Origin of the sequence: Siminovitchia terrae, assembly GCF_003605405.2 — a bacterium.
In the GTDB taxonomy this organism is placed as follows: domain Bacteria; phylum Bacillota; class Bacilli; order Bacillales; family Bacillaceae_C; genus Siminovitchia; species Siminovitchia terrae.
Genome location: NZ_QYTW02000001.1, coordinates 115344 through 173014 on the forward strand (window position 1 = coordinate 115344; position 57671 = coordinate 173014).

The following is a 57671-nucleotide window of genomic DNA, read 5'->3' on the forward strand; positions in this document are numbered from 1 at the left end:
GACGCTTGCATCCGTTTTGGAAAGCTTTTCCGAAAAAGTTTTATATAAGCGTGCGGCTGGTTCTGGCATCTGTGAAGATATTTTTTTTGCAGCTTCTCCAAGCGGGGTATGGCTATACATGATTTCCGCATCTAATGCTTGCAGGGAGTCTTTGATGATCCGCAGCTGTTTCGGTCTGCGGGTCAAATGACTAGAAGCCTCAAACCCTGCCCAAGTTGTTGTTCCGATTATTAAGAGAGCGCCAATCAGTTTAAACATGGGGATTCACAACTTGTCCGTTTTGATCCTTAATGGAAATAACGGTGCCTGGGCCATTATCCCGCGATAATTCGATGAATCGCTGAAAAACCTGCTGTTCAATGATTTCCCTCAGCAATGGCCGTTTGATGATTTCCTCCAAATCATTTCCATGTGTTGTCATCATTAATGTAATTCCGGCATTAACGGCCTCCATAATGGCTTCTTTGTCTTCCCTGCGACCAATCTCGTCCACAATCAGTACGTCTGGACTAAGTGCCCTGATCATCATCATCATCCCTTCTGCCTTCGGACAAGCATCAAGTACATCAACCCGCGTTCCGAACTGCAATTGAGGGATTCCATGTATACAGCCGGCTATTTCAGATCTTTCATCGACAATCCCTACTTTCATAGGGGAAATTTCGTTTTTTGAATAGCCAGTGGATACGATTCTCGCAAGATCGCGCAACAATGTTGTTTTTCCTGTTTGGGGAGGTCCAATAATCATGGTATGTTTCCATCCCCCATCATATAAAAATGGGATGAAACGTTCAGACGCCCCGATTTTTTCCCTGGCAACCCTTATATTAAAGGAAGCCAAATGCCTCAAGGCTTTTACTCTTCCACCTTCCAATATAGCTTTTCCAGCAAGCCCAATCCGATGACCGCCCTCTATCGTGATATATCCCCTTCTTAACTCTTCATCCAATGTATAAAAAGAGTGGCCGGCCAAATTGCTGATCAACTGGTCCGCGTCAGCTTGTGTAAACAAATAAGGCAAGTAGCTTGTTACTTCTCTTGCGGTAACTTCCACCTGCCGATTGACCCGGAGACGTATCTCTTCTATCCCAGCTTTCATTTCGTCAGGCATTACATCAATTAATTTTGAGATCTCAATTGGCAGGATGCGAATGATATTTTCCAATGCAACCCTCTCCCAGACTTCTTTTCTACCTAATATGTATTCGGCCAAGCCCCAATTATGACCAGGCGCCTTTATTGAAGAACAAAAATCGTTGCAAAAACCCCTTTGAAAAATTGATCGAGCGGACTCTCTCTTTAACGTGATATATTAGTATTAAGACTGAATGAAAAGCAGGTGCACATGTCATGACTAAAGAGAAAAGTATTGCGCTGGTAGGATTTATGGGGGCAGGAAAAACAACTGCAGGGGAACTGGCCGCAACAAAATTAAACTGGAATTTCATCGATACTGATCAGGAAATAGAAAAAGAAGTCGGACTACCTACGACAGAAATTTTTAAAAAATATGGTGAAAAAGCTTTTCGTACCTATGAAAGAAATGTGATTGAAACAATAACAAACGAGAAGAAGCAAGTGATATCACTTGGTGGCGGGGCATTCATGAATGAAGAAACTAGAAAGACATGCCTAGCAAAAACTGTTGTCATTTTCCTGGATATTTCTTGGGAAGCCTGGAAAAAGCGCTATGAATTGATTGTTGAAACCCGTCCCGTTTTGCAGGGGCGTGATTTAAACGAGATAAAGGAATTATATTTAGAACGAAAACGTTTGTATGGACATCATCACTTCCGTATATTGACGGACAACCTATCTCCAGATGATGTAGCAAATAAAATTGTCGAATTATATTCAACACCAATCTCTAGCTAAACTTGAACACTCTTACTTTTTACTGTAATAAGTGTTTAAAAACAGCCTCAGGCGAAAACTCTCCTGAGGCTGTTTGGATACCCTTCTATTCTTTAGCTACTTCTTCCTTCATCATGGCAATCAATTGTTTAAGCTTTCTGACCGGAACCTGGCCAGGAGCTGAAGCCTCCACTCCCAAGCCAAATGTAAGAATGGAGCCATAGGTCCAGCCAATCATTCTGCTGATGGCACCAAGACTTCCCATCGACATCGTAATCAGGGGGATTTTCAAAGCTTTGCTGGCATCATTCGTAAGCTGAAGTAATTTCAAAACATCGTCTTTTGTTTCAGGCATGACAGCTGCCTTGGCAACGTCCGCACCGTAAAATTCGGCAAGGAACAGCTTTTTCATCATCTCTTCTTCAGATGGTGTGCAGTTGAAATTATGATAGGAGAGAATCAAACGCTTGTCATGTTTTTCTGAAACGTCCCTTAATTCCCTTATATATTCAGGGTGACTCGAAACCTCATAATCAATCAAGCTGACGGCATTACTTTTACAAACTTCACCTATTAGCTTCACTTTCTGTTCTTCCGACAATGAAATCTGCTCGCCTCCCTCATGAATCGAACGGATCGTAAAAAGAAGCGGCAAATCGCTTTTTTCGGAAATTCCTTCTAGAACAGATAAGACGTAGGGAAGATTGTCCAGTTTATGTAAAAAATCCGCTCGCCATTCGAGTAAATCTGGTTTTTCGGGCAAAACCAGATCAAGCTCCTCCATGATTTCTTCTTTGTTTTTCCCGGTTAAAGGCGTACATATATAAGGCATCTTTTCTTCTTTAAAAATTCTATCCATGCTTATTCCCACCTTTCAAGAAAAGCGCAAGCGCCTGTTCATCGACGTACAGACTGACCCGAAATGCAGAAGACGACAGGTTAGGGGCGACATGCACAGGCCACCTCAATTCGCCACGTCCTGTACCTCGAAGCCGAAGTTGACTTATCGTAGGGAAGCAGCTTACTTGGATTACCTCGTGAGAAGCTTCTCGGGTAGGCTGTGCAGTTTTGCGACGAGGTAAGGTTAACATCCTCGAATATGCTGCGAGCACATTGGTCGCGAAGTCTAATGGTCGATTAGGCGCTGGAGCTGGACATATCAAATCATCATTCAAAAAAATTTCGTCTAATTTTTATAGCTTACTGAATCAAATGCGCCTTGGCGTATTCGCGCCCAGATTTTATCGAGCTTAAGCTCGATAAATTTCCTCTGAAAATCTGTGGCATCCGCCGGGGGCTTTGACTTTATTCAGCCGGGGTTTGAACCCCCACTGAATGGAATACCAATATGCATTCATCTCACCACTTACAGAAGCAGGCGGCTTCTGCTGAATGAAGTTAAAACCATTAAAAACCGCGGGAAGTCCCGCGGCTGATCCCTTTATGCGATTATGCCCTTGAAACATAGGAACCATCGGAAGTATTGATAACCAGTGTCTCACCTTCATTAACAAAGAAGGGAACTTGAACAACAAGACCTGTTTCCATCGTTGCAGGCTTGGATCCTCCTGAAGCAGTATCCCCTTTGATCCCTGGTTCAGTTGCAGCTACTTTGAGATTAACTGTATTTGGAAGCTCCACTCCCAGTGTCTCTCCATTAAACATGATGATATGCACTTCCATGTTCTCGAGCAGGAAGTTCAATTCATGTTCAATCTGCGAAGCTGGAAGCTCGATTTGTTCATATGTCTGCTGATCCATAAAGACATACTGATCACCGCTTGAATATAAATATTGCATCGTCTTATTATCGATTTGCGCTTTACTTACTTTCTCTCCAGCGCGGAACGTCTTTTCTGCAATGGCTCCCGTACGGAGATTTCGTAGTTTGGAGCGGACAAATGCTGCTCCTTTTCCAGGCTTGACATGCTGGAATTCAAGAACTCTCCAAATCCCTCCGTCAGTCTCTATTGTCAATCCTGTTTTAAAATCGTTTACTGAAATCATCCTGTTTCCTCCCAATAGAAGTTATAAAATAAGCAACTCTTTCGTTGAGTGTGTCAGCCTTTCGTTGCCAGAATCTGTGATCAGTATGTCATCCTCAATTCTGACCCCACCGATTTGCGGCAGATAGATGCCTGGCTCGACCGTGACAGTCATTCCTGGAACAAGCTTCCCCTTCGACCTCGGGGAGAGTCCCGGACCTTCATGAACCTCAAGGCCAATTCCATGCCCCAAGGAATGTCCAAAATATTCACCATAACCATTTTCGGAAATCAAATCTCTTGCAATCGCATCCGCTTCAATTCCCGTCATGCCTGGTTTTATTTTTTCCACCGCTTCCATTTGTGCTTCAAGAACAATTTGATAAATTTCTTTCAATTGCTCAGAAGGCTCACCTACTGCTACCGTACGAGTAATATCTGATATATATCCTTTATGAAGTGCTCCGTAATCCAAAGTAACAAAATCACCTGATTCAATCACCTTTTCGGTCGCTACACCATGAGGCAACGCAGACCTCCAACCAGAAGCAACGATAATATCAAAAGATGAAGAACTTGCTCCACATTTTCTCATGAAAAACTCAAGTTCATTGGAAATCTCAATTTCACGAACTCCCGGCTTAAGATAGTCAAGTATATGCTTAAAAGCCGCATCTGCAATATCCGCCGCTTCTTTGAGGATAGAAATTTCGCTTTCCGTTTTGATCATACGCTGCTTTTCTACCAGCTCAGAAACCGGGATCAGCTCCAACTGCAGCCCTTCCTCGTATTTCTTCCATTCTGAATAGGTAACAAAATCCTGTTCAAAACCAAGTTTCTCAATTCCGTGCTTTTTCGTTTTTTCAGCTATTTTCTCAATGATTGATCCGCTGTGCTGAATCACTTCATACCCTTTAGCCTGATCTTCCGCTTGGCCGGTATACCTGAAATCGGTAATGAAATAAGCAGCCTCATTTGTAATCAAAGCAATTCCAGCTGTACCTGTAAAATTTGTTGCATATCTGCGATTATGCGGACTTGTTATTAATAGTCCGTCAATGTCGAATTCGGTAAAGCACTTTCGTATTTGTTCGATTTTATCCATTATTATTCTCTCCCGGAATATAAGCTTTTCCCCTTAAAAACAGGGCTTTTTGTAGGCAAGAAGAAATAGGAATGTTCTGGCATAAACAGTTTAACATAAAAGAATGGAAAAAACATGAATAAATATAGCCAGTCATTGTTTTAATTTCAACTGCTTTAAATAGATAAACTCCTCATATTCATAGGAAATGGAATATCCAATAAATACTCCATATAATATAAAGGTGCTTAGTCCAGTCAAAATTGAATTTAAATCATATTCTAATATTGACTTCGTTCCAGGAAATAGCGGATATAGTACGAGGAAGACAAATAGGAACAAAATCACCCCGTAGGATCCCCCCCACCAGAATGACTTTCTTTTTCGCAGTACTCCATAATAAAGCAACGCTGTCAATATGGAAAGGGCTCCATATAATAAAACTGCGAGCAGCATGCCCGTCCAGCCGTCCTTCCACTCCCCATCCCAAAGAGCCAGGATAATACCAGGAGTAATTTCAGTAAAATTCAAGTAGTGACCAAGGTAGCCCATTAGACTTCCAAGGACCCCTGCAGTAAACCCTGTGATGATTGCCATTGTTATGAGTGACATTGCATAATAATTTTTTTCTTGCATAAATACCACCTCATTCTTAGCATGTCCTTTATGTCTAATTTGTTTCATATCGCTTATTTGGCTGGTGAAATTTACAATCTTTTAGTAAAATAGAGTTAAGATATTGAGTAAAAACATGCGTAAATTTAATTTTTAAATGTAGATACATTCTTTTTTGCCCTGGGTGTTCATGTCCAGGGTACAATTCTCTTCTATAACCAAAGTAAACTTACCTTATAACCCGCTTTAATTGTTTAAAAGATGATTTTTGGTGGAAAAGGAAATACAGTTGATTCTTTTAAAACTCAACTCTGATGATGTATAAAGGATGTTCTTTTTGGGAAAGATATCCACTATTCCCGAGGAGGTGGCGCTCTTGAAAGTACGGAATTGGATCATAAGCGGAATATTTATTTTTGCGGTAATCGGATTGGGCTCTTATTTAATTAACAACCCTGTTGGTTTGTTTAAACAACTATTGTTTATGGGAGCGGCTGTTGCTGCCGTATTTATCATCTATCGCATTTGGACAAATAGGTCCCAAGGCGGCAAAGAAAAAAATGCGTTTGCCAAAGCTGCTAAACAATCTAAATTGCGGGCGAAAAAACGAAAGTCCGCTTCGCAATCAACCAACCATTTCCGAAATCGTCCGCTTCGCAAAAGGTCGACTGCCCACTTGACCGTAATAGAGGGAAAGAAAAGCAAGAAAAAAGACAGAGCCATATTTTAATCTGTCTGTCTACCAAGTGGGGTATTAATATGTCCATGTTTTTAGGAACTGCTCGGCCCTTACCCGCCCTTTTCTCAAAAGGGCTTCTTTTTTTTCTTCACTTATTGTAAATTCCGCTGCAAATGTTTCTTCCGTCGGAATAAAGATGATATTACGTTCATGTTTTCTTGAAATATATCTTGCGTCATGTGCATCTTTCATTGTATGAAACAATGATTCGAATAGCTGAAGACCATTCCTAATCTTTCGTTTTGGCTGCTGTTCCATGCGACGGCTCAATTTTATTCCAATAACTGGTCTCAATTGCTTCTGATTCTCCTTTTGAAAAAGCCAGATTGGGAAATTACTCAATATTCCTCCATCTACGATAACATTTGTACCACTCAGCGAGCGCAGCTTGACCGGTTCAAAGAAATAAGGGATACTGCAGCTCATTCGGATGGCACGTGCAACTGGATAAGTTTCCTTAGGAATACCGTATTGTTCCAAATCATCCGGAAGAACAAGCATCCTTCCAGTAGATAAATCGCTCGCAATGACTCTCAATGTTTCAGGCGGCAAGTCTTTAAATGTATAGATTCCTTTCCTAGCCAGCATCTTGCCAAGCCATTCCTCCAGTAAATCCCCACGATATAAGCCCATCCTAAAATAAAGAAAGAGCCACTTTGTCAAATGAAAAGGCAGTAACGTCTTGCGTTGGTCCAGTAAATCACTCATATCCATTTCCTTCATCATATCAGCCATCTCTTTGCTGGAATATCCGGCTGCTATCAAAGACGCAATGATGGCACCTGCACTCGTGCCAGACACTCTTTTAAAGGTAAAGCCCCTCTGCTCCAAAACCTCATATGCCCCGATCAAAGCGACCCCTTTGATTCCCCCTCCGGAGAACACGCCGTCAATCTCCATTTTTGTGCCGCCCTTCTTCAATGTTGTCTCTATATGATATTAGGGAAGGGCATGAACTAAGAACGGCTAAAGATAAGAAAAGCGAAAGGTGCGCAGCTTTAGGGGAAAAGGACAAGACGAATTTTGATGGGAGAGTTCCTCAAAGCTCATTTCAATTACATCGTGAAAAAGCTTCCTTTGAATAAAAACTTTCTACAACAAGTTATCAAAGAAAAGAGCCGGCCAATTGAACGGCCAGCTCTTCCATCATTTAAATTCCGCATTTTAATTGCGCATTACAATTATCACATGTATTACAACCGCCGATTTCTTTAACTTGTCCTTTTCGGCAGACAGGACATGTATTCCCCAGCTCCGAACCGATTGTAACGCTGGTAGATCTCAGATCCTGAATTGTATCGACTAGAACAACAGGGCGATCATCCTGCTTCTCGTCTTTTTCTTCATCAAAAGTATTTTCTTCCGCTTTTAATGTGAGTACTTGGGAATCACGGCTGCCGTCTACATAGACTGTGCCGCCTTTTGCTCCTCCCTTGTACAGACGCTCATATACCGCTTCAACCTGCTCCACTGAATATCCTTTTGGCGCATTAACTGTTTTGGAAATGGAGCTGTCGATCCATCTTTGGATAACACATTGTACATCAGCATGCGCTTCAGGAGAAAGCCCCATGGCTGTAACAAACCAGTTTGGCAAGCGATCCTCATCTGCCTCTGGATGTTCTTTCAAATAATCTTGTACAATATCTGCCTTGACTTCAATAAACTTTCCAAGCCTTCCGCTTCGGTAATAGGTGAAGGAGAAATATGGCTCAAGACCTGTTGAGCATCCGATCATTGTTCCTGTTGAACCTGTAGGCGCAACTGTCAGCAAGTGAGAATTCCGGATTCCATGTTCCTTGATGGCTTCATGGATGTCTTTCGGCATTCTCTTCATATAACCTGTTTGGGTAAAGGCTTCACGAAGCTTTGCTGTTTCTTCCACGTTTTCGCCATTCAAAAACGGGAAGCTGCCCTTTTCTTTAGCCAATTCTACTGACTCCCGATAAGCAGTCGTAGCGATCACCTCAAACACTTTGTCAACAAGCTCATTACCCTCCGAAGATCCATATTCCTTTTCACAATAGATGAGCAAATCTGCAAGGCCCATAACGCCAAGTCCGACACGGCGTTCTCCAAGTGCCTGCTTCTTATTTTCTTCAAGGAAATACGGCGTCGCATCAATGACATTATCCTGCATACGAACGCCGACTTTGACAGTCTGCTTCAATCTTTCATAGTCGACTTTCTTGTTTTTACGATCCACCATCTCCGCAAGATTAACAGCTGCAAGGTTACACACAGAGAATGGAGCCAAAGGCTGTTCACCGCATGGGTTCGTTGCCACTACTTTTTGGCCGTAGGCCTTTGCGTTTGTCATTTCATTGGCATTGTCAATAAAGAATATACCCGGTTCAGCAGAATAGGTTGCACAAATATTGATAAGATTCCAAAGCTCCTTCGCTTTGATCTTCCTGTATGTTCTCACTTTATAACCAAGCTTTTTCCATTCGCGCACATCGCCGACTTCCTGCCATTTCTCATTGTATGCCTTCATTTCGTCCTCGTTATAATTTTCAACATCCGGGAAACAAAGCTCGTACTCTTCGTCATTTTCAACAGCATCCATGAATTCATTCGTAATGCAGACAGAAATATTGGCTCCAGTTAAAAACTCAGGATTATGGACAGAATATGTGCCGCCTTCTTTCAGCTTCTCATCTGCGTTGCGGAAAATTTCTTCACTGAAACCGCCATATCCAGGGATCTTTCTATAATTCAGTACTCCTTGATACATTGCTTCCTCTGCTGGCGTCAACGGAGTAAATTTCAATTTGTCTTTAGCATGCTTTTTAATGACCGGATCGTTTGTATTCTCAATTAAAAAGCGCAATATTCTTGGATTCTGCATCTTGGAAATGATAAATTCAACAATATCAGGGTGCCAGGATGCAAGCATGATCATCTGAGCTCCACGGCGGGATCCACCCTGTTCTACAAGATGAGTAAGCTTGGCAATATCATCAAGCCAGGAAACTGATCCTGATGATTTGCCGTTTACGCCCCGTGCAAGTGTATTCCGCGGCCTTAAAGTTGAACCGTTCGTGCCAACGCCTCCGCCGCGGCTCATGATTTCCATCACTTGTTTTCTGTGTTCAGAAATGCCTTCGCGGGAATCCGCCACAAAAGGCATGACATAACAGTTAAAATAAGTAACATCTGTTCCTGCACCTGCTCCATAGAGCACCCTGCCAGCCGGAACAAAATTTAAATTAACAAGCTCTTCATAGAACTTTTCAAACCATTCCTGTCTCTTCTCTTCCGTTTTTTCCACTGAAGCAAGGCCTGTTGCATTTCTTTTGGCAATTTGCTCATAAAAGACTTCAAGTGGTTTTTCGATGATATCAAGCGGACGGACGATGACTCCTGTTTCTTTTTCCTTTTCATCTTCCAACGCATTGAGGAATTCTTCTTCAACGATCACTGCAGCATTTTTTTCTTCCCAATCAATTGATTGGATGAATCCAAGCCCTCTCGCGGGAAATTTAGGGTCTTCTTTTATCGTCAAAACGACGAAATCACCAACTGATAAGGTGATTTTCTCCGTATCCTTATATGCATATCGGTCAATCATGACAAGCCGTGAAACACCTTTTTGAGTCAGTTTCATTTCAGGTGAAATTGGATGTACATGTTTGAATAATTGAATGTCTTCGTTGAGCCTTTCTATGTTTAAGCTTGTTTTTTTGGTAAATGCAACAGACATTTTGCCAACTCCTTTATAAAAACGATTTGAAGAATGTTTATTGTGATTATGTATCTGTCATTGATAAAGTTACCATATATATATCCTGAAAATCAATCCTTAAACACAATATATTGATTTTTATTCAAAATATCTACACTACATATTGTGTTTTCAGAAATAATTGATAACTTTTTGTCAAATCTTGAATATTGAGGATTTAAAAGAAAAAACAAGCGATTGATGGAAATTTACTCTTAAACCGATTTTATTCAACAATTTTAGACTTTTTCTTTTATTGACAGATAGCCCCGTCTATATATCCCTTATCTTCTACCAGCACATTCATTTTTCATAGACGAATATTCGGAGAAAACCTTTGATTCATTGTACAGTGACGAATATAATATATCATAGGGTTATTTACTAGAAAGGGGCTTTTACATTGTCATTGCTTTATTCATTACTTATTATTTTGGGAGCTATTATCGCGTTTTCTCTGTTCAATTATTTTAAACAGAAAAAAATATTAAAAACGCTCACCCAAGATGAATTCCGTATCGGATATAGAAAAGCGCAGCTGATTGATGTCCGGGAACAGAAAGAATTTGATGGCGGACATATACTGGGGGCACGCAATATCCCAATGTCTCAATTAAAAATGAGAATGAAAGAGATCAGGAAAGATAAACCTGTTTATTTATATTGCCAAAGCGGTTTACGAAGTGGAAGGGCTGCTCAACAGCTTTACAGAAAAGGTTACCGCCAGCTCTATCATTTACAGGGCGGATTTAAACAATGGACAGGAAAAATAAAAAGTAAATAAAAGATAAGGCGCAAGCACCTGCTCATCTACGTACAGACTGAGCCGATGCGATAGATGGCCGTCTACAGCTAGGTAAGAGTGCCTTTGTTAAGATAAAGCTTATAGGTACAAGCTAGGCGAGCGCTGAAAAAATTTGCTTTCAGTAGTGATTGGCTTATGACTTCGCCAATGTTAACTTATCGTAAGAAAGAGCTACTGTTCAGGATAACTTCTGTGTGATACTTTATGCTTCTTTACCGATAATATAAACAACCAGCCTCTTCCGTTAACGGAGGAGGCTGGTTGTTTATTTAAAAGATGTGCTTGTAGAAGTGAAGAGGCCGTCGAAAAAATTAGTGGAAACCGAATAAGCTGGGTATCTCTCTCCACTATCGGTAACCGTTTTTAATGAAAGCAGCAAAGAACGGGCACTAAGCCCGTCCTAACGTCCACTTATCTTCGATTTGATTAATAATGAGCTTTCTGGACAGCCCCTAACAGAATCCCCGCAAGACCATTAAGTTTTATTCTTTAGTATAGCGAAGGATCGGCTTTCTTGCTGCCTGTGTTTCATCCAATCTTTTTACAGTTGTATTATGAGGTGCTTCCTGGACAATTTCAGGATTCTCTTCGGCTTCCTTAGCAATCTGAATCATCGCGTCAATGAAACCATCCAGCGTCTCTTTTGATTCTGTTTCGGTTGGTTCAAACATCATACACTCTTCTACATTAATCGGGAAGTAAATAGTTGGCGGATGATAACCAAAATCAAGGAGTCGCTTAGCGATATCTAACGTTCTAACACCCAGTTTCTTTTGACGGGCTCCACTTAACACAAATTCATGCTTACAGTGTGTGTCATACGGTAAATCGTAATAAGGAGCAAGCTTTCTCATCATATAGTTTGCATTTAAGACGGCGTATTCCGTAACGGCCTTGAGTCCATCCGGCCCCATTGAACGAATGTAAGTATAAGCTCTCACATTGATGCCGAAGTTTCCGTAATACGGTTTTACCCTTCCAATAGAGTTTGGCCTGTCATAGTCAATGACAAATTGATCATCTTTTTTCGTGATGACCGGTTTCGGAAGAAATGGGATCAAATCTTTTTTCACGCCGACAGGGCCTGAACCGGGTCCACCTCCACCATGCGGGCCAGTAAAAGTTTTATGGAGGTTTAAATGGACAACATCAAATCCCATGTCGCCAGGGCGTGCTTTAGACATGACCGCATTCAAGTTTGCTCCGTCATAGTAAAGCTTTCCTCCTGCTCCATGAACAATTTCTGCCATCTCAAGAATTTGTTCCTCAAACAATCCAAGTGTATTTGGATTTGTCAGCATCAACGCGGCTGTATCCGATCCAACAAGTGACTTGAGATGCTCCAAGTCGACGAGACCGTCTTCTCCGGAACGGACCATTATTGTTTCAAGGCCCGCAACAGTAGCTGAGGCTGGATTGGTTCCATGAGCGGAATCAGGAACAATGACCTTTGTGCGGTCCATCTCACCGTTTGCTTCATGGAAAGCACGGATCATCATCAGACCTGTCCACTCTCCATGTGCCCCTGCAGCAGTTTGCAGAGTGACTTCATCCATCCCTGTAATTTCTTTTAAATGTTCTTGCAAATCATACATCAGTTCCAAAGCACCCTGGATAGATGACTCTGGCTGCAGAGGGTGTATGTGGGCAAAACCTGGAATACGAGCGACAGCTTCATTGATTTTTGGATTGTATTTCATTGTACATGAACCTAGCGGATAAAATCCTGAGTCGATTCCATGGTTGTGGGTTGAGAGCTCGGTATAGTGCCTCATGATATCCAATTCGGAAACCTCAGGCAAATCAGGTTCCTCTTCCCTTAGATACCCCGTTGGAATGCATTGCTCAATATCAATTTCCGGAACGTCGATATCAGGCAAACTGTATCCTATGCGTCCGGGTGTGGATTTTTCAAATATTAACGGCATAACCACTTCACTCATTGATTATCCCCCAATTCTGTAATAAATTGATCGATCTCTTCTTTTGTCCGTAGTTCTGTTACTGCAATAAGCATATGGTTTTCAAACTCCGAATAGTTGCGTCCAAGATCATAGCCACCGATTATACCTTTTTCAAGAAGACTTTCATTCACCTCATGGACAGGTTTGTTTAGCTTAACAACAAATTCATTAAAGTGATATCCGTCCAAAGGAAGTTCAAATCCTTTTTTCTTAAAAGCTTCTTTCGCATAGTGTGTTTTTTGAATATTTTGGGTGGACATTTCTTTGACACCTTTTTTTCCTAAAGCTGTCATCGCCACAGATGCAGCCAATGCGTTCAACGCCTGGTTCGAGCAAATATTGGAAGTGGCCTTGTCTCTGCGAATATGCTGTTCCCGAGCTTGCAATGTCAATACAAACCCTCTTTTGCCATCCTCATCGACCGTTTGACCCACTAGTCTTCCTGGAACTTTCCTCATTAGCTTTTTCGATACAGCAAAGAAACCGCAATGCGGTCCGCCAAAGGAAGTCGGAATACCAAACGGCTGAGCGTCTCCTACAACAATATCAGCTCCAAGGCTTCCTGGTGAAGCAAGAACACCAAGCGCTAGAGGATTGCTGGACACAACAAACTGCGCTTTTACATCATGTACAAGAGGCTCAATGTCCTTCAAAGGCTCAACGAGTCCAAAGAAGTTCGGATATTGGACAATAACCGCAGCAACGTCTTGGTCAAGCTCAGACTTCAAGGCTTCAATGTCAGTCAAGCCACCCTTGGATGGTACTTCAACCACGTCGATATTCTGACCCTTAGCGTATGTCTTCAATACATCACGTGATTCAGGGTGAACGGTCTGAGATACAAGTACTTTTTTGCGTTTTGTATGACCGGCACTCAGCATCGCGGCCTCGGCAAGAGCAGTACCGCCATCATACATCGACGAGTTGGCAACATCCATTCCTGTAAGCTCACAAATCATTGTTTGGAATTCAAAAATAGCTTGCAGCTCGCCCTGTGAAATTTCCGGCTGGTACGGAGTATAAGCTGTGTAAAACTCCGACCTTGATATCACATGGTCTACAATTACCGGAATGTAGTGATCATACACCCCTGCGCCAAGAAAACTTGTATTGCTTTTCAAGTCGGCATTTTGGGCTGCAAGGCTGGCAAGCTCTTTCATTAATGCCGTTTCAGATTTCGCTTGCTTTATATTGTACTCGCCTTTGAACCGGACTTTTTCCGGGATATCGAAAAATAGCTCCTCAATCGAATCAGCTCCGATTGTCTCCAGCATCTCTTTTTTATCTTGCTCTGTCATAGGGAGATAACGATGTTTGATCATATTTCCTTCATCCTCCATCCTACTTTTTTGGGCGCTTATAAAACGGCGTTTGAATGACTTTTGCTTTTAGGCGTTTTTTACGCACTTCTATTTCAACTTCATTTCCCTCTTCAGTATAGTTAGAGCTGATTAAGACAAGCCCGATATTTTTCTTCAATGTAGGGGATTGCGTACCTGAAGTGACATAGCCGATTTCGTTGTCGCCTGAAAAAACCCTGTATCCGGTTCTTGGTATCCCTCTGTCAATCATTTCAACACCGACAAGTTTTCTTTCCACACCTTGTTCCTTTTGCTTTTTCAAGGCTTCTTTTCCAATAAAATCAGCCTCTTTGTTCAACTTGACGGCAAATCCCAATCCCGCCTCTAATGGTGTGATTTCAGGTGAAAGCTCTTGTCCATACAATGGGAGTCCCGCCTCAAACCGCAGTGTATCCCTTGCTCCCAAACCGCACGGTACAATTCCCTCATCCTTGCCTATTTCCAGCAGAGTGCTCCATAATTTTTCCGCGTCATCCGCATGACAATATATCTCAAATCCATCTTCACCTGTATACCCTGTACGAGAAACAAGTGCTCCGACTCCATCCAGATCTACATCCTGCTTAAACTTGAAAAAACTGATGTCATTCAAATCTGTATCTTTTGAAAGCTTCTGCAGGATCGACTGAGCTTTTGGTCCTTGAATGGCAATCAACGCATATTGGTCCGAAACATTTTCAACACTGACATCACCAACTATATGTTTCTTTAGCCAGTCAAAATCTTTTTCCGTATTTGCAGCATTTACGACAAGGAAATATTCTTCTTCTCCCAGCTTATAGACAAGCAGATCATCAACCACACCGCCATTTTCATAGCATAAAGCTGTATAAAGTGCGCCGCCGACTTTCAGTTTGGAGAAATCATTAGTCATCATTTTTTGCAGGAAGTCAAGACTGTCTTTCCCTTTGACGATAACCTCACCCATGTGGGATACATCAAAAATACCGGCATTCTCTCGTACTGCCTCATGCTCATCTTTGATGCCGGAAAATTGGACCGGCATATCCCAACCGCCAAAATCGATTGTCTTGGCCCCAAATGCTTTGTATAAAGGATACAATGGGGTCTTCTTTAAATCGGTCATCGTTTCTTCATTCCTCCTCGGATTTTGGTTTGTTACTGTTATGAGGGCATAAAAAAAGACAGAAAAGCCCCATTAAAAGGTCTCTCTGTCTTGGTACCTGAAAGTTTGACCGGGTAGTTCCGGCTTTCCCCTTTGGTGGCTCCACATCGCGGAACACTCTCCAGAGCTGCGTCGGACAAGAGTCTTTTTGCCTGAGAGATTCACAGAATTTCTGCTTGCTCCTTCGGCGCTGTATATACAGTCTCTCCTCTTGTCTTCATTCGCCTATATTCTTTTAAAAACTGGTTATACTTATATGTATATGGGTTTCTGTCCATTGTATCGTATCATTCTTTAACTTACTTTTCAAACTTTTTTCTTACAAATCCTTCAGGAGGTCTATCATGTCTATTACAGTCAACTTCAACCGGAATTGGATGCCCGGATTTTTGGACCGGTTTGAAAAAGACGGGCCATGGGCAGACCAAAAGCTGTTCAATCTATCATTAATAGCAGAAAAACACCTTCTTGTTCCCGATTTCGAAGGTCTCGTTGCTCCAAAACGTCTGCCAGAATTAACACCGCTACCTCATCAGGTAGACACTGCATCTAGAGTAATAGAGGACATGAACGGCAAAGCGATTTTGGCGGATGAAGTAGGACTAGGAAAAACCATTGAAGCCGGACTGGTTTTAAAAGAATACATGATACGAGGCTTGGTAAAAAGAGCTCTAATTCTAGTACCTGCATCCCTCGTATCTCAATGGACCTTTGAACTCAATTCAAAATTTTATATACAAGCCGTGGCTGCCACCAAAAGCTATGTCTGGGAACAGTATGACTGCGTAGTGTCGTCCATCGATACAGCAAAACGGAGCCCTCATAAGGAAATCATCGCCGAGCAGGAATTTGATCTGATCATCATTGATGAAGCGCATAAACTTAAAAACCATAAAACCAAGAATTATGAGTTTGTACAGTCTCTTAAAAAGAAGTTTTGTCTTTTACTAACAGCAACACCTATTCAGAATAAAATCGAAGAAATCTTTTACCTTGTCTCTTTGTTGAAGCCAGGGCATTTGGGGAACCAATCAAGCTTTTTGGAAAAATATAAAAATAAAAGGCTGTCAGTCAAAGAAAACGAACACTTAAAAAGCCTAGTAAACAAAGTAATGATTAGGAACAGAAGGACTGATACCGGAATTGAATGGACCAAGCGCCATGTAGAGACGATTCCAATCGATTTTAATGAGCAAGAAAAAGAGCTTTATCAGGCCTTTGATTTCCTGCGTCCATCTAATGTCCCCATGCCTGCATTTTCGATCATGACGCTTCAGCGGGAAGCATGTAGCAGCAGGGAGGCCGTATTTTTCACTCTAAAAAACATGCTGCAAAAAGAAAACCCATCAGCACAATACATTCAATACATCCAATTAATTCAACAAAAAATCAATGCAGTCACTCGAAATTCTAAAGCAGAAAAAGCCTTGGAATTGATCAAAAAAATTGATGACAAGGTGATTATTTTTACCGAATATAGAGCAACACAATTATATTTGCAGTGGTTCTTGCAGCAGCAAGGGATAAAGTCTGTCCCATTCAGGGGCGGTTTCAAACGAAGTAAAAAAGATTGGATGAGGGACCTATTCATGAACCAAGTTCAAGTTCTTATAGCGACAGAGGCTGGCGGCGAAGGGATCAACCTTCAATTTTGCAGCCATGTCATTAACTATGATCTGCCTTGGAATCCCATGAGGTTGGAACAGCGGATAGGCCGCGTCCATCGTCTTGGGCAAAAAGAGGATGTCCATATTTATAACTTCGCAGTAAAAAATACAATCGAAGAACATATTGTCAATTTACTTACGAATAAGATTAAGCTATTTGAACGGGTTGTAGGAGAACTTGATGATATTTTAGCCAAACTGGATGGTGGAAGCATCGAAGAACATATGATGGATATTTTCAAAACGTCCAGAACAGAGGGAGAAATGAAGGTAAAAATGTCCAACCTTGCAGCAATGATCGAATTCTCCGATATGATAAGAAAGGAAGATGCTGCTGATGCTTCAACAGGAAATCCATCAATATCTTGAACAGTTTTTTATAGCGACAGGCTGTACAATTGAGGAAAGTGGTGCAGGGGCATTGACAGTCCAACTGACAATTGAAATGGATAAAGAACTGATGAACCGCCCATTTTATTGGACGTATCTCGAAAAAACAGGCGGTATCCCGAACCCGATGAAGGTTACTTTCATTACAGACCAGGAAAAAGCACCGCCTGATATAAAGGGAGAGTTCATCCATTTCGGGGCGCCGCGGCTCCATCAAATCTTTGAAACCGCCAGAAAACTTTCGGCATATATACGACTTTACGAAAAGCCTGTAATGAATGCAGGACAGAACGTCCCCCTTCACCCTTGGCTTAACGTAAATATGAAAATCTCCTACCGCTCGGACAGAAAAAAGGATGTTTTCAGATCTTTTGGCCTGAACTTAATCAATGGAAGCCTAATAGAGTCATTCCATGAAAAAATCACAAACATCGATCTATCGCCTAAAATACCGGACTACTGCTTTACTATTTCACCTATCATCATGCCGGCAAGCGGCTTAAAAAGGATTGAATCCTTTTTAACAAGTGAAGTCCAAAGCCAAGAACACCCATGGGCAGAGGCTGCAATGAAAAGATGGGAGGAAGACACAAAGCTGTTGAATCATTTTTATGAATATGCGGAAGAAAAGCCGGAAACTTTTTTTGTTGAAAAAAATGCTTTGGAAGATCAGTATAGTCCTTCCATTTACGTAGATATTCTGAACGGAGGTATCATCTATCTGAATACCTTGCCTGCTTAATCATCCTCCAAATTTTCCGCCGGTCTTTTTTAAGCCACATGGTAAGCGAGAAGGGCACCATTCCAAGCCAATTGACCAGGAATGGTGTTTTCATTTGTTTGCGTTCATCCCTTTGCTTCTTTCTTTCCGACCTCGGTGTTTCCATACGCTGAATCAATGTTTTTGCCATATATTTCACATAATCATTTGTTGACATGGTCGCACATCCCTTCATTAACTGAAGTATGTCCAAAACAGCGGAAATTGAACCTCTGTGAACTTAGGGATCGGAAAGCTGCCGTTCCTTCTTCCTTTCACTTTCAATAAGCAGCTTACTCCCACCATGTTGATGATTCAGTCCACTAATCTCATCCTCAGACTCTGGAGCCAAATGGCTATTCTCAAACATCCCACTTTCCAAAGGTTCGTTTGCCGGCCTTTTTTCTGCAATAAGCTGTTGATGAATTTCTTTTTTGTAAAACTGCCTGATCTCGCTTATATAATGATATTGCGATACATAGGAAAATGCTGCCTGACCCACAGCAAATATTGCAATCAGTATAATAATCAAAGTAATGGGTAAAACAGATCCCCGTTCATTGATCATGTAGCCCCTCCTCTCTTGGTGGCATAAGAAACCTGGCTTCTTCTTTTGTTCCATTTAAAAATTCAACATAAATCGTAAGCATTGGGTCCTCTTCCCTCACTTCAAACCGTCTGACATTTTGCAGCACAACCTCATGCCCTTTGTCCTCTACCTGCCTTCTGATGTTCAAGCTGTATCGTTCATATTTGATAGAAACCCTGTTTTTCAGCAGATAGATCCTTTCATGTGAACCACTTCTGAAACTGTCGGCTACGGAAAGTTCATCACGCAGTTGAATGAGAAAGATATTCCATTCAAAATTTTCTTCCGGAGATAACGAACGGTCAACTGCGGAAAACCAATGATACATGAGAGGCAAAAGGGACATAATTACCGTTATGATGAGTATCGAAAAAATGGATTCCAAAAGGGTGAACCCTGATTGATTACTCAACGCAAAGCCTTTTTTCTTCATAATTGACACACACTTTCCAATCCCCTTTTTCAGTCTCTTCCATGTTCAAATCGAACACTGTATCGTGTAAGATAATCCGGGCATCTCCAATTACACCAACAGCCGTATGCTTCTCCACGTGTTCGTACATGAGCCTGTAGGCTGTCATTTCAATTTTTCCATCCTTCAATCGGGCAAGCATATTTGACATGAGTGGAAAAAATGAGGAGGTGACCAACAGTATAAGGCTGAGCGAAACAATGCCCTCTAAAAAAGTGAAACCACCCTCATTCTTTAACAACAAACCTCCCCCTTCCAATATGAAAAATGAGTTCAATCGGCTGATCATTCAGAGCGAAATTTACAATACCAAAATTGTTGATCGTTCCATCCGGGGTAATGTGGAATCGAAGCTGTTTCAGGGAGCCTCCAGTAATTTTGACAGGAGGCGGAAGATCCCTGATGAACAATACTCCGGTGGAATCACCAGTGGCAGAATATTGGCTGCTCCCCCGCGAAAAGCTGACGGAAACCCGTTCTTTTCTATTGATTGCATGGGAATGAGCATGGTAAAGGTCAGATCTTAGTTGGGAAACGAACATCTTTTTTTGCATCCATTCCATCATCGGATTCACCGTAATCATGCCAAAAAGGAGAACAACCGATACGACCAAAAGGACAACTAAAGATTCCAATAAAGTAAACCCTTTGTTTGAACGAAGTTTTTCATACGCCATTCTAGTTCGACCCTACCACTACTTCACCGTTTTCGGAATTTATGGTAAGAGCTTTGCCATTCGGGCACTTCAAATCTTCATTTTTTAAATAGCCCTCTGCTTTTAATTGCTGAACAGTTGGAATTTCTTTGTTGTCCATCCGATAAGCCTCTACCTGTCCCTGTACCATCTGTCTAAGTCCGTCGCACCCTTTTTCATTGATATTGGAGCTGTGTTTCGTAATATTTGGCAGCGCAATCAGAAGCAATACCGTTATGACAAGCAAAACGACCATCATTTCCACTAATGTAAAAGCTTTCTCATTTTTAATGATTAAATGCTTCATTTAAACCTTCTCCTTTTTCAGATTGAGTCAATGACTTCAAACATCGGCAAGAATATCGATAAGTAAATGGCAATGACCATCAAACCAATCAAAGCGAAAACCAAGGGCTGAATAAATAAAAATACCTTTAGAAATTTTTCTTCCAATCTTTGTAGACAAAACTGGCTGTAGAACATCAATTCTCCTTCAAGCTTCCCGCTTTTCTCTCCATGTGCAACAATGACCATCAGCTCTTCCTCCACAAACCCAAGATTGGATACAGCCTCAGAGAAGGAATATCCGAACGTGAGCATGTCCCTAATTTCAATCGCAGACTCTTTTAATAACGGATGAAATTCTTGTTTCTGCATGATTTGGATAATCTCGTTGATGGAAAAACCGCTTTTTAATAAAAAGCTCCATTCTCTTGCCAAAAATACGGTTTGGTAGAGCTTATAGTATGTTTGGATGCCCGGAATTCGAGAAAAGAACACCGCTCTTTCCAAAGCAGATTTTTTGGACAAAAATTTAAAGAAATAAGTGCCCCCGGTTAGGGCTACAATCATAGTGAATAAAAAGTAAATGGGAAAAGTCTGCATGATGTGGAGGAATATGCTTAGTGTAAAATTGGGCTTATATCCCATGGAGTCATAAAACATTTGAAATCGTGGTAAGAGAAGTGTTTGAAGTAGTAAACTTACGATGATTAAAGCCGCTGCAAGTATAACCGGGTATTGCAATAGGCGGACGAGTTTTTTTCGTTGATCATCCTTGCGCCGAAGATACTCTCCGGATTCCTTCAATGCTGCGACAAGATATCCATGTCTTTCCGCAAAATAAAGCTGCGTGCATGCCTGGTGGTCGAACCCCTCCATATAAAACACTTCAAAAATAGGCTGCCCTGACTGTAAGGCATGAGTCATTGACTGAAACATGCCCATTCTCCCTTCATTTGTGCGCCCTAGAAAATCGAGAGATTCTCTCAATGTGAAACCTTTCTCAAGCATTTCACTGATTTTGGTTAGAAAAAAGCTTTGATCTTTCAGATGCAGCTTCTTCATGTTTTTGAATAATCCACCGACTATATTCTTCATGAGAGATATATCCAAGCGCAATCCCCTTTCTAATCAATCTCTTTAATGACTGTGCATGCTCAACAACACTTTTGCCTGCGCCCTGAATAATCGTTTCAAGCCTCTCCCCTTCTAACATCTCAAAAACGGCTGCTCGTTTGATTCGATCGCTGCTCGCACAATATTTAGAACATTTAGCTCCGCAAAAAGGGCATAGCAGTGAAACAAGTCGCTGTGCAATTACGCTGATCAAGGTTTGCTCAATTTCCAAAGGTTTTATCCCGAACTCCAGCAAACGGTACACGGCCCCCTCCGCATTCCGCGTATGCATGCTTGTCAAGACGAGATGCCCTGTCATCGCTGCCCGTACAGCAATTTCAGCCGTTTCAGCATCTCTAATCTCCCCGACAAATATCATATCAGGGTCATGCCGCAGTACCGCCTTCAATCCTGTTTGGTAGGAGATGCCAGCTTTTTCATTCACCTGCATCTGCAGAAACTGATCACTCTGCCTTTCAACAGGATCCTCCAATGTTATAATATTGCGATTTAATTCGGATGCACAATGCTCTGCAAGCGAATAGATTGTAGAGGTTTTTCCGGATCCAGTCGGGCCAGTGAAAATAAGCATGCCGTGTGAATGGGACATCAATGAAATAAGCTTGATGATACTATTGGGAAACAGAGACATTTTTTCAAGGAAAAGAGAGTGTTTTTGCGGGAAGATTCTAATGACCAGGCTTTCTTTATAAAGCGTGGATGGTAATGTGGAGATTCTAAGGGCTACCGAAGTATTGCTGATATGTGTTTGCCAAGAACCGCTCTGGGGCTTTCTTTTTTCACCTATATCCATGGAGGCCATGAATTTCAGATGGGATATAAGCCTTTCTCCTGCGATGGGGGGAAGATTTCCATGGTTAGCCAATTCGCCATGGATTCGGAGCTTGATAAGGTAATCCTGACGCCGCGGAATGATGTGGATATCAGATGCGTTTAGCCGTACAGCCTGGGAGATGAGCAAGTCGGCTGTTCTTTCAATTGTCATGTATCATGAAACACCACCTTTTTAATTTCTCACATATACCTATTCGACACAGTCGGTCATATTCCTGCTAAAAAAACAAACTTTTTTAGTTTTTAGAATGAGGGAAAAGGGGTATCATATGAAATGATCCTTTCGTTTTATCACGCATTGGACACAAACATAGCCACGAATATATTTACATTTTTGCTGTTTTTCCTTTATAATAAGAACTTGATGGAATACATGCTGCAAAGGAGGGATTCTTTATGGATCGCATGTACAGAGTAATGGGTTTTTGGACTGCAATATTTACTGTTATGTTTTTCCTTGGAGGAATGGATAAGACTGCTTTACTCTTTCTCGGTCAAACAGGATTCTTTGTGTTGCTTGGCTATTTGAATCTGACAGAACGTATGTATATGTATGTGTTTGGTGCATACCTGACTGTATTCTTTGCTGGTTTTACATACTATACCCTGTTCATCATGCCGCCTGGCGGCGGGCTATCGTAACAACAAAAGAAAGCTTCCGGACATTTCCGGGAGCTTTCTTTGTTTTTGTTTAGTAAATTATTGAATGCCTAAGGAGTGAATAACTTATTAATCGCTTAATAATGCCACGTCCAGCTCCAGCGCCTATCGACTAGCAGACTTCGCTCCTCCTCCTACGATAAGTCAACATCGGCTCCGACGTACAGGATGTACTAGTGCATGCGAAGCGACAGGACGTCGCGCTTTGAGCCTGCCGACGGAAAGGATGTCCTAGTGCTTGCGAAGCGACAGGATGTCGCGTTTTGAGCCTGCCGAGTGCCATCGGCGTAAGAATTAAGTCAATCGCTGCTGAAGGCAAACTACACCTTCTTCAGCGCTTGTCTAGCTTTTCGCCGATAAGTAGGTATTCTCGCACTTCATTTTTCCTTTATCTCGTTGTAAGAGCTATTATCTAGTTGCAGACGGCAGGGTCTCGAGGTCGCTTCGGTCAATCCAATGAAGAGACTTCGCTGGATTGACCTCCGTCGGACAGGATGTCCTAGTGCCGCCGGCACCACAGGACGTGGCGACATTCGGTGGCCAGCGCTTGTCGCCCCTAAACGCCGTCTTCCACATTTCAGCTCAGTCTATACGTCGATAAACAGGCGCTTGCGCTTTTTGTTCTTACAAATAAGGATTGCTTGTTTTTTCGTTCTCCACAGTAGTTGAAAATCCATGGCCCGGAAGAACAACAGTTTGATCCGGCAAACTCAGTAGTTTATGATAGATACTGTCAATCAGGGTAGCGTGGTCCCCACCAAGCAAATCTGTTCTTCCAATGCCTCCATTAAAAAGCGCATCGCCAGAAAAGACAGTTTCTATTTCTTTTAAATAGTAGGAAACGCTTCCTGGCGAATGCCCAGGGGTTTCTAATATTTGCATTGTAAATGGTCCGATAGTTAAAGTACCTTCCTCCTGAAAGAAATGATCTGCAGGTTTTCCTGCAATGGGCTCCATCGGATGACGGGCAGAACCATTCAGTGAGGGATTCAACAACCATTCTTGCTCATTTTCATGTATGTATACAGGAATATTCCAGTGGTTCCGTACATCTTCTACTGCCCCTATATGGTCAAAATGTGCATGGGTCAGGCAAATAGCCAAAGGTTTAAGTCTTTCCTGCTCAATGTATTCGATTAAAGCTTCACCATTTGCCCCCGGGTCAATGACGATACATTGTTTTGCTTCATCATAAAGCAAATAACAATTTGTCTGTAGCGGTCCTAGGGGAATTTGTTTCCATTCCATTTGCATGCTCCTTTCACTCTTTACGTACATTCAGTTTACCATTAACATAGGAAAACGCGCTAAGGAAACACATGTGGTTAAATAAGCCGATTAAGGATAACCTATAACATAAGTCAAAGAAGTGTCACTTTTGAAACTCGACAAACGGACGAAAAAACTATAAAATATGGAAGAGCCGTATATTTTCATACATAGTCTTTTTATTCCTTATAATATCGTATCGGAAGGGAGATTTTATACATGGGAACAGCTATCATTTTTGGCTTAGTTGCTATTCTTGCTATTTTCGCTTTGATCGGCACATTGAAAAACAGAAGTGTTTTAGGTTTCATTTTTTCGTTCGGAACTGTAGCAGTTTTTGGCTTCTTCGCCGTCATGACACTTATCAAATCAGGGTTTCCAGAATAACTTACTCAAAAAAGCAGAGATCATACGATTTCTGCTTTTTTCTTGATTTATATACAATTAACTTCTTGCTTCCTAAGGCTCTAGGCATCTTGTGGTGTTCTAATTACACAAATAAAGCTCCCACAAAATGGGAGCTTTCCTTATTCCATATTATCGTTTCTGTAATCGGATGATTCATAAAATCTCAGCAAATCACCGTAAATGATTTTATCTGAATATCCCAGCTCTAACCTCGCCTTTTCTTTATCCTTGTCACAGTAAGAGGATTCAACCGGTTCTTCCGTCTCTTTTGAATAACAAGTATTGTCGGCATATACATAATCTTTTGTCACAAAACGCCCGTCACGGAAAACCGTAAAATCGTGATGTTGATCAGAGAACAGGTCTTCACCGAATTGAATAGCTTTTTTTGTATCCACTCCAAGTAAATGTGATATCGTCGGCTTGAGGTCGATTTGACCGCCTACCTTTGAAATTACTTTCCCTTTGCCTTGATCAGTCACACCCGGAATATGGATGATTAATGGAACCTGCTGAAGCTGAGCACTGACGAAAGGAGTCACCTCTTTACCCAAATACTGCGCCATTGCTTCATTATGATTCTCCGAAATACCATAATGATCTCCATACATGACAATGATGGAATTATCATACAGGCCTTCGTCTTTCAGCTTTTGGATGAATTCTTTGACTGCTTCATCCATATATCTGACAGTCTGAAAGTACCGATTCAATGTGCCACTTTTTGAATCAAATTCGTCAATGAACTTGTCTTCCTCATCCAATCTGAATGGATGATGATTTGTTAAAGTGATCATTTTCGTGTAAAAGGGTTTTGGCATTTCCTTCATCAGATCCACTGACTGCTGAAAGAATGGGATATCCTTCATTCCCCACCCGACTGAAATATCAGGGGTAATATCATAATCCGAGGCGGAATAAAAATAATCGTACCCAATGGATTTGTACATGATATCCCTATTCCAGAAGCTTTTATTATTAGCATGCATGGCAGATGTATAATACCCTTTATCACCCAAATTCTGTGCCAGAGAGTCCAGTTCGTTGCCAGAGTGTGTAAAGAAAACTGCCCCGCGACTTAACGGATATAGAGAGTTTTCAATCAAAAACTCTGAATCTGACGTTTTCCCCTGGCCGGTCTGATGATAAAAATTATCGAAGTAATAACTGTCGTTTATGAAATCATTCAAAAACGGAGTTATTTCCTCGCCGTACACATCATTATTGATGACAAAATTCTGAAGCGATTCAAGCGTGACAACAATCAAGTTTCTGTCTTCCGCAATCCCAAACATATCTTTGTTCGGCTTAACATAATTTGCTCTGACATAGTTATCGATGTCGACCAATTCGCTGCCATCAGCCATCGCCCGCTGTGCGGATGATTTCGATTGAAGAAAAATATCATATAAATGATAATTGTATGTCCCAAGGTTTTTCACTAGCATTTCTCTGTCAAATGTCCTTGTTAAAAGCTGGGGACGTTCAGTTTCTGCCAATCCGATATTCAGAAAAAGCAAGGCCGCTGCCACAAGGAAATAGGCTCGACGTTTCACTTTCCTTACAGGTACAAATTCCTTGTACTTCCGTTTATATTTCATAAATAAAAACAGAAGGATGATATCTATGAAATAAACGATATCATACCAATGTATTTCCGTTAATGCGCTGTCCCCAAGGTCGGCAAAGTTGCTTGTTTGGAATAGCACCGGCAATGTGATGAAGTCGGTAAAAAACCGGTAAAACGCCACATTTGCGTATAGGATAAACCCTAAAATGAAGCTTGTTATGATCACATACCGATTTCTATTTTTCTCCGAATTAAAGAAGTATGCAATCCCGAAAGCAAACAGCAAAAAACTCAAGGGATTAATGAACAGAATTAATTCCTGCATAACATTTTCGATTTTAATATTGAAGCTTGTTTTATACACTACATATGTTTTGATCCAGAGCATGACAGCTGCTAAAACCGGTAGAGAAATTCTTTCGATCTTAAACCTGTTCAATAGCCCTACCTCCCGCTTGCTATATGGTGCTTGATTTTGCCAAATTATTGAAATACCATGATAGCGCTATGCATTATCATAATATGTTTCTTTTAAAAAATCAACTTACTCTCGATTGGACGAAGCCCTTGTACATAGAGACAGCGTATGTTGTATCCCCTTACTTTAGACGTTCCAAACGGCAAAAAAGTTTCCCTCTTTTTCAAATTTGAGTGACATTTTTGTGAAAAGCAATAAAAAATGAAGGAAGTCTTAGGTCCCCTTCATTTTTTATTTTGTTCTTCCTGTATTTGGTTCCTTTCCCTTCTAAGCAGCAAAATGGAGTGTTGGAAATCTTCCTTTGAAATCAAGTGTTCAGCGTATAATTCTCTGATTTCGACTTCCATCATCTCCAAATCAGCCTGCCTATCCCCGATATAAATAAAAATACCGAATTTTTTTAGCAACTGCAGTACATCATAGACGGAGTTCATCTCATCACCTTGATACTATTATTCTATTTTCTTAAAAAAGTCCCGATATTTTTCTTGATCCGATATTTCTTCTGCCCTAGAAGCATGTTTTTTCGCTTCTTCAATATCGCCCTGTTCATAATAAATTAACGCCAAATTGAAATGCGCTTCATGAAAATCAGGCTCCAATTCAATTGCCCTGTTAAAATGCTTCTTAGCATCTTCATATTTTTGAAGCTGCGCTTCAGTGTATGCCAGTTTAAAATAACTGTCGGCATCCCCCTTTCCTTCCGAAACCAATCCCAAAAGGGTTTCATATGCCGCTCCATACTCACCATTCTCAATCTGTCCCTGCGCCCTTGCATTCTCTGTATCAGGGCGGTCATTATGATAGCCCCAATTCAGCATGAAATAAACTGCGGACGCCGCCGCAAGTAAAGAGACGAATTGCAGCCCCCATTTTCTTTTTCCAGGGAAATGGACAATACCAGTAGCAAGAAAGCCTCCGATCAATCCACCGATATGGCCCGCATTGTCGATTCCGGGAACAGTAAAACCAAAGATGAGGTTAATGATAATAACTGCAATGACGTTCACTCCAATTGTCCGGAAGAAAAGTCTTGGATTGACCACTCCCATATATAAAAGGGCTCCAAAGCAGCCGAAAATAGCGCCGCTTGCCCCCGCAGACAAATTATTCGTAAAGACAAAGCTCGCCACTGAACCTGTAAAACCAGAAAATAAGTATATCCATAAAAATCGAAAGCGCCCAAAAATCTTCTCAACAGCCATTCCCAGGTAATATAACGCCAGTGTATTCATCAGTAGATGCAGCAGTCCGATATGTAGAAAAATAGGTGTAAAAAACCTCCACCACTCTCCCGCCAATATCAATGGATTATATTTTGCTCCATATTTAATGAGAGTCTCTATATTAGTGCTGCCTCCGCTGCTTTCCACAATAAGAAACATCAAAACCTGTGCAGCTATGAATAGATAGGTAAAAAAAGGCTTTCCATATTCAAAAAGCTCCCTTTCTTCCCTTTGTCTTCTTTTTGTTTTCTGAATGGCCGATTGCCTCAACTCATATGTAATAGCCGGATCATAAATATCAACCGTTTGGATTTGAAAATGACTGTTAAGCATTTCGTTCATTCGGCAAATGGTATCATCTAATGTTTCTTTCGCTATCAGCACTGTCTGGATATGGGCTCTTCCGTTTTCAGCGTCATAGGGGTGCTGAATAACAAACTCATAATCATCCACCGGAGTATGTTCAGTCACATAAATATTCAGCACATTTAATTCCCTTTTCATCAGGTGTTTTCGAATCCCCTCTGCCCTCACACCCGTTTGTATGATATCCCTCTTCAACCAATTCGCCCAGTCAATGTCCTCTACAAGAATGCGGATGACATCAACCTTTTTATGTCCGACGGTCTCAAGCCATACTTCTTTTTCCTCTCTATCGATGTGTACAAGTCTGTAATCCAGTTCTATTACAAAATAGTTGGTCAGCTTCCAGAATAAATAATGCTCACGTTCCGCCAAAATTTATCTCCTTCCTAGCTTTATGTTCGTTTCACAATGTTGCTGTTATTTTACTATAGCGAAACGGTAAAAGAAATGTAAAGGATTGGAGAATTATAAGAACAGCGAAAGGCGCCCGCCTTATCGGCGACAAGCACAAGGCGATTTGATGAGGGAGTTCTTCATCCACCACAGCAAAGCCCTCATTTCAATTACATCGTGAAAAGCTTCCTTGAATAAGCTGTGCTACAGGAGCACATTCTTCCTGAATAACCATCCACTCGAGCCGATGGCGCCTGGCCGCCTCAAGGCGCCACATCCTGTGGCTTCGGTGGCACTAGTACTTCCTGTACGTCGGCAGGCTCAAAGCGCGACGTCCTGTCGCTTCGCTTGCACTAGTACTTCCTGTACGTCGTAACTAGACATATAAAATCAAAATTTGAACGAAAAAGACCATTGAGGTCTTTTCAGCTCCTGAATGCCCGGCTAAGCAGACGGGAGCGTACACCCGGGATACCCATAGCCGCTCTTACGCTCACCCTTCTAATTGAATCATTGTCCAAAATAATGTTCAAAAGCCTATACCGCCATTTATAAATCATAGTCATCGCCGCAATCGGCAACACAACAGTTGTGATGAATTTTTTCATAAGCAACTCCTCCTTCTTTTTAGTGTTCGAAAGTTAGGAGTCTTTATTCATCAATTGGTTGCTTTTGCATTCAATCACTTCTTTTTCAGTAATGATTTTGTCTACAGGTAAATCGTGTTCCTCGAAAGGAAATTCTTCGGTCAATTGCTTGGAGAACGCAAGTGAAACCTTCTGGCCTGAAAAACCTTCTAGGAAACGGTCATAATATCCCCCGCCAAAACCGATCCGATAACCTTTTCTGTTATAAATCAGTCCTGGAACGACCAATAAATCAATATCACTTTTTAGAACTTCATCTGTCTGAGACTCAATCGGTTCAAATAAGCCAAAAAACGAATCTTCTAATTCTGTAAAAGCAGATATGCTGCGAAAGGACATCTCTTTTGTTGAAGGAATACATTTTGGCACTACAATCTTTTTCCCTTGCTTCCAGCCTTGGCGGATCAACTGCCACGTATCTACCTCCGGAAAGCGGGAAACTGTTAAACCAATTGTTGAGCTGCTTTTCCATACATCTGTTTCAATTAATGAAGACCCTATCATATAAGAGAGCTGCTCATATGTCATCCTGTCCATCGACTTCAGTTGAGTGCTCATATTGTTTCTTAAGGATTTCTTGTCCAAGACACACCACTCCTCATCAAATAGTGTAAATCGTGTAAAAACGTCTTGATCATTGCAGCTTTTCCAGGGAGGCAATGCTTTAATCCACCGGAAACTGGCGATAGCATTTCAATTTCTTTGAACAAAACTTCCAGAATTAAAACTCCCCCAAACGAGCTGATATCAAATACGCCTTGGCGTATTTGCGCCCAGATTTTATCGAGCTCCGCTCGATAAATTCCCTCTGAGAACCCCCACTGAATGGAATACTAATATGCATTCATCTCACCACTTATAGAAGTGGGAGATTTCTGCTGAATGAAGTTAAACGCGAAGTCTGTTAGTGGATAGTCGCTGAAACTGGCTTTTCGATTACAGTTTAAGCAATTCTTATATTTATCTTAAATACAGAAAAAGCCAGTTCCACTGTATGTTCAGTGTCCTGGCTTCTTTGTCATTATTTTGTTTCACGATGCAATGTAACCCTTTTTTCTCTTGGGCAATATTTTTTAAGCTCAAGGCGGTCAGCATTATTACGTTTGTTTTTTGTTGAAATATAATTGCGATCATTGCACTCAGTGCAAGCCAATGTAATGTTTACACGCATGTCTATCCCTCCAAACTTCATGGCATTCTTCACTATACTTAGGACTTTTATATAATATCATTATTTTAAATGAAATGCCAGTCTGTATTTGTCAAAAAAGAATTGATAAACTTGAAATTTGTTACAGTAAATACACGAAAATACGACCAAAGGCATGGCTGAAAAATCCTATTTATGTTATAAAGGAAATGTATTACTTTATCCGAGGTGAACCATGAATATAGCCATTATTATTTTATTGTCGGCATCTTTGCTACTTTTCATCATTTCTTTTTTTCAAAAAGATAAAACTCGCGAGCTTGAAGCGGAGTTTGAGGAATTATCGATGAGCCTTTTACAGGACTACCATAATCTGAAAAAAAGGATTGGGATTCTTGAAGAAGAACTGCTCCTCGAAAAACAGGTTGTCCACCCGTTACATAACAAATTGGCAGAGGAAAGGCCAGTCGTTCACGAAGTCTTAAAAAATCAAGTACTGGCGCTGCATCAGCAAGGAATCGATTTGCAGCAGATTTCCAAGCAGTCTTCCCTGTCTCCGCAGATGGTTAAAAAAATCATTGAATCTGAGACAGTTGCTGCCAGGAGGATGAGTTGATGGACAGACGGACAACCAGGCTTCTCGCTTCCTTATTGCTTGTAATTGCCGTCATTATTATCGGCATCAAAAACTTCCAGACAAAAAGTGAGGCGGCTGCGACTCCTCCAAAGAAAGGATATATCGAGGTAAAGGAGACAGCATATGCTGATCTTGAGCAAGAAGTCGAGCATTGGAAACAAAAATACGAAGATCTTAAAAAGAAAAAAACAGCACCCCCAGACAAACCAGCTGTAAAGATGATGCATTTGAATATTAATGACGGCATGACTTCAAAAGAAGTGAGCAAACAAATGGAAAAGGCTGAAATCATCAAAGATGCAAATGAATTCAATGATTATTTATCAGCAAAGAAATGGCAGCAATCCATCCAAATTGGCGATTATGAACTGACAAGCGAAATGGGCATGCAGGAAATTGCCGAAACAATCACTGGAAATATTCCTGAGAAAGAGTAAAGCAGGCTCACAAGGAGCCTGCTTTATTGCTGTTAAAATTCGATGTTTGAGGACACTTGCGCCCTTATTCTTGTTCTTCTACATCCTCATTTGTTTCTTCAGAAGCTGTATCATCTTTCTTGTTTTTCAAATCAAAGTAAGCTTTGAGTACCCGTTTGCCAATATCAGAGTTGATATTGTTTGGAGACCCGCCTTTGACATATGCAGACGGTACAACGATCGACATTGCGACTTCAGGATTTTCATATGGCGCATAGGCTACAAGAGACAAGTTCCAAACGCCCGTCCCTCTATCCACCGTTTCCGCTGTTCCTGTTTTTCCAGCAGGACTATATGGTTCACTTGCAAAGGCTTTTCCTGTTCCGTTCGCTTCATGGAAAACACCCCAGAAGCCTCCCTGCACCCTTTTGATCCAAGCATCTTCTGCATTAATTCGATTCAACACCTTTGGCTGGACTTCCTGAGCGAGCGAACCCATTTCTTCTTTGTCCTCTCCTGGATCCCTAATCTCCTTCACAATATGCGGCTGCATCCGATAGCCGCCATTAGCGATAGTCGAGACATATTGGGCAAGCTGAAGCGGCGTATATGAATCATACTGACCGATTGCAAAGTCAAGAACATTACCTCCATGAGCCTCTTCAACAGATCCTCTAAATCCAATCTGTTCTCCAGGCAGGTCGATTCCGGTACGGATTCCAAGGCCAAACTGGCTGAAGTGTTCACGCATTTCCCGGAATGCTTTTTCTTTATCGATGATCAAAGATTGGTTTCTCCTGTATTGACCGTCGCCAATAGCAATAGCCAGTTTAAACATGTATACATTCGAAGAGCGTACTAGTGCTGTGTGATCATTGAGATAAACATATCCGCCTCTGTTAAAATGAGAACTCTTAGATGGAGATCCTTTAATTAGAAGAGGTTCATCCAATAATGTATTGTTTCCAAGTGTAATTACTCCAGTCATATATCCGGTAAGTACGGACGCCCCTTTTACTGACGACCCTACAACGTATGATGTTGTGAAGTTTCCGGCAGCAAAATCGCTGAATTTATACCTTCCTTCATCTTCATCATAAGCATATTGCTTTCCGGACATCGCAAGTATTTCCCCAGTATGCGGGTCCATCAACGTGACAAATGCCCGATCAAGGAGACCCGTACCGCCTCTCATTTTCGTTTTACGCAATTCTTCCTCAACAATTTTGTCTACCTCATGCTGAAGCTCCATATCAACGGTCAAAACAAGGTCTTTCCCACGCTGCCCCTCATGGAGCACTTTTGATTCTATGACAGTACCGGATCGGGTAATGTTTTTGACTTTTTCCTTTTGCCCGCGAAGCACATCTTCATATTGAAGCTCGATGTAGCTTTTTCCTACCCGGTCATTCCTGCTGTAGCCCCGTGACATGTAATAATCCGTTTTTTCACTCGGCAACCCATTGCTTACATTTCCTAAAATCGACCTCAATGTATCCTCATAAGCATATTTTCGTTCCCAGTCAGTCGTTGTATCAACCCCCGGAAGTTCTGCGAGCCTTTCGCTTACCTTCGCATATTCTTCAGTTGATACATCTTCATTTTTGACAATTTGCTGGGTAAGGGCGTATCCACCCGTAAACTCGCGGTATATTGCCAATACTTCCAAGTCTTCCTGTGTAAGGCTAGCAATTTCTTCCTTCGTTACACGCTCCAGCTGAAGCTTATATAATTCATTCGTTTTGTCTTTATATTTCTCAAGCTCAGCTTTGCTGACTTTTTTAGCAGCTTCATCTGGGTGAGTCATTAGCCAGTAATCAATTTTATCCCTTTCCGTAATTTTATCTGTATCTTTATTAATTAGTTTGGCCAATGCCTTGGCTGTTTTCAGCGTCTCTTTTTGGTCAAATTGGTTTGGGATCGTATACGTTATGGCCTTTCGTGGCTCATTATCCACAATCAGCCTGTGTTTTCGATCATAAATTTTTCCCCTGGGAACTGATTTATTGACGGTGATGTCCTCCGTCCGCTCAACTTCCCGCTTCGCATCTTCACCGTATACAATCTGAATTACTCCAAGACGGAGAATCAACAGCGAAAATAACAAAAAGACAATAAAAAACAGCATGTTCATTCTGAAAGGAACATGGGTTTTCTTCTTTTTTTCCTTATTGTTATTCAATATCTTTACAGCCCTTTCTCCTCATCCGTATCTCTTATTGTAAAAGAAAAATCACTATTTTTCTACACAGTTAGAAAAAAAGATGACAAAAGTTTATGGAGAAAGGGTCACTTTTACTTTTTGAAGTAGCAAAGCTGCCAGTCCGTGCCCAGTACCAATAATTAATAATAAGATGGGAATACTTTTTTGTTCATCAAAAAACAAGATGGCCGCTATGAAAGATGATACTGAAACGACTCTTCCCGAATTTAAAAACAGTTCTTTAACAACGATATACTCAATCCTCATTTCAGCTGCTTTCCAACTTTTCCCAATAACATCATACGTCATAGAAAAATATGGAACAAGCATAATCGGATATGCGATAGCTATAGCAGCGGCATAAATAAGCAAACGCGGATAAGTCATTTTAAAAACGATCAAAAAAACCGACAAATACAGAAGAAGCCCCCCTAAGAGCATGGCTTTTTTTCTTTTGTCATTTTTAATCAACCGTCCCGCAAGCCAATAAGCGATAAACGAAATTCCCGAATTGATTAAACCAAAAGTTCCCAAAGCAAGCTCGCTTCCCGTGGAAATAAAAACAAAAACGGATATGACAAAAATGAAAGTTCCATCCCTGAATCCTTGCAGAAAGTGTGCATTTGTTATAAGCTTCCAGTTTTCATTATTTTTTCTTTCCTTCAACACCCGTACAAAGCAGTAAACCCCCTTCGCGGGCCTTCTTTTAATAAAGAAGCTGATAACAACAGCCAATGCAAACAAAGCCAAAGAGATAGCAAAGATGATTGTATAGCCAATGTTAGACGCAAACCTGGTAATAAGAAAGCCTGCAGAAATTGGCCCGATCACCCCGCCGGCTGAAGTAAGTGTTCCAAGGAAACCATTGAAAAAATCACGTGTTTCAGGCTCCGTAATTTCAAATGTAAGCACATTAAATGCAAGCCAATAAAATCCATAGCCTATACCGAGCAGGCTCCCCAACATAATTAAATGGGCTTGCGCTTTTTCTCCCAAAATTAAAACAACCAAAAAAAAGAGTGCCAAAAACACTACGCCAATCCGCAGCACAATCACTCTGTCAATTTTTTTCGCCCATCTTCCGGCCAATATGAAAGTCAATGGCTGAAAAAAAACAATCGCTAAATTGTAAAGGGCCAAGTCCATGAATTTCCCCGACTGTTTCCATAAATAAATATTTACAAACGTATTGGACAGAGCGATGCTTAGCGAATAAAGACCGCCAATCAGAAGGAGCAGCGCCAGGTCCTTTTCCACTTCCACTTTTCCCAATAATGTTTTCACCATGACAGAACTCCTTTACACAAACTATTTTTTGTGAAAGGAAATGTTTTATACTAGGAAAAGCAAAATCGTCTGTTTATCGACGTACAGACTGAGCTGAAATACGGGAGACGGCGTTTAGGGGAGACAAGCGCTGACCGCCGAATGTCGTGACGTCCTGTGGCGCCGCGCGGCACTATGACATCCTATACGTCGGCAGGCTCAGAGCGCGACGTCCTGTCGCTTCGCTTGCACTAGTACATCCTTGTACGTCGGAGTTGGACATAGCATGTAGTAAAAAATAAGCTATTCACAACTTAGGGATTTTATCATTTCCCTATAACAAAAAACGGATCACCTGCTATTGCAGGTGATCCGACTCGCGATAATATCCGATTATTTTGCTTCGTTAAACAGTTTTTGAACTTCGTTCCAGTTAACTACATTCCAGAATGCTTTCATGTAGTCAGGACGACGGTTTTGGTAGTTCAGATAGTATGCATGCTCCCAAACGTCAAGGCCCAAAATCGGCTTTTTACCTTCCATAATCGGGTTGTCTTGGTTAGGTGTGCTTGTGATTTCCAATTCACCGTTATTAACGATCAACCAAGCCCACCCAGAACCGAAACGGGCAGCACCAGCAGCTTCAAATTGTTCTTTGAATTTTTCAACGCTGCCGAACTTGCTTTCAATTGCATCTTTCAAATCGCCGCTTGGCTCTCCACCGCCTTGTGGAGAAAGCAATTTCCAGAATAAAGAGTGGTTAGCATGGCCGCCGCCATTGTTGCGTACTGCAGTTCTGATTGATTCTGGAACAGCATCCAAGTTAGCAATCAATTCTTCTACAGGCTTGTCTGCCAAATCGCTGCCTTCTACAGCTTTATTCAGGTTTGTAACGTATGTGTTATGATGCTTTGTGTGGTGAATATTCATTGTTTCCTTATCGATGTGAGGCTCCAATGCATCATAAGCGTATGGTAATTGTGGTAATTCGTATGCCATGATTAAAATCTCCTCCTATGTAATTTTTTGAATCATTAAACGATTCAATCGTATTTCATCATAAGAGTATCAAATATTAATTTAGCATTCAAATTTTATGCTTGATTATTTTAACACCAAGAACAAGAAATAACCGACCATAAAAAGCTGGATGAAAGCTTTCGTTATGACACTTCCGATAAATCCAAGAACAGAACCTACTCCAATCTTGATAGCGGATTTGTATTCTGTACGATTAACCAGCATTTCTCCTCCAACAGCTCCGATGAACGGACCAATCAAAATACCAGCAACCGGAATAACAAACGGTCCGAGGAGAAGTCCGATCGTACTCCCCCATATCCCCGCCTTGGAACCGCCAAACTTTTTTACTCCTAAAAGATTTGCCAAATAATCGGCGATGAAAATCAGGATGACAAGCAATATTTGAATCACCCAGAAAAGAAGATTCAGCGACGAGAAAGAGTAAAAGACTCCGTACAAAACAAAAGCGCTCACTAACAGCAGAACGCTGGGTATGACTGGATAGACAAGTCCAACAAATGCCAAAACAATCATGATCGCGATAATCGTCCAATAAAGAATGTCCATCTTCCATATCCCCCTCTTGTTAACAATCATGTCTACATAATGTTTATATGCAAAAAGAATATTATGTAAACCTATTTTCGACTTTTTTGTCAAACTTTCTACAAAAGCTTGAATCCATCCTGTCGAAGAACGACAATAATTAGTATACGTAACCGAAGGACGTGAAGATTTTGAGAAATGTTTCACTCATGTCTATTTTTTTCAAAAGCTTGTATTCACCAAAAGAAATTGCTAAATACAGGTTTTTGACAATCGGCAAGTCGATTCAGCTTGTATTTATTCTAGCTCTCTTCTTATCTTTGGGCGGTTTCTACGATATGATCTTCAAAGATTTTATGAATGGTTATGGAGTAACTGGATCAGATGCTGGATCAAAAACTCTTATGACTATTATTGTTGCTGTAATTGCGTACATTTTCAATGCCGGACTTCTTTTTTTGGTCATTACCATTTTGGCAAGCATTGGAGAGCCCATTGCAAAACGATTGGAAAGAAAGCTTCCCTATAGACAGAGCTGGAGACTGACAGCTTGTAGTGCTACACTGCCAGTGGTCATTTTTAGTTTGCTTCATCTGTTTAAATTTGAAGAGACTTACTTTTTCCTATTAGCCCTAATCATCGTGGTCGGAGTAATGCTGGCTGCCATCCGAGCTATTCCTAAGCCGAAAAAAAGAAACTAATTAACGAATAAACCCGTCTCAGTCGCATATATATGGGACATCTTAATAAAGAGGCGGGATTTAGTTGAAAAAAGTCGCAGTAATCATCACAGTCGCTGTTTTTATGTACAGCATTTATTACGATTTAAAAATAGGGACATTGCCCATTGACCAAGCTGCCACTGCATCATCCGAAATGAACGGTTCCACTGCCCCTGCACAGATTCATACCATGCCGTACGAAGAAAAAAAAGCTAAATCTGGGGATACCGTCATTTCAATAGCTGAATCAATTTACCATGGCTCCCTTCCTGTTCCAATCGATCAGTTGATTAAGGACTTCCAGGAATTAAATAATGGTGTGAAGCCGAATGAAATACAAACTAACAAAGAATATAAATTTCCTGTCTATAGCCGGCAAGATGACTAAATACAGTCAATCTGTTGTCAAGCATAAGCAAAGCTTGATACAATAAACAGGGTACGATACCTGTATCGATTTGAAATAGGGGCAAGTGTCTCTATACTTAATAAAGGAGAGAATAACCTTTGGGTACTATCATACATCGTTCCAAAACACGCCCCGTGAAAGTGGGAAACTTAACGATTGGCGGCAGTAATGAAGTCATCATTCAAAGCATGACGACTTCCAAAACACATGATGTGGATGCCACAGTGAAAGAAATTGCGCGCCTTGAAGAAGCAGGATGCCAAATCGTAAGGGTTGCCTGCCCTGACGAAAGAGCGGCAAATGCTATTTCTGAAATCAAAAAAAGAATCAACCTTCCATTGGTTGTCGATATTCACTTTGATTATCGTCTTGCATTGATAGCAATCGAAGGCGGTGCGGATAAAATCCGGATCAACCCGGGTAACATCGGAAAAAGGGAAAAAGTTGAAGCAGTTGTAAAAGCAGCAAAAGAAAAAGGCATCCCGATCCGGATCGGTGTCAATGCTGGAAGCTTGGAAAGACATATTTTAAATAAATATGGCTATCCAACAGCTGACGGTATGGTAGAAAGTGCATTACATCATATTAAAATACTCGAAGACCTCGATTTTCACGATATCATCGTTTCGTTAAAGGCTTCTGATGTGAACTTGGCTATCGAAGCATATGAAAAAGCGGCCGCGGCTTTTGACTATCCTCTGCATCTGGGGATTACAGAAAGCGGAACATTATTCGCAGGGACGGTTAAAAGTTCTGCTGGTCTTGGTGCTATTCTAAGCCGAGGCATTGGCAATACAATGAGAATTTCTTTAAGCGCCGACCCTGTTGAAGAAGTCAAAGTAGCAAGGGAACTGCTGAAGGATTTTGGACTCATTTCCAATGCTGCGACACTCGTCTCCTGCCCAACATGCGGGCGGATTGAGATTGACTTGATCAGTATCGCGAACGAAGTTGAAGAGTATATCCAAAAAATTAAAGCACCGCTGAAAATATCAGTACTTGGCTGTGCGGTAAACGGACCTGGGGAAGCGCGAGAAGCGGATATCGGAATTGCAGGTGCACGCGGTGAGGGGCTCCTCTTCAAAAAAGGAAAAACCGTCCGAAAAGTTCCTGAAGAAACAATGGTTGAAGAACTGAAAAAAGAAATCGATATTATGGCGGAAGAATACTTTAAAAAGCAAGAGGCAGAGAAAAAAGAAGCCGAAAAGCAAAATATATAAAGTGAAAGCACGGTCAAACGACCGTGTTTTCATTTGTGGCATAGGAAATTATTAAAATCTATGCTTGTGTATAACTTGTTTATCAGGTTATGCTGCGTCCAGCTCAAGCGCCTATCGACTAGCAGACTTCGTGCCCAGTCAACATCGGCTTCGACGGACAGGACGTCCTAGTACAGGCGAAGCGACAGGATGTCGCTGCTTGAGCCTGCCGAGTGCCCTCGGCGTAAGGATTAACCCAATCGCTGCTTAAGGCAAACTACGCCTTCTTCACCATTCGTCTAGCTTTGCGCCGATAAGCAGGCACTCTCGCACTTCATTTCTCCTTTATCTCGTTGTAGTCACTGTCCAGCTATAACGCTCAGCGACTAGCAGACTTCCTCTTCCTTCCTACGATAAGTCAACATCGATTCGCCTTCGGCTCACCGTGTTTCCTTTATCTCGTCAGGAGTCGTCCATTCTGTACGTCACAAAACGAGTGTTTTCGCAATTCGCCTTAGTTTGTGCGTCGATAAACAGGCGCTTGCGCTTTTCTTCCTTACATGAATGGAACGAATAGAAACCACCATCCAAGGGAGTGCAAAGCCACAGCCATGGCCCATCCCCCTACCATATACTTGCCTTGGCCAAGGGCAACAGCTGAAAGAACTACAGCAATCAATCCCATCAGCCCTGGCATGAAAAAAAAGGAAAGCACACCTATGAGCAGGGCAGCGTAACCTGCTAAATCAGAAACTGAAAACCCAATATCCCTTATATCCTCCCAAGCAAAATCAGGCGTTATTTCTGCTGCAGTCTCTTCTTCAAATTCATGGACATCAGGCTTCTTAGAACTTTCTTTTTCGCCTGGTTGCTGTTTCACCAGATTAACCTCCTTCTCACTATTTCTGACTTTATTAGTGTGCTCCCTTTCGTGCTTTTCATCCGCTATCTGACAAGAAGGAATGTATGTTACAATATAAATATAATATTGCAGTTTTGGACAACAACATTTTAAAGGAGTTATTTTGTATGCAAAGAAGGTTTGGCATTGATATTGATGGAACAGTAACATCCCCTACGTCCTTAATACCTTTCATAAATGAATCGTTTAACTTAAATATCACGTTGGATGACTTAACAGAATACGAACTCACTAAATGCCTGGACATTCCTGAAGAAGCATTATATCAATGGTTCATTAATACCGAGCCTAAAATATATGCGGAATCTCCGATTGCAGCCGGTGCGAAGCAGGTTCTTCAAAAATGGGGGAATAAGCATGAGCTATATTTTATCAGCGCAAGAGGAAATGCATTGTTTGAAGTAACTGAATCCTGGTTCCGACAACACGAACTAACATTTCACCATATTGAATTGATAGGATCACACGACAAGGTCTCCACTGCAAAAAAGCACGACGTAGAACTATTTTTTGAAGATAAGCATGATAATGCTGTTGCTATTTCAGAAGAACTCAGCATCCCCGTCATTTTATTTGATACTCCGTACAATCGGAAACCCTCCCCCAAAAATGTCATCAGGGTCCATAATTGGCATGAAGCTGAAAATTGGGTTGAAAATATATTTGGTAATAAAATCAAAAAAGAAGCTTAACTTACAGCTTCTTTTTTGCATTTTGGACATTTCCCGTATATTTCAAATTTATGATCCGCTACATCATACCCCTGCAAATCCTCTGTGACATAAGCCATCGGGCACGCATCGATTGTTTTGGAACGCCCGCATTTCAAACAAATGAAATGATGGTGATGCCCCTCTCCTTTTCCGCATGTATAACGGAAGTGCTTCTCTCCTGCAAGCTCCGTTGCTTCAAGGATTCCAAGCTCCAGGAACAAAGATAGATTCCGGTAGATCGTATCAAAGCTCACTCTTGGATAATCCCCCTGCATGAATTCCAAAATTTCTTTTGCGGTTAAATATTTATTATTGGCAGCAAAAATGCCAAGCATCTGCTCCCTTTTATCCGTCAATTTATACCCACTGTCTTTTACCATTTGTATGGCTTCAGCAATATGCATGATATCACCTCAATGAAATTTCAGCTGTACCTTATGATAGATGCGTTTATAAAGAATGGCTCCAAGTAATATAGCAATGGAAATGACAACAATCGTTCCTCCCGGCGCAAGATCAAGGTAATAAGCGCTGACCAGTCCGCCGATCACGGCTGTTTCACCAAAAATAATCGATATAAAGATCGTCTTTTTAAAACCGCTCGCAACCCTCATTCCGGCAGCAACCGGCAAAGTCATCAATGCAGAGACAAGTAAAATCCCGACAACCCGCATAGAAGCAGCAATCACAAGTGCAATCATAATGATAAAAATGAAATGAATCACTTTGGATGGTATACCGGAAGCTTTCGCATGCTCTTCATCAAAGGATAGTAGAAATAATTCCTTGTAAAGAAAAATCACTATGCCAATCACAAAAATGCTTATAGCTGCAATAACCCATAAATCCGTTCTGGACACCGCACTGACGCTTCCGAATAAATAGTTCAGCAATTCAGTGTTGAACCCGTCAGCAAGGGATATAAAAATGACACCTACTCCAATACCGCCGGATAGAATGATTGGAATGGCCAGCTCCTGGTAATGCGAATAAACGGTACGGAGGCGTTCAATCAATATGGAGCCGATCACGGAAAAACCCATGCCGAAAAAAAGTGGATTCAATCCCGCGAATAAAGCAGTCGTTTTACTGAGATAAAGGCTTGCTGCAATTCCTGACAAAGTGACATGGCTCAAAGCGTCGGCAATGAGTGACAGCCTTCGTACGACCAAAAATGTACCGAGCAATGGAGCAATCAATCCGATCAAAAGCCCGGTAATAAAAGTATTTTGTAAAAATTCGTATTGATATATTGCTGTAATCAAAATCAACATCCACCTTCATTCAAATGCGCCTTGGCGTATTTGCGCCCAGATTTTGTCGAGCTCAGCTCGATAAATTTCCTCTGAAAATCTGTGGCATCCGCCGGAGGCTTTAACTTTATTCAGCCGGGGTTTGAACCCCCACTGAATGGAATAACAATATGCATTCATTTCATTACTTACAGAAGTGGGAGACTTCTGCTGAATGAAGTTAATCTAAGAACCGTGCTGGTCAACCATGGAAAACCTTTCGCCTCTTATACTTTTATATTCGTCTACATCACCATAAAACTGTACACGCTTATTTAAGTAGACTACATGATCGGCTTCGCTTAACAATGCATCTATATCATGAGAAACCATCAATAGTGTAATCCCAAGCTGCTCCTTCAAAGATTTTAGGACCTTATAGAAGGAGTGAACATTTTCAGCATCTACTCCAACGGTCGGTTCATCAAGGATAAGCACTTCAGGACGGGAAACAATAGCCCTTGCGATAAAGACCCGTTGCTGCTGTCCCCCGGAAAGCTCACCAATTTTCCTGTTCATAAATTCTTGCATGCCGACTTGTTCTATTGCTTGAATGATTTCCATTTTGTGTTTGGGACGAAGGAAACGGAATAACCCGATTTTGCCTGTTAATCCGCTTGCCACAACTTCAAACACTGTTGCCGGAAAGCCGGTATTGAAGGAATTCGCTTTTTGGGAAACAAAACCGATACGTTCCCAATGCTTAAATCGTGATTGTTTTTCATCAAATAATAGTATTTCACCGTCGTCAGGCTTCAGTAACCCGAGAATGAGCTTCAGGAGAGTTGATTTTCCAGAGCCATTAGGGCCGACAATACCCAAAAAGGAGCCTTTTGGGACAGTTAAATGAATATGATCCAATACGATTTCACGACCGTACTGAAAACTCACATTTTTAATTTCTATGACTTTTTCATTACTCATTGAATATCCATTCCTTTACTAATAGGAATCATTCCTATTTACAATTAAAAAGTATACAGGAACTCTCCGCATTTGTAAATGATTGAGCCGTTTTTACATGTCACAGCAGACTAGCCTTTCACATAAGTATTGGTAAAGGAGGTTTTTAAAGTGAAGTTGATCAAAAATATGGTGAATTATAAGCTGAATATGATTACGGGCGAGGATTTGATGAAATACGGCAACGAGTTCAACATTCAACTGACTGCACAACAGGCAGAAAAAATCGCTGCGTACTTACGTGGAAAAAATTTCGACTTGTTTGATGACAATGTCCGGTCAAAAATTATTCGGGAAATCGCAAAAATAACAGGGCCGAAGACAGCAAAAGAAGTTAATCAGTTATTCATCCAATTCACCAAATAGCGGACGCCAAAAAGAAAAAGCCCGCTTTTGCAGGCTTACTCGTTACTTTACAGTCAATTCCTCAGTAATTTTTTCCAAAAGACCTGTATCAAACTGCCGCCCTCTAATCATCTCGATTTCATGCTTATACGGCGCCTTTTTATTTTTCTTATCTGCTCCTACATAAGGAGTTTCCAATATTTTTGGTACTTCTGAAAGTTGCGGGTGATGAATGATGTAATCAAGAGCATCAAAACCGATATGCCCAAAACCGATATTTTCGTGGCGGTCTTTGCGGGCACCACGTTCATTCTTACTGTCATTGACGTGAACTACCTTGATTCTGTCAATTCCAACCAGGCGGTCAAACTCTTCTAAAACACCATCAAAGTCATTCACAATATCATAGCCAGCATCATGGGTGTGACATGTATCAAAACATACGGTCAGCTTTTCGTTATGTGTCACACCGTCGATGATCTGGGCCAATTCCTCAAATGAACGACCGCACTCAGAACCTTTACCAGCCATTGTTTCCAAGGCAATTTGGACATCCTGGTCTGTTGTCAGTACTTCATTTAATCCCTCAATGATTTTGCTGATTCCCTTTTCAGCTCCCTCGCCCACATGAGCTCCTGGATGAAGAACAATTTGCTTAGCTCCCAGTGCGGTCGTCCTCTCAATTTCCGACCCCAAGAAATTAACGCCAAGTTCAAAGGTGGCTGGGTTGACTGTATTACCAATATTAATAATGTAAGGAGCATGTACAATCAGGTCATTGATGCCATTTTCCTTCATGTGAAGTGTACCAGCATCAATATTCAACTCCTCAATTTTCTTTCTTCTCGTATTTTGTGGTGCACCAGTATAGATCATCATAGCATTAGCACCATAAGAAATTGCTTCCTCACTCGATCCAAGAAGCATTTTCTTTCCACTCATCGATACGTGAGATCCTATTTTTAACAACCTAGCTCATCCTCTCCATTGATTAGCTATTATTTCTTTTTATTTCTTTGAAGACGGCGTTCTCTTCTTTTTAATCTTTCAATTTCAGAGGCCATTTTCTTTTTATAGCCTGGTTTTATTTTTTTTGGCTTGCGCACATAAACTTTGGATGTGCCGCTTTCTTTTTCTTTAAGCTGCATTCTGTTTTTTCGCCGGTTTCGATCTGGCAGGTCAACCCACTCTTCACCACGCACATCCTGATGGCCAAATTGAATTCCCATTTTCTCTAGCCGAACAATCGCATCTTCATCAGACGGATCATATATTGTATAGGAGACACCTTGATTACCGGCTCTCGCAGTTCGGCCGGAACGGTGAATATAAAAATCCAAATCTTTCGGAAGTTCATAGTTAATAATATGACTTACTCCTGGAATATCAATGCCTCTTGCCGCCAAATCGGTCGCGATGATGTATTGAAATTCCAAGTCACGGACCTGTTTCATCATTCTCTTTCGTTCACGCGGAGTCAGGCCTCCATGGATTCTTCCGACTTTGAATCCATGACCGGTTAATTGATCAGCTACTTGGTCCGCCATCTGCTTCGTATTTATAAAAACGATAGCCAGATAAGGATTGATAACATGAAATAGTTGACCTAGAAGATCTATTTTAGTCCGGCTGCCCAAAGGAACTAAAACGTGCTCAATCTGTTCGGCTACCAATCGGCTTGGTGTTACGTTCTCAAATACGGGATTTTCCATGTATTTTTTTAGAAATGGTTTCAGCTTCTCAGGTATTGTCGCAGAAAAGACATACATCTCCAGATCTTCAGGCATTCTTCCTGCAACCTGGTCTACGTCATGAATGAAGCCCATGTCAAACATAAGATCAGCCTCATCAATCACAAGCATGGCAGCGTTATGGACGAATAACGCCTGCTCCCTGACGAGATCATAAACCCGACCGGGAGTACCGATCACGATATGCGGCTGTTGTTTCAGCTTTTCAATTGTTCGCTGCTTATCCGTTCCGCCTGTAAAGTTTCGAACTGAAATTTCTTCACCTTCATTAACTTCAGTGATTTTTAAGGCTTCCTGGTAAATCTGACTCGCTAGCTCTCTTGTAGGGGCCAAAATCACTGCTTGAACCTGACGTTTCAAAGGGTCAATCCTTTGAATAATAGGTAGCAGAAAAGCATGCGTTTTTCCTGATCCGGTCTGCGATTGGCCGATGGCACTTTGCTCTTTTAGTATTAGAGGGATCATTTTTCTTTGAATCAATGTAGGCTGCCGGAATCCCAGCTTGCCTATAGCTTTATGAATAAATGGTTTGAATCTATATTCTTCAAAACTGTTAACAGCCATTGGCTCACTCCTTTTATGAAAAGCACAAACGCTTTGCAAGCTTAAGACGTTTCCGAGGATAAGAGTTTCAGCCAAGCAGCTGATTTCATTCTCCTCGAAGAGCCTCCTTTAGTTTGCTTCATGCGGTTTGCATTTGATATTTCCAAAGCTTCCTTGATTAAGCTCAGCCGCAGGAAAACATCCATCCTCGCTGGCTAGTGAATTCAATCGGTTAAGTATTTAAAACTTATAGGGCCCTCCCCTGCTAAGTTTTTATTATAAATGATTCATACGGCAACTACAACAATGTGACAGTTCTAGAGAACCCGACTCATAGGACATAATTTTTGTATTGTGCATATCCTATCAGAAAAGATGAAAAAGAAAGGAGGAAATAGCATGCAGCCAAGAAATTTCGGCGGACCGCCTATGGGAATGTTTGGACCTCCAGGTCCGCAAAGTGGCGGGGGGTTATTCGGACAGTCAGGCATGCCACCCGGCCAGGGCATCGACCGAGGCGGCTTATTATCCCGCTTGTTTCAGCGTCAAGCTCCTGCACAGGCAGGAAGATCTGCAGCAGGAATGTTTGCAAGGGCTCCCCAAGCACAAGCTGGCGGAGGTTCCTTATTGCAAGGGCTGACCAACCCGGGAGGCATCCAATCATTTTTAAACAACACTCAGCAAGTATTAAAGACAGCTCAGCAAATCGGTCCGATGGTACAGCAATACGGCCCCCTAGTCAGAAACCTTCCAGCCATGTGGAAATTGTATAAAGGCTTTAAAGACAGTTCAGATGATAGCAAAAATGAAGAGGGAAAAGTTTCTGAAAGTTCCAGCAAACTTTTGTCTGAAAGCTCCAGCAAACCTTTGATCGAATCCAGTGAACATGATCAGGAATCTTCTAATCGGAATTTGAGCACAACTCAACGAGGTGAATCAGTACCAAAATTATATATATGATGCTGAACAGCCGTTCACAAATTGGAACGGCTGTTGGCTTTTCGACAGTTGTTCTATATAATATGGTTAGTGTCATCATGATTCAGGCTTTTGCCTGGCAATAGTCAGGAGGATATACATGCAAATCATTAAAATCTCACCCCGCGGATATTGTTACGGTGTAGTTGATGCGATGGTTATAGCGCGAAACGCCGCTTTGGACAAGACGTTACCGCGCCCAATCTATATTTTGGGTATGATCGTACACAACAAACATGTAACAGACGCATTTGCCGAGGACGGAATCATTACCCTCGACGGCCCCAATAGAATGTCGATATTGGAGCAAGTAGAAACAGGAACTGTTATTTTTACTGCTCACGGTGTTTCTCCGGAAGTACGGGAACTTGCAAAGAGAAAAGGGCTGACTACTATAGATGCAACTTGTCCGGATGTCACCAAAACTCATAACTTGATCAGGCAAAAAGAAGACGAGGGTTATGACGTCATTTATATCGGAAAAAAAGGGCATCCTGAGCCAGAGGGTGCTGTAGGTGTCGCACCTCAAATTGTACATCTGGTTGAAGCTTTGGAGGATGTGGAAGAACTCGATATCAACAATGATAAAATAATTGTGACAAACCAGACAACCATGAGTCAGTGGGATGTAGCACAACTAATGGAAAGAGTGCAGGAAAAATACCCGCACGCCGAAAAACACAAAGAAATTTGCCTTGCTACACAAGTTCGTCAGGAAGCCGTAGCAGATCAAGCCGGTGAAGCGGATGTATTGATTGTTGTTGGAGATCCAATGAGCAACAACTCCAATCGCCTTGCCCAAGTTTCAGAGGAAGTTGCCGGAACAAAAGCATACAGGGTTGGAGACGTTTCAGAAATCAATATTGAATGGCTGAAAGATGCTGAAACAGTAGCAGTAACAGCCGGAGCATCCACTCCAACGCCAATCGTCAAGGAAGTCACCACTTTTCTCGAACAGTTCGATCCAACTAATCCCGATACTTGGACTCGTGAAAATAAAGTACCATTAACCAAAATCTTGCCTAAGGTAAGAAAACCGAAAATGAATACGCAGTAAAGAACAAGAGCGCAAGCGCCTGCTCATCGACTTACAGACTGAGCTGAAATGTGGAAGACGACGTTTAGGGGCGACAAGCACTGGAGGTCAATCCAGTGAAGTCGTTCTTTGACTTCATTGGATTGACCGAAGCGACCTCGAGCCCCTGTCGTTTGCAACTAAACAACAGTGACTCCAACGAGATAAAGGAGAAGGAAAAGCAGAGAGTGCCTGTTTATCGGCGACAAGCATAAGACGAACGCTGAAGAAGGTGTATTTTACCTTCAACAGCGTTTGGCTTATGACCTCGAGCCGATGGCACTCGCAGCTGGACAACACGGCGACGAAGGCAGGTTCAAAACGCGACATCCTCTCGCTTCGCTTGCACTAGGACGTCCTGTCCTTCGGCAGGCTCAAGCAGCGACGTCCTGTCGCTTCGCCTGCACTAGGACGTCCTGTCCTTCGGAGCCGATGTTGACTTATCGTAGGAGGAGACGCGAAGTCTGCTAGTCGATAGGCGCTGGAGCTGGAGCTGGACGCAGCATAATCTGATAAACAAATTATACACAAGCATAGAATTTTATAATTTCCTATAAAAGTAAAAGGCCAGGAACCTCCGATCAGGTATCCTGGCCTTTTTGATAGTAAAGAAAGTTACAATCAAACGCACCTTGGCGTATTTGCGCCCAGATTTTATCGAGCTTAAGCTCGATAAATTTCCTCTGAAAATCTGTGGCATCCGCCGGAGGCTTTAACTTTATTAATTCAGCCGGGGTTTGAATCCCCGCTGAATGGAATACCAACATGCATTCATCTCACCACTTACAGAAGTGGGGGACTTCTGCTGAATGAAGTTAAACAAACGTAAACGGATCAGTACCCGGTTCAGAGGGAATAAAATTGACATCATAGCCAAGTTCCCTTGCTCGCTGTCCAAGTACATCTGCCAGCCCTTTTTTCATTACTTTTTCTACATGGTGCCCTGGATCCACGATGTTTAATCCGATATTCATAGCGTCGTGTCCAGTATGATAATAAAAATCGCCTGTCACGTAAACATCAGCACCTTTTCTTTTAGCGTGGTGAAAATACTTATTCCCATCCCCTCCGAGCACAGCGACTTTTCTGACTGTATCCGCAGGATCACCGATTACCCGGACACCATCTACATCCAGTGCTTCCTTTACATGATCAGCAAACTCCCGAAGCGTCATTTCTTTAGCAACTTCGCCGATTCGTCCAAGTCCAAGCTCTTCTCCTTTGAGACTGAGCGGGTAAAGATCGTATGCCGGCTCTTCGTATGGATGGGCATTCAGCATTGCAGAGACAACCCTTCTCTCTACGGACTCCGGATAAATCGTTTCAATCTTAATCTCCGGAACTTCCTCCATTTTGCCCTTTTCACCGATAAAAGGTGTTGCTTCATTACCAGGTAAAAATCTGCCGGTGCCCTTCGTCGAAAAGGAACAATGGCTATATTCCCCGATGAAACCCGCTCCGGCTTCTCCGAGCGCCTTCAGAACTTGATCTGCCTGATCTACCGGGACAAAAACGGCTAACTTCTTTATTTTCTCTTCATATGTAGGTACAAGCACAGAAGTGTTTTTCAATTTTAGTGCTTCCGCAAGCATATCATTTACCCCGCCTTTGGCGACATCTAGATTGGTATGGGCTGCATAGACAGCAATATCATGCTTGATCAGCTTTTCAATCAACTTTCCCCCAGGTTCGTCCAAAACGATTCTTTTTAATGGACGGAAAATGATGGGGTGATGAGCAATGATCAGATCGGCCTTTTTTTCAATCGCTTCGTCTACAACGTTCTCCAATACGTCAAGGGCTGTCAAAACGGTAGAAACCTTTTTGTTTAATGTGCCAATCAACAGACCAATGGGATCCCCTTCCATTGCATACTTTTTAGGAGCAAACTGTTCCAACATTTCAATCACTTGAAAACCGTTCACGACTTTCATTTCAACGCCTCCTTCACAATGGCCATTTTCTTTAATAACTCCTGCTTCTTCTTCTCCGTCTCCGGGCGACCCTTTGATTTATCCATGCTATTTAATATATTCTGCCACACCTTAAGCTCGGAGAGCCATTTTTTCTCGAAGACCTCGTTTTTCTTTTTTAACAAAAAAGGGCCTAGCAGCAACTCACCTGGATTGTATGGCTTAGATGGAAATCCCCTCTCGGCAGCAAGAACTTCATAAATTTTTCCGTCTTCCTCTAAAATTTGTTCGTCTATCAGTTTCCACCCATTTTCCAATAACCAGTGCCTAATATGCTCCGCTCCAATATTTGGCTGCAGAACAAGTCTTGACACGCCGTCCAGCTTTTCTTTGCCACTATCTAAAATCTGGGCTATCAACGGACCTCCCATACCAGCTATGACAATGCAATCGACTTCTTTCGGCTCCACTACTTCTAAGCCGTCGCCCTTCCTCACATCAATCAGGTGACCGAGCTGGACCTTTTCAACCTGCTCTTTGGCTGATCGAAATGGGCCTTCCGCAATTTCACCAGCCACGGCGAAAGAAGCTGTTCCCTGTTTAATAGCATAGCAGGGTAAATAGGCATGATCAGAACCGATATCTGCTATTTTCATTCCTTTTTTTATATAAGAGGCAACATAATGAAGCCTTTTTGACAATTGATTCTCGTTCATACAAAACTGCACCTTCTTTATAAAAAAAGTTCTTTGCCTTTTAGCAAAGAACTTTTTAAGTGTGTTATTTCAAGTCTGCCAACCATTCTGCCATCTGATCGATATTGTCAGCAGGTACCAATCCGGCAGGCATGTTGCCTTTACCGTTAGTAAGAATGTCAGCTATTTCATCCTTGGATAGTCCTGTACCATGAAGGCTTGGAATGGAACCAGATCCCTCTAGATTTTCCCCGTGACATGAAATACATGTTCCTTGGGCATATTGTTCCGGATCGAATTCTTCGGCTTGCTCTTGATCGCCACCTTCTTTTTCTTTTGCGATTTCTTTTGCATCTCCAATTCCTTTAATACCAAGGAAAAATACGAGTACAAGGCCTAAAACCATAATTAAATAATATGGAACAAGCGGATTGCGTTTCATAACTTACCCTCCTTATGTAATGAACAGTTGATAAATATAAATTATGCAAACATCTACATTCTACTCGAAATTGAGCGGAAGGGAAAGTCTTTCTGTCGATGTTTCATCTTTTTTCGATATTTGGACAAATTAGAGGGTGCTTTTCATCTAATAGCACCCGACTTCTCTTGCAATAACCATACGTTGCACTTCAGAAGTGCCTTCCCCGATTTCCAATAATTTTGCATCCCTCATCATCCGCTCCACTTCATATTCACGCATATAACCATAACCTCCGTGAAGCTGGACAGCTTGATTTGTGATCTCCATGCATACTTCCGAAGCGAATAATTTGCACATCGATGCGTTTTGGGCAAAATGCCTTCCCTGATCCTTCAGCCATGCGGCCTTATAAACCATGTTCCGTGCCGCTTCAATTTTCATTGCCATATCAGCTATTTTAAATTGTGTAGCTTGAAACTGAGAAAGTGTCTTCCCAAACTGCTTGCGCTCTTTTACGTACTGCAAGGCCTTATCATAGGCTCCCTGAGCTATTCCGACAGCCATTGCCCCAATTCCGATTCTTCCTCCATCAAGCGTCCTAAGGAACTGTTTAAAGCCTTCCCCTTCTTTTCCCAGCAAATGATCTTTTCCGACTTTCACATTTTCCAGTATCAATTCAGTCGTGTCTGATGCATGCAATCCCATTTTCTCATATTGATTAATAATAGTGAACCCTTCCGCATCAGTAGGAATAATTATTGCACTTATTTGTTTTTCTCCGTTCTTTCTTCCAGTTATGGCCGTCAGCGCCACATGCCTTGCATAAGAAGCATTTGTTATGAAACATTTGCTTCCGTTAATGATATAGTTATCTCCTTCGAGGACTGCTGTCGTCTGTGTCCCTCCTGCGTCCGATCCAGCGTTTGGCTCTGTCAAACCGAATGCGCCCAAAGACTCCCCTCTACAGATCGGAACCAAATATTTTTTCTTTTGTTCCTCTGTTCCAAACATATGAATAGGAGCGCCTCCAAGCGATATATGGGCAGAGTAGGTGATCCCGGTCGATGCACATACACGGCTTAATTCCTCCGTCACAATGGCAAAACTTACGGTATCAGCACCTGCTCCCTCGTATTCTTCCGGAAACGGTAATCCCATCATCCCCAGACTGGCAAGTTTTTTAAAAACTTCATTTGGAAACTCGCACTTCCTGTCCCGATCAACGGCACCAGGCGCAACTTCCTCTCGGGCAAATTCCCTGATGGTTCGCCTGATCATACTTTGTTCAGAAGTTAAGTCGAAATTCATTTTACCCTCCTCCTGCCTTTTGTATCCGCTTTCAACATTCATTATATCTCTTTTTCCTTTTCCTTCTCAAGACAAATGATATTTTGAAATGAAAATTCATTTTATTGATATATTATTTTCATTATTAAAACCCCAAAAATACTCATTTTAAATTATTTTAGAATAACATTTTAGCGCTCTTTAAAATCTATCGACAAAAGGAGCCAAAATCTCGGTTTGCAAAAGCAGAATGGATTCAGTAAAATAAGTGTCAAATTTAAATAATAAAGCGTTTGCGCCTAGATGTACCAAAACAGGAAGCAGCTGTACAGTACCGGACACCTCTGATAGCCAGACATATCCCTCTGTCTATCGGCAGGCTCAAGAAGCGACGTCCTGTCGCTTTCGCTTGACTAGTACATCCCTGCGCGTCGCAGGCTCAGTACGCGACGTCCTGTCGCCTCGCTTGCACTAGCACGTCCCTGTGCGTCGCAGGCTTAGTACACGACGTCCTGTCGCCTCGCTTGCACTAGCACGTCCCTGTGCGTCGCAGGCTTAGTACACGACGTCCTGTCGCCTCGCTTGCACTAGCACGTCCCTGTGCGTCGCAGGCTTAGTACACGACGTCCTGTCGCCTCGCTTGCACTAGCACGTCCCTGTGCGTCGCAGGCTTAGTACACGACGTCCTGTCGCCTCGCTTGCACTAGCACGTCCCTGTGCGTCGCAGGCTTAGTACACGACGTCCTGTCGCCTCGCTTGCACTAGCACGTCCCTGTGCGTCGCAGGCTTAGTACACGACGTCCTGTCGCCTCGCTTGCACTAGCACGTCCCTGTGCGTCGCAGGCTTAGTACACGACGTCCTGTCGCCTCGCTTGCACTAGCACGTCCCTGTGCGTCGCAGGCTTAGTACACGACGTCCTGTCGCCTCGCTTGCACTAGCACGTCCCTGTGCGTCGCAGGCTTAGTACACGACGTCCTGTCGCCTCGCTTGCACTAGCACGTCCCTGTGCGTCGCAGGCTTAGTACACGACGTCCTGTCGCCTCGCTTGCACTAGCACGTCCCTGTGCGTCGCAGGCTTAGTACACGACGTCCTGTCGCCTCGCTTGCACTAGCACGTCCCTGTGCGTCGCAGGCTTAGTACACGACGTCCTGTCGCTTCGCTTGCACTAGTACATCCCTGCACATCGCAGGCTCAGTACACGACATCCGGTAGCACTATTAATTTCTGTGCGCCGCACTTGGATGAAACTAGACCTTACACTTACTGGTTTGAATAGCAAAAAAAAAGCCCCCGGGATTACGGGAGGCGCATTGATCTATTATTCAAGAAAATCTTTCAAACGTTTGCTTCTGCTCGGATGTCTCAGCTTTCTTAGAGCTTTTGCTTCGATTTGTCTGATACGCTCGCGAGTTACACCAAAGACTTTACCGACTTCTTCCAATGTCCGAGTACGGCCATCATCAAGTCCAAAACGGAGACGAAGTACATTTTCTTCCCTGTCGGTCAATGTGTCAAGGACATCTTCGAGTTGTTCTTTAAGCAGTTCATACGCGGCATGATCAGATGGAGAAGTGGCTTCCTGGTCTTCAATGAAGTCTCCAAGATGAGAGTCATCTTCTTCACCAATTGGTGTTTCAAGTGAAACAGGCTCTTGAGCGATCTTTAAGATTTCTCTGACTTTATCAGGCGTCAGATCCATTTCTTCTGCAATTTCTTCCGGAGTTGGTTCCCGGCCAAGGTCCTGGAGCAACTGACGCTGAACTCTGATTAATTTATTGATGGTTTCAACCATATGAACAGGAATACGTATCGTCCTTGCCTGGTCCGCAATAGCGCGTGTAATGGCCTGCCTGATCCACCACGTGGCGTACGTACTGAACTTAAAACCTTTCCTATGGTCAAATTTTTCTACGGCTTTAATCAGGCCCATGTTGCCTTCCTGTATCAAATCAAGAAACAGCATACCGCGGCCTACATACCGTTTGGCAATACTGACTACAAGCCGCAAGTTTGCTTCAGCAAGCCTTTTCTTCGCTTCTTCGTCCCCTTGTTCAATCCTCTCAGCCAGCTCCACTTCTTCTTCCGCTGATAGAAGGTCCACCCTACCGATTTCTTTCAGATACATACGAACAGGGTCGTTTATTTTAACTCCGGGAGGGACGCTTAAATCATTTAAATCAAATTCTTCTTCGTCTTCTTTTTGAATATCGTTAACATCAGGGTCTGCATCCTCATCATCAGTATCTTCTTCAAGAACTTCAACCCCATGATGACTCAGCATTTCGTAAAATTCATCCATCTGATCGGAATCCAGATCAAAATGGGCGAGATTACTTGCAATGCGTTCATATGTTAAAGTCCCCCGCTTCTTGCCTTGTTCAAGCAATTGTTCTTTTGCCTGCTCGAGGGTTAGTTCATTTTCTGATACACTGGAACGTGCTTTTTCAGCCATACGTCCCCCTCCTTCCAAACATTTGCGCACCCGGTTACATACTTAATGATTTGCGAAGATCTATGATTTCCTGTGCAATTTCCAATGCCTTTTTGACATTATTGCTTCGCTCCGCTTCTCTTTGCTCCAATTGTTTTTCTTTTATCATTAACATCTTTGAATGATTCAACACATAATTGACACAATCTTTTAATTCCTGCTCGGTGTCTTCGCTGTCCACTGCTATCATTTCAATCTCAGTGACAATGGCCCGGAGCTGTTTATCTGGAAGATGATCCAGAAAGAGCAATGGGTCGGGATGATTTCCCGCAGCATAATAACCTAACAAATATGTGATAATTGCCTGATGTTCGTCATAGTGAAATGGCTGATTTTCAAGCATGGCCATAATTCGATAGGCAGCTTCTTCATCACGGATCATCCTGGCTAACAGCAGCCTTTCCGCTGTTAGATGGGCCGCCACCACTTTTTTTTTCTTTGGTGGAGCCTGAATAAATCCGCCTGTTTGTTTTGGTTGCTTTTTCCCTTCAGCCTGGACCAGCTTCTTTTGCTGACTCTCAAGTACTTCTAAAGAAAGTGAGAATTCCTCAGCTATCTGCCTTGTGTACAAATCCCTTTCAATGGGATTAGTCAGCTTGCTCAACTCATTCATGACTTCTTCTATATACTTCAGCTTATCTCCTTCATTTTGCAAGTTTTTTCCGAACCTGTAATAATGGAGTTTAAAAGCTGTCCATACCAGTGCATTCCCTACTACATCCGTCCGGAATTTTTCAGGTCCGTATTTTCGGATATAATCATCGGGATCCAGCCCCTTAGGGAGCATAGCCGCTTTAACTTCCAATCCTTGATCAACAAGTAATGATCCGGCACGGTTAGAGGCTTCAATCCCCGCCTGATCCGAGTCAAAGCAGAGTATAATAGTATCTGTCAGCCTTCTAAGCATCTGAATATGTTCTTTCGTGAAGGATGTCCCCATTACAGCAACGCCATTTTTCACATTGGCCTGATCAGCGGATGTAACATCGGCAAATCCTTCGAATAAAACAGCATATCCCTGTCTCCGGATTTCGCTCCGTGCCCCATTGTAATTATAAAGAAGCGAGCTTTTATTAAAAATAGGCGTTTCCGGGGTATTCAAATATTTCGGAGAATCCTCGCTGTCAAGAGAACGCGCTGAAAAAGCAATGACCCTGCCTTTTGAATCAAGCAAGGGAAACATAATTCTGTTTCGAAACCGATCAAAAAATCCGTCGTTACTTTCCCTTTTAATGATCAGTCCAGCATTTTCCAGCTCTTCTTCCATGAATCCCCGTTTTGTCAAGTACTTCACGGCCATATCCCATTCAGGCAAAGAATAGCCAATTTTGAACTTTCTAATACCCTCGGTTGTAAATCCGCGGGAAAGAAGATAATCCAACGCACCTGCGCCTTCTTTTGTATTCAGCAATAGGTGATGGTATAGTTTACCCAAAAGTTCATGAGCGTCAATCATTCTTTGGTGCTCTAAAGGATAATCGTCATTGCGATTTCGATCAGACTGCTCAATTTGAATAGGGATACCGCCTTTATCTGCTACAATGGAAGCAGCTTCTTGGAAAGAGATGCCTTCCACATCCATAAGAAAATTAAATACATTTCCACCCGCACCGCATCCAAAACAATGAAATATCTGCTTTTCTGGTGCTACGGAAAAAGAAGGAGTATTTTCACCGTGGAACGGACATAATCCAAAATAATTTCGTCCTTGTTTTTTCAACTGGACATATTCGCTTATTACATCAACAATGTCCACAGACTGCCTGAGTTCACTGATCTTTTCCTCTGGGATTCTTGCAGCCACCGTCTAAACATCCCCACCTATTCTTTATTTCAGCTTCCATTCATTACCATATTTCGACAAAAATTATCGAAAACGGCTAGAAATAGATTACGATCTTTGTCCGTAAATGGTTTCGGTCCTTTCCAGAACTTTCCTCGCTCACGGTCTTTTGCAGCCAAGTAACGGAAATCAAGCGCCGCATCTATCATTTCTTTCTTGTATTCCGTTCCCCTGGGTGAAAAGACAAAACCACCTTTCTGAAGAGCAAGGCTTGCGAGCCCTATATCTTGCGTAACTAAGATATCTCCCCGTTTAATATGGTTTAGGATATACAGATCACACGCTTCTCTGTCCGGATCGACAAAAGTCCAGTTTTCACCTTCATTCATGATCGAAGGCTTATGATAATACGAGGCAATAAAAAACACCTCAAACTTCAGGTCTTTCGCAATGACAGAAATTTCATCTTTTACGGGACAGGCATCCGCATCGACAAATATCACCCTTTTTTTATGGGCATAATTATTTATTCTGCATCCCTCCGCAGATTCCTTCTTATTTTTAAACCCTTTTTAAAAAAATGATGTGGCACGGTTAAATATAATCACAATAAATAGTGTATTCCTTCTACCGGGACTCTAACCCTTTTATTTTCTATAAACACAATTTTTTATTATATCGTATTTGACCAAGTTTGCCTAGTCATATAACTTGATATTTTTTTCATAATAAAAGCGCCTCGGTCAGCGTGGGCAAACAAGACGATTCCCGAGGAGACAGTTCTTCAGCCACCACAGGGAAGCAGCTTGATCCTTGCGGGGCTAGGCGCTGCAGCTAGACTTTGATAAAGCTTCCTTTGAATAAAATTTCCCATAACAAGTTATACTTTCTTTACTCACGAAAAAAAGCGCTGCTTAAGCGCTCAATTGCTATTTAATTTAAAGTTGATAATGATATTAGCCGTTTCTTCAACTGCTTTATTAGTTACATCAATTATTTTACAGTCGATTTTTTTAGCAATCCTGTCAAAATACTCAATTTCACGGCGGATCCTTTCAATATTTGCATAGATGGCATTATCATCCAACCCTAGTGTCAGTAATCTTTCCCTTCGGATTTCATAGAGCTTTTCCGCACTGATTCTTAACCCTATACATTTTTTCGGATCAATTTTGAATAATTCCTCCGGCGGATCCACTTCAGGAACTACAGGCACATTTGCCACCTTATATCTTTTATGAGCAAGGTATTGCGAAAGTGGCGTTTTCGATGTCCTAGAAACCCCTATCAAAATAATGTCCGCCCTAAGGAGACCCCTTGGGTCGCGCCCGTCGTCGTACTTAACAGCAAATTCAATGGCTTCGACTCTTTTGAAATAGTCTGCATCCAACTTGCGCACGAGGCCAGGCTCATTCAGCGGCTTCTTGTGAAACATTGTCTCAAAGGTTGTCATTAATGGCCCTAAAATATCAATAGCATGTACGTTGGATGCCCTCGCCCTTTCAACCAAATAATTTCTTATTTCCGGCTTGACCAATGTAAAGATGATGATTCCGTTATTCATTTTTGCCAACGAAATGACTTCATCGATATTCTCCGTCTCCTCAACATAAGGAATGCGTTTAATGGCGGCATTTGGCCCAGAAAATTGGCTCAATGCCGCTTTGGTTACAAGTTCGGCAGTCTCGCCCACGGAGTCTGATACAACATATATCACCGGTTCCGTCATGATTTTATCATCTCCCATCATGTCAACTAACCTTCTTGCTCAGCAAGCGCGACAAACGCTTTTGTTATATTTGTTTTCGTAAGTCTGCCTA

63 protein-coding genes and 1 riboswitch (2 of these 64 cut by a window edge) are annotated in these 57671 nt (G+C 41.9%); of the genes, 16 read left to right on the plus strand and 47 right to left on the minus strand.

Annotation, left to right across the window (positions count from 1 at the left end):
• Both spoIIIAB and spoIIIAA read right to left on the minus strand, forming a co-directional pair.
• Nucleotides 1-258, minus strand: partial view of a stage III sporulation protein SpoIIIAB gene (gene spoIIIAB, locus D5F11_RS00555; RefSeq protein WP_120114997.1) — the 5' end (the start) only. 258 nt of this gene lie to the left of the window's left edge; the window shows 258 of its 516 coding nt (coding positions 1-258); the start codon lies at nt 256-258; its stop codon lies beyond the left edge, outside the window.
• Nucleotides 251-1165 (minus strand): stage III sporulation protein AA, encoded by a 915-nt coding sequence (gene spoIIIAA / locus D5F11_RS00560; protein WP_120114996.1) that lies wholly within the window; start codon nt 1163-1165, stop codon nt 251-253. Before spoIIIAA ends, spoIIIAB begins: the two co-directional genes overlap by 8 nt.
• Before the next feature lie 185 nt (nt 1166-1350).
• Between spoIIIAA and D5F11_RS00565 the strand changes: the two genes are divergently transcribed.
• Nucleotides 1351-1875: a shikimate kinase gene (locus D5F11_RS00565; protein ID WP_120114995.1), complete on the plus strand. Its 525-nt coding sequence runs from the start codon at nt 1351-1353 to the stop codon at nt 1873-1875.
• 85 nt (nt 1876-1960) lie between these two features.
• Here the strand turns inward: D5F11_RS00565 and aroD are convergent, their stop codons facing one another.
• The 4 genes from aroD to D5F11_RS00585 all read right to left on the minus strand — a co-directional run bounded on the left by aroD (nt 1961) and on the right by D5F11_RS00585 (nt 5559).
• On the minus strand, nt 1961-2713 hold the full coding sequence (aroD, locus tag D5F11_RS00570; protein WP_120114994.1) for a type I 3-dehydroquinate dehydratase: 753 nt from the start codon (nt 2711-2713) through the stop codon (nt 1961-1963).
• Nucleotides 2714-3303: 590 nt separating this feature from the next.
• Nucleotides 3304-3861: an elongation factor P gene (efp, locus tag D5F11_RS00575; RefSeq protein WP_120114992.1), complete on the minus strand. Its 558-nt coding sequence runs from the start codon at nt 3859-3861 to the stop codon at nt 3304-3306.
• A gap of 21 nt (nt 3862-3882) precedes the next feature.
• Nucleotides 3883-4944, minus strand: coding sequence for a M24 family metallopeptidase (locus D5F11_RS00580; RefSeq protein ID WP_120114991.1), 1062 nt, complete (start codon nt 4942-4944; stop codon nt 3883-3885).
• Between the two features lie 132 nt (nt 4945-5076).
• Nucleotides 5077-5559 (minus strand): YqhR family membrane protein, encoded by a 483-nt coding sequence (locus D5F11_RS00585; RefSeq protein ID WP_120114990.1) that lies wholly within the window; start codon nt 5557-5559, stop codon nt 5077-5079.
• A 355-nt stretch (nt 5560-5914) separates the two neighbouring features.
• Here D5F11_RS00585 and D5F11_RS00590 point away from each other — a divergent pair, with 355 nt between their 5' ends.
• Nucleotides 5915-6268: an SA1362 family protein gene (locus D5F11_RS00590; RefSeq protein WP_120114989.1), complete on the plus strand. Its 354-nt coding sequence runs from the start codon at nt 5915-5917 to the stop codon at nt 6266-6268.
• A gap of 24 nt (nt 6269-6292) precedes the next feature.
• On the opposite strand, the gene D5F11_RS00595 is transcribed toward D5F11_RS00590, so the two are convergent.
• Nucleotides 6293-7177, minus strand: coding sequence for a patatin-like phospholipase family protein (locus tag D5F11_RS00595; RefSeq protein ID WP_120114988.1), 885 nt, complete (start codon nt 7175-7177; stop codon nt 6293-6295).
• A gap of 250 nt (nt 7178-7427) precedes the next feature.
• Nucleotides 7428-9983 carry a vitamin B12-dependent ribonucleotide reductase gene (locus D5F11_RS00600; RefSeq protein ID WP_120114987.1) on the minus strand — a complete coding sequence of 852 codons (2556 nt, stop codon included), beginning with the start codon at nt 9981-9983 and terminating at the stop codon, nt 7428-7430.
• Nucleotides 9984-10407: 424 nt separating this feature from the next.
• On the opposite strand from D5F11_RS00600, the gene D5F11_RS00605 reads away from it, so the two are divergent.
• Nucleotides 10408-10788: a rhodanese-like domain-containing protein gene (locus D5F11_RS00605; protein ID WP_120114986.1), complete on the plus strand. Its 381-nt coding sequence runs from the start codon at nt 10408-10410 to the stop codon at nt 10786-10788.
• A gap of 503 nt (nt 10789-11291) precedes the next feature.
• Here D5F11_RS00605 and gcvPB read toward each other — a convergent pair.
• Genes gcvPB through gcvT form a run of 3 tightly spaced genes read right to left on the minus strand, consistent with a single transcriptional unit; the run spans nt 11292 to nt 15221 of the window.
• Nucleotides 11292-12752, minus strand: a complete 1461-nt coding sequence (gene gcvPB, locus D5F11_RS00610; RefSeq protein ID WP_120114985.1) for an aminomethyl-transferring glycine dehydrogenase subunit GcvPB — start codon at nt 12750-12752, stop codon at nt 11292-11294.
• Complete coding sequence (gene gcvPA / locus D5F11_RS00615; protein WP_120115114.1) at nt 12749-14092, minus strand: aminomethyl-transferring glycine dehydrogenase subunit GcvPA; 1344 nt, start codon at nt 14090-14092, stop codon at nt 12749-12751. Before gcvPA ends, gcvPB begins: the two co-directional genes overlap by 4 nt.
• A 22-nt stretch (nt 14093-14114) precedes the next feature.
• Nucleotides 14115-15221 (minus strand): glycine cleavage system aminomethyltransferase GcvT, encoded by a 1107-nt coding sequence (gene gcvT / locus D5F11_RS00620; RefSeq protein ID WP_120114984.1) that lies wholly within the window; start codon nt 15219-15221, stop codon nt 14115-14117.
• Nucleotides 15222-15390: 169 nt separating this feature from the next.
• Nucleotides 15391-15481: riboswitch (glycine riboswitch) on the minus strand.
• Between the two features lie 123 nt (nt 15482-15604).
• Here gcvT and D5F11_RS00625 point away from each other — a divergent pair.
• Nucleotides 15605-17296 carry a DEAD/DEAH box helicase gene (locus D5F11_RS00625; protein ID WP_120114983.1) on the plus strand — a complete coding sequence of 564 codons (1692 nt, stop codon included), beginning with the start codon at nt 15605-15607 and terminating at the stop codon, nt 17294-17296.
• A complete protein-coding gene (locus D5F11_RS00630; RefSeq protein ID WP_120114982.1) occupies nt 17265-18059 on the plus strand; it encodes a YqhG family protein in 795 nt (264 codons plus the stop codon). The genes D5F11_RS00625 and D5F11_RS00630 overlap by 32 nt, the downstream gene beginning before the upstream one ends.
• On the opposite strand, the gene D5F11_RS00635 is transcribed toward D5F11_RS00630, so the two are convergent.
• The 8 genes from D5F11_RS00635 to comGA form a co-directional block, all read right to left on the minus strand.
• Entirely contained in the window at nt 18031-18255 is a 225-nt protein-coding gene (locus D5F11_RS00635; protein WP_120114981.1) for a YqzE family protein, read from the minus strand. The two genes, D5F11_RS00630 and D5F11_RS00635, sit on opposite strands and share 29 nt — an antisense overlap.
• A gap of 63 nt (nt 18256-18318) precedes the next feature.
• Entirely contained in the window at nt 18319-18645 is a 327-nt protein-coding gene (locus D5F11_RS00640) for a hypothetical protein (protein WP_120114980.1), read from the minus strand.
• On the minus strand, nt 18635-19078 hold the full coding sequence (gene comGF / locus D5F11_RS00645) for a competence type IV pilus minor pilin ComGF (RefSeq protein ID WP_185830417.1): 444 nt from the start codon (nt 19076-19078) through the stop codon (nt 18635-18637). Before comGF ends, D5F11_RS00640 begins: the two co-directional genes overlap by 11 nt.
• On the minus strand, nt 19071-19379 hold the full coding sequence (locus tag D5F11_RS00650) for a type II secretion system protein (protein ID WP_120114979.1): 309 nt from the start codon (nt 19377-19379) through the stop codon (nt 19071-19073). The genes comGF and D5F11_RS00650 overlap by 8 nt, the downstream gene beginning before the upstream one ends.
• A complete protein-coding gene (gene comGD, locus D5F11_RS00655) occupies nt 19366-19815 on the minus strand; it encodes a competence type IV pilus minor pilin ComGD (protein WP_120114978.1) in 450 nt (149 codons plus the stop codon). The genes D5F11_RS00650 and comGD overlap by 14 nt, the downstream gene beginning before the upstream one ends.
• 1 nt (nt 19816) lies before the next feature.
• Complete coding sequence (gene comGC, locus D5F11_RS00660) at nt 19817-20140, minus strand: competence type IV pilus major pilin ComGC (protein ID WP_120114977.1); 324 nt, start codon at nt 20138-20140, stop codon at nt 19817-19819.
• Nucleotides 20141-20157: 17 nt separating this feature from the next.
• A complete protein-coding gene (gene comGB, locus D5F11_RS00665) occupies nt 20158-21213 on the minus strand; it encodes a competence type IV pilus assembly protein ComGB (RefSeq protein WP_120114976.1) in 1056 nt (351 codons plus the stop codon).
• A complete protein-coding gene (comGA, locus tag D5F11_RS00670) occupies nt 21128-22237 on the minus strand; it encodes a competence type IV pilus ATPase ComGA (protein ID WP_120114975.1) in 1110 nt (369 codons plus the stop codon). The genes comGB and comGA overlap by 86 nt, the downstream gene beginning before the upstream one ends.
• A 245-nt stretch (nt 22238-22482) precedes the next feature.
• Here comGA and D5F11_RS00675 point away from each other — a divergent pair, with 245 nt between their 5' ends.
• Complete coding sequence (locus D5F11_RS00675; protein WP_120114974.1) at nt 22483-22728, plus strand: DUF2626 domain-containing protein; 246 nt, start codon at nt 22483-22485, stop codon at nt 22726-22728.
• A gap of 642 nt (nt 22729-23370) precedes the next feature.
• On the opposite strand, the gene D5F11_RS00680 is transcribed toward D5F11_RS00675, so the two are convergent.
• Nucleotides 23371-23994, minus strand: a complete 624-nt coding sequence (locus D5F11_RS00680; protein WP_120114973.1) for an MBL fold metallo-hydrolase — start codon at nt 23992-23994, stop codon at nt 23371-23373.
• A gap of 240 nt (nt 23995-24234) precedes the next feature.
• Between D5F11_RS00680 and D5F11_RS00685 the strand changes: the two genes are divergently transcribed.
• Nucleotides 24235-24402 (plus strand): DUF2759 family protein, encoded by a 168-nt coding sequence (locus D5F11_RS00685; RefSeq protein ID WP_120114972.1) that lies wholly within the window; start codon nt 24235-24237, stop codon nt 24400-24402.
• Between the two features lie 140 nt (nt 24403-24542).
• On the opposite strand, the gene D5F11_RS00690 is transcribed toward D5F11_RS00685, so the two are convergent.
• From D5F11_RS00690 to rpmG, 6 genes are all read right to left on the minus strand, one after another.
• On the minus strand, nt 24543-26432 hold the full coding sequence (locus D5F11_RS00690; protein ID WP_185830419.1) for an LTA synthase family protein: 1890 nt from the start codon (nt 26430-26432) through the stop codon (nt 24543-24545).
• Between the two features lie 263 nt (nt 26433-26695).
• Entirely contained in the window at nt 26696-26905 is a 210-nt protein-coding gene (locus tag D5F11_RS00695; protein WP_120114971.1) for a YqgQ family protein, read from the minus strand.
• An 18-nt stretch (nt 26906-26923) separates the two neighbouring features.
• The gene (locus D5F11_RS00700) at nt 26924-28435 is read right to left on the minus strand and encodes a rhomboid family intramembrane serine protease (protein ID WP_120114970.1); all 1512 of its coding nucleotides are present in this window, start codon (nt 28433-28435) and stop codon (nt 26924-26926) included.
• A gap of 446 nt (nt 28436-28881) precedes the next feature.
• Entirely contained in the window at nt 28882-29064 is a 183-nt protein-coding gene (locus D5F11_RS00705) for a hypothetical protein (RefSeq protein ID WP_120114969.1), read from the minus strand.
• Nucleotides 29065-29097: 33 nt separating this feature from the next.
• Nucleotides 29098-29688, minus strand: a complete 591-nt coding sequence (locus D5F11_RS00710) for a 5-formyltetrahydrofolate cyclo-ligase (RefSeq protein WP_280519783.1) — start codon at nt 29686-29688, stop codon at nt 29098-29100.
• A 436-nt stretch (nt 29689-30124) separates the two neighbouring features.
• The gene (rpmG, locus tag D5F11_RS00715; RefSeq protein ID WP_018705928.1) at nt 30125-30274 is read right to left on the minus strand and encodes a 50S ribosomal protein L33; all 150 of its coding nucleotides are present in this window, start codon (nt 30272-30274) and stop codon (nt 30125-30127) included.
• A gap of 214 nt (nt 30275-30488) precedes the next feature.
• Here rpmG and D5F11_RS00720 point away from each other — a divergent pair, with 214 nt between their 5' ends.
• Together D5F11_RS00720 and D5F11_RS00725 are read left to right on the plus strand one after the other, a co-directional pair.
• Entirely contained in the window at nt 30489-30869 is a 381-nt protein-coding gene (locus tag D5F11_RS00720) for a hypothetical protein (RefSeq protein WP_120114968.1), read from the plus strand.
• A complete protein-coding gene (locus D5F11_RS00725) occupies nt 30869-31327 on the plus strand; it encodes an endolytic transglycosylase MltG (protein WP_120114967.1) in 459 nt (152 codons plus the stop codon). The genes D5F11_RS00720 and D5F11_RS00725 overlap by 1 nt, the downstream gene beginning before the upstream one ends.
• Nucleotides 31328-31391: 64 nt before the next feature.
• Here the strand turns inward: D5F11_RS00725 and D5F11_RS00730 are convergent, their stop codons facing one another.
• The 4 genes from D5F11_RS00730 to D5F11_RS00745 all read right to left on the minus strand — a co-directional run bounded on the left by D5F11_RS00730 (nt 31392) and on the right by D5F11_RS00745 (nt 36365).
• A complete protein-coding gene (locus tag D5F11_RS00730; protein WP_120115110.1) occupies nt 31392-33440 on the minus strand; it encodes a peptidoglycan D,D-transpeptidase FtsI family protein in 2049 nt (682 codons plus the stop codon).
• 141 nt (nt 33441-33581) lie between these two features.
• A complete protein-coding gene (locus D5F11_RS00735; protein WP_120114966.1) occupies nt 33582-34796 on the minus strand; it encodes an MFS transporter in 1215 nt (404 codons plus the stop codon).
• 372 nt (nt 34797-35168) lie between these two features.
• A complete protein-coding gene (gene sodA / locus D5F11_RS00740) occupies nt 35169-35774 on the minus strand; it encodes a superoxide dismutase SodA (RefSeq protein WP_120114965.1) in 606 nt (201 codons plus the stop codon).
• 105 nt (nt 35775-35879) lie between these two features.
• On the minus strand, nt 35880-36365 hold the full coding sequence (locus D5F11_RS00745) for a DUF456 domain-containing protein (protein ID WP_120114964.1): 486 nt from the start codon (nt 36363-36365) through the stop codon (nt 35880-35882).
• 170 nt (nt 36366-36535) lie between these two features.
• Between D5F11_RS00745 and D5F11_RS00750 the strand changes: the two genes are divergently transcribed.
• The 3 genes from D5F11_RS00750 to ispG all read left to right on the plus strand — a co-directional run bounded on the left by D5F11_RS00750 (nt 36536) and on the right by ispG (nt 38695).
• Nucleotides 36536-37045: a DUF1189 family protein gene (locus tag D5F11_RS00750; protein ID WP_120114963.1), complete on the plus strand. Its 510-nt coding sequence runs from the start codon at nt 36536-36538 to the stop codon at nt 37043-37045.
• Nucleotides 37046-37109: 64 nt separating this feature from the next.
• On the plus strand, nt 37110-37454 hold the full coding sequence (locus tag D5F11_RS00755; RefSeq protein ID WP_120114962.1) for a hypothetical protein: 345 nt from the start codon (nt 37110-37112) through the stop codon (nt 37452-37454).
• Nucleotides 37455-37573: 119 nt separating this feature from the next.
• Nucleotides 37574-38695 carry a flavodoxin-dependent (E)-4-hydroxy-3-methylbut-2-enyl-diphosphate synthase gene (gene ispG, locus D5F11_RS00760; RefSeq protein WP_120114961.1) on the plus strand — a complete coding sequence of 374 codons (1122 nt, stop codon included), beginning with the start codon at nt 37574-37576 and terminating at the stop codon, nt 38693-38695.
• A gap of 535 nt (nt 38696-39230) precedes the next feature.
• On the opposite strand, the gene D5F11_RS00765 is transcribed toward ispG, so the two are convergent.
• Complete coding sequence (locus D5F11_RS00765; protein ID WP_120114960.1) at nt 39231-39554, minus strand: hypothetical protein; 324 nt, start codon at nt 39552-39554, stop codon at nt 39231-39233.
• Nucleotides 39555-39703: 149 nt separating this feature from the next.
• Here D5F11_RS00765 and D5F11_RS00770 point away from each other — a divergent pair, with 149 nt between their 5' ends.
• Entirely contained in the window at nt 39704-40288 is a 585-nt protein-coding gene (locus D5F11_RS00770) for a 5' nucleotidase, NT5C type (RefSeq protein ID WP_120114959.1), read from the plus strand.
• Here D5F11_RS00770 and D5F11_RS00775 read toward each other — a convergent pair.
• From D5F11_RS00775 to D5F11_RS00785, 4 genes are read right to left on the minus strand one after another with little or no spacing between them, the layout of a single operon-like run.
• A complete protein-coding gene (locus tag D5F11_RS00775; RefSeq protein ID WP_120114958.1) occupies nt 40285-40713 on the minus strand; it encodes a Fur family transcriptional regulator in 429 nt (142 codons plus the stop codon). The genes D5F11_RS00770 and D5F11_RS00775 overlap by 4 nt on opposite strands.
• A 9-nt stretch (nt 40714-40722) precedes the next feature.
• The gene (locus tag D5F11_RS00780) at nt 40723-41574 is read right to left on the minus strand and encodes a metal ABC transporter permease (protein WP_120114957.1); all 852 of its coding nucleotides are present in this window, start codon (nt 41572-41574) and stop codon (nt 40723-40725) included.
• 15 nt (nt 41575-41589) lie between these two features.
• Nucleotides 41590-41742, minus strand: a complete 153-nt coding sequence (locus D5F11_RS25750; RefSeq protein WP_185830420.1) for a hypothetical protein — start codon at nt 41740-41742, stop codon at nt 41590-41592.
• A gap of 45 nt (nt 41743-41787) precedes the next feature.
• A complete protein-coding gene (locus D5F11_RS00785) occupies nt 41788-42525 on the minus strand; it encodes a metal ABC transporter ATP-binding protein (RefSeq protein WP_120114956.1) in 738 nt (245 codons plus the stop codon).
• 150 nt (nt 42526-42675) lie between these two features.
• Between D5F11_RS00785 and D5F11_RS00790 the strand changes: the two genes are divergently transcribed.
• On the plus strand, nt 42676-42930 hold the full coding sequence (locus D5F11_RS00790) for a DUF2624 domain-containing protein (RefSeq protein WP_120114955.1): 255 nt from the start codon (nt 42676-42678) through the stop codon (nt 42928-42930).
• 42 nt (nt 42931-42972) lie between these two features.
• Here the strand turns inward: D5F11_RS00790 and D5F11_RS00795 are convergent, their stop codons facing one another.
• Entirely contained in the window at nt 42973-43878 is a 906-nt protein-coding gene (locus D5F11_RS00795; RefSeq protein WP_120114954.1) for a deoxyribonuclease IV, read from the minus strand.
• A gap of 29 nt (nt 43879-43907) precedes the next feature.
• On the minus strand, nt 43908-45224 hold the full coding sequence (locus D5F11_RS00800) for a DEAD/DEAH box helicase (protein WP_120115109.1): 1317 nt from the start codon (nt 45222-45224) through the stop codon (nt 43908-43910).
• A 378-nt stretch (nt 45225-45602) separates the two neighbouring features.
• Here D5F11_RS00800 and vrrA point away from each other — a divergent pair, with 378 nt between their 5' ends.
• Together vrrA and D5F11_RS00810 are read left to right on the plus strand one after the other, a co-directional pair.
• Nucleotides 45603-46163 carry a VrrA/YqfQ family protein gene (gene vrrA / locus D5F11_RS00805; protein WP_185830421.1) on the plus strand — a complete coding sequence of 187 codons (561 nt, stop codon included), beginning with the start codon at nt 45603-45605 and terminating at the stop codon, nt 46161-46163.
• Nucleotides 46164-46281: 118 nt separating this feature from the next.
• Nucleotides 46282-47238: a 4-hydroxy-3-methylbut-2-enyl diphosphate reductase gene (locus tag D5F11_RS00810; protein ID WP_120114952.1), complete on the plus strand. Its 957-nt coding sequence runs from the start codon at nt 46282-46284 to the stop codon at nt 47236-47238.
• A 599-nt stretch (nt 47239-47837) separates the two neighbouring features.
• On the opposite strand, the gene D5F11_RS00815 is transcribed toward D5F11_RS00810, so the two are convergent.
• The 10 genes from D5F11_RS00815 to ccpN form a co-directional block, all read right to left on the minus strand.
• Nucleotides 47838-48020, minus strand: coding sequence for a hypothetical protein (locus tag D5F11_RS00815; RefSeq protein ID WP_126646472.1), 183 nt, complete (start codon nt 48018-48020; stop codon nt 47838-47840).
• Nucleotides 48021-48071: 51 nt separating this feature from the next.
• The gene (locus tag D5F11_RS00820) at nt 48072-49190 is read right to left on the minus strand and encodes a Nif3-like dinuclear metal center hexameric protein (protein ID WP_120114950.1); all 1119 of its coding nucleotides are present in this window, start codon (nt 49188-49190) and stop codon (nt 48072-48074) included.
• On the minus strand, nt 49187-49885 hold the full coding sequence (locus D5F11_RS00825; RefSeq protein WP_120114949.1) for a tRNA (adenine(22)-N(1))-methyltransferase: 699 nt from the start codon (nt 49883-49885) through the stop codon (nt 49187-49189). Before D5F11_RS00825 ends, D5F11_RS00820 begins: the two co-directional genes overlap by 4 nt.
• 64 nt (nt 49886-49949) lie before the next feature.
• Nucleotides 49950-50306, minus strand: a complete 357-nt coding sequence (gene cccA, locus D5F11_RS00830; protein WP_120114948.1) for a cytochrome c550 — start codon at nt 50304-50306, stop codon at nt 49950-49952.
• Between the two features lie 147 nt (nt 50307-50453).
• Nucleotides 50454-51596 (minus strand): acyl-CoA dehydrogenase family protein, encoded by a 1143-nt coding sequence (locus D5F11_RS00835; RefSeq protein ID WP_120114947.1) that lies wholly within the window; start codon nt 51594-51596, stop codon nt 50454-50456.
• A gap of 1299 nt (nt 51597-52895) precedes the next feature.
• Entirely contained in the window at nt 52896-54029 is a 1134-nt protein-coding gene (gene rpoD, locus D5F11_RS00840; protein ID WP_120114946.1) for an RNA polymerase sigma factor RpoD, read from the minus strand.
• 34 nt (nt 54030-54063) lie between these two features.
• Nucleotides 54064-55872: a DNA primase gene (dnaG, locus tag D5F11_RS00845; RefSeq protein WP_120114945.1), complete on the minus strand. Its 1809-nt coding sequence runs from the start codon at nt 55870-55872 to the stop codon at nt 54064-54066.
• Nucleotides 55873-55901: 29 nt separating this feature from the next.
• A complete protein-coding gene (locus tag D5F11_RS00850; RefSeq protein WP_244862075.1) occupies nt 55902-56354 on the minus strand; it encodes a YaiI/YqxD family protein in 453 nt (150 codons plus the stop codon).
• A gap of 419 nt (nt 56355-56773) precedes the next feature.
• On the minus strand, nt 56774-57601 hold the full coding sequence (locus D5F11_RS00855; protein ID WP_244862074.1) for a pyruvate, water dikinase regulatory protein: 828 nt from the start codon (nt 57599-57601) through the stop codon (nt 56774-56776).
• 5 nt (nt 57602-57606) lie between these two features.
• Nucleotides 57607-57671 carry the final stretch of a transcriptional regulator CcpN gene (ccpN, locus tag D5F11_RS00860; RefSeq protein ID WP_120114943.1) on the minus strand. Its footprint extends 574 nt past the window's final position, so the window shows 65 of its 639 coding nt (coding positions 575-639); the start codon falls outside the window, past its right edge; its stop codon occupies nt 57607-57609.

What these genes read in the sequence shown, in the direction of transcription:
- D5F11_RS00855 (WP_244862074.1), bottom strand. Translation starts at nt 57,601, where the DNA reads ATGATGGGAGATGATAAAATCATGACGGAACCGGTGATATATGTTGTA.
- D5F11_RS00695 (WP_120114971.1), bottom strand. Translation starts at nt 26,905, where the DNA reads ATGAACTCCGTCTATGATGTACTGCAGTTGCTAAAAAAATTCGGTATT.
- D5F11_RS00725 (WP_120114967.1), top strand. Translation starts at nt 30,869, where the DNA reads ATGGACAGACGGACAACCAGGCTTCTCGCTTCCTTATTGCTTGTAATT.
- D5F11_RS00770 (WP_120114959.1), top strand. Translation starts at nt 39,704, where the DNA reads ATGCAAAGAAGGTTTGGCATTGATATTGATGGAACAGTAACATCCCCT.
- D5F11_RS00600 (WP_120114987.1), bottom strand. Translation starts at nt 9,983, where the DNA reads ATGTCTGTTGCATTTACCAAAAAAACAAGCTTAAACATAGAAAGGCTC.
- aroD (WP_120114994.1), bottom strand. Translation starts at nt 2,713, where the DNA reads ATGGATAGAATTTTTAAAGAAGAAAAGATGCCTTATATATGTACGCCT.
- comGB (WP_120114976.1), bottom strand. Translation starts at nt 21,213, where the DNA reads ATGAAGAATATAGTCGGTGGATTATTCAAAAACATGAAGAAGCTGCAT.
- comGA (WP_120114975.1), bottom strand. Translation starts at nt 22,237, where the DNA reads ATGACAATTGAAAGAACAGCCGACTTGCTCATCTCCCAGGCTGTACGG.
- D5F11_RS00800 (WP_120115109.1), bottom strand. Translation starts at nt 45,224, where the DNA reads ATGGCTGTTAACAGTTTTGAAGAATATAGATTCAAACCATTTATTCAT.
- D5F11_RS00705 (WP_120114969.1), bottom strand. Translation starts at nt 29,064, where the DNA reads ATGAAAAAATTCATCACAACTGTTGTGTTGCCGATTGCGGCGATGACT.
- D5F11_RS00820 (WP_120114950.1), bottom strand. Translation starts at nt 49,190, where the DNA reads ATGAAAGTCGTGAACGGTTTTCAAGTGATTGAAATGTTGGAACAGTTT.
- D5F11_RS00730 (WP_120115110.1), bottom strand. Translation starts at nt 33,440, where the DNA reads ATGAACATGCTGTTTTTTATTGTCTTTTTGTTATTTTCGCTGTTGATT.
- gcvT (WP_120114984.1), bottom strand. Translation starts at nt 15,221, where the DNA reads ATGACCGATTTAAAGAAGACCCCATTGTATCCTTTATACAAAGCATTT.
- D5F11_RS00745 (WP_120114964.1), bottom strand. Translation starts at nt 36,365, where the DNA reads ATGGACATTCTTTATTGGACGATTATCGCGATCATGATTGTTTTGGCA.
- comGD (WP_120114978.1), bottom strand. Translation starts at nt 19,815, where the DNA reads ATGGCGTATGAAAAACTTCGTTCAAACAAAGGGTTTACTTTATTGGAA.
- D5F11_RS00785 (WP_120114956.1), bottom strand. Translation starts at nt 42,525, where the DNA reads ATGAGTAATGAAAAAGTCATAGAAATTAAAAATGTGAGTTTTCAGTAC.
- D5F11_RS00680 (WP_120114973.1), bottom strand. Translation starts at nt 23,994, where the DNA reads ATGGAATGGAAACAAATTCCCCTAGGACCGCTACAGACAAATTGTTAT.
- D5F11_RS00565 (WP_120114995.1), top strand. Translation starts at nt 1,351, where the DNA reads ATGACTAAAGAGAAAAGTATTGCGCTGGTAGGATTTATGGGGGCAGGA.
- efp (WP_120114992.1), bottom strand. Translation starts at nt 3,861, where the DNA reads ATGATTTCAGTAAACGATTTTAAAACAGGATTGACAATAGAGACTGAC.
- D5F11_RS00630 (WP_120114982.1), top strand. Translation starts at nt 17,265, where the DNA reads ATGCTTCAACAGGAAATCCATCAATATCTTGAACAGTTTTTTATAGCG.
- D5F11_RS00835 (WP_120114947.1), bottom strand. Translation starts at nt 51,596, where the DNA reads ATGAATTTCGACTTAACTTCTGAACAAAGTATGATCAGGCGAACCATC.
- rpmG (WP_018705928.1), bottom strand. Translation starts at nt 30,274, where the DNA reads ATGCGTGTAAACATTACATTGGCTTGCACTGAGTGCAATGATCGCAAT.
- D5F11_RS00635 (WP_120114981.1), bottom strand. Translation starts at nt 18,255, where the DNA reads ATGTCAACAAATGATTATGTGAAATATATGGCAAAAACATTGATTCAG.
- gcvPB (WP_120114985.1), bottom strand. Translation starts at nt 12,752, where the DNA reads ATGAGTGAAGTGGTTATGCCGTTAATATTTGAAAAATCCACACCCGGA.
- D5F11_RS00720 (WP_120114968.1), top strand. Translation starts at nt 30,489, where the DNA reads ATGAATATAGCCATTATTATTTTATTGTCGGCATCTTTGCTACTTTTC.
- rpoD (WP_120114946.1), bottom strand. Translation starts at nt 54,029, where the DNA reads ATGGCTGAAAAAGCACGTTCCAGTGTATCAGAAAATGAACTAACCCTC.
- D5F11_RS00640 (WP_120114980.1), bottom strand. Translation starts at nt 18,645, where the DNA reads ATGATCAATGAACGGGGATCTGTTTTACCCATTACTTTGATTATTATA.
- D5F11_RS00580 (WP_120114991.1), bottom strand. Translation starts at nt 4,944, where the DNA reads ATGGATAAAATCGAACAAATACGAAAGTGCTTTACCGAATTCGACATT.
- D5F11_RS00775 (WP_120114958.1), bottom strand. Translation starts at nt 40,713, where the DNA reads ATGCATATTGCTGAAGCCATACAAATGGTAAAAGACAGTGGGTATAAA.
- D5F11_RS00585 (WP_120114990.1), bottom strand. Translation starts at nt 5,559, where the DNA reads ATGCAAGAAAAAAATTATTATGCAATGTCACTCATAACAATGGCAATC.
- sodA (WP_120114965.1), bottom strand. Translation starts at nt 35,774, where the DNA reads ATGGCATACGAATTACCACAATTACCATACGCTTATGATGCATTGGAG.
- D5F11_RS00685 (WP_120114972.1), top strand. Translation starts at nt 24,235, where the DNA reads ATGGGAACAGCTATCATTTTTGGCTTAGTTGCTATTCTTGCTATTTTC.
- D5F11_RS00735 (WP_120114966.1), bottom strand. Translation starts at nt 34,796, where the DNA reads ATGGTGAAAACATTATTGGGAAAAGTGGAAGTGGAAAAGGACCTGGCG.
- vrrA (WP_185830421.1), top strand. Translation starts at nt 45,603, where the DNA reads ATGCAGCCAAGAAATTTCGGCGGACCGCCTATGGGAATGTTTGGACCT.
- D5F11_RS00595 (WP_120114988.1), bottom strand. Translation starts at nt 7,177, where the DNA reads ATGGAGATTGACGGCGTGTTCTCCGGAGGGGGAATCAAAGGGGTCGCT.
- D5F11_RS25750 (WP_185830420.1), bottom strand. Translation starts at nt 41,742, where the DNA reads ATGAATGCATATTGTTATTCCATTCAGTGGGGGTTCAAACCCCGGCTG.
- D5F11_RS00625 (WP_120114983.1), top strand. Translation starts at nt 15,605, where the DNA reads ATGTCTATTACAGTCAACTTCAACCGGAATTGGATGCCCGGATTTTTG.
- D5F11_RS00825 (WP_120114949.1), bottom strand. Translation starts at nt 49,885, where the DNA reads ATGAACGAGAATCAATTGTCAAAAAGGCTTCATTATGTTGCCTCTTAT.
- cccA (WP_120114948.1), bottom strand. Translation starts at nt 50,306, where the DNA reads ATGAAACGCAATCCGCTTGTTCCATATTATTTAATTATGGTTTTAGGC.
- D5F11_RS00810 (WP_120114952.1), top strand. Translation starts at nt 46,282, where the DNA reads ATGCAAATCATTAAAATCTCACCCCGCGGATATTGTTACGGTGTAGTT.
- comGC (WP_120114977.1), bottom strand. Translation starts at nt 20,140, where the DNA reads ATGAAGCATTTAATCATTAAAAATGAGAAAGCTTTTACATTAGTGGAA.
- D5F11_RS00675 (WP_120114974.1), top strand. Translation starts at nt 22,483, where the DNA reads ATGGATCGCATGTACAGAGTAATGGGTTTTTGGACTGCAATATTTACT.